Annotated in this window: 54 protein-coding genes and 3 pseudogenes (2 of these 57 only partly in view); 18 read left to right on the top strand and 39 right to left on the bottom strand. The window is 59.9% G+C overall.

Annotated elements, in window-relative coordinates; all coding sequences use genetic code 11:
• On the top strand, positions 1-519 hold the 3' portion of the coding sequence (locus E0H22_RS24060; protein WP_233023447.1) for an LLM class flavin-dependent oxidoreductase. The gene continues 855 nt to the left of window position 1, outside the view; the window shows 519 of its 1,374 coding nt (coding positions 856-1,374); the start codon falls outside the window, past its left edge; the stop codon is at positions 517-519.
• A gap of 128 nt (positions 520-647) precedes the next feature.
• Here E0H22_RS24060 and E0H22_RS24065 read toward each other — a convergent pair whose 3' ends face one another.
• From E0H22_RS24065 to cysD, 8 genes are all read right to left on the bottom strand, one after another.
• A complete protein-coding gene (locus E0H22_RS24065; protein WP_233023448.1) occupies positions 648-1,172 on the bottom strand; it encodes a carboxymuconolactone decarboxylase family protein in 525 nt (174 codons plus the stop codon).
• A gap of 15 nt (positions 1,173-1,187) precedes the next feature.
• Positions 1,188-2,093: a branched-chain amino acid ABC transporter permease gene (locus tag E0H22_RS24070; RefSeq protein ID WP_233023449.1), complete on the bottom strand. Its 906-nt coding sequence runs from the start codon at positions 2,091-2,093 to the stop codon at positions 1,188-1,190.
• Positions 2,090-2,950: a branched-chain amino acid ABC transporter permease gene (locus tag E0H22_RS24075; protein WP_233023450.1), complete on the bottom strand. Its 861-nt coding sequence runs from the start codon at positions 2,948-2,950 to the stop codon at positions 2,090-2,092. Before E0H22_RS24075 ends, E0H22_RS24070 begins: the two co-directional genes overlap by 4 nt.
• Positions 2,950-3,681 (bottom strand): ABC transporter ATP-binding protein, encoded by a 732-nt coding sequence (locus E0H22_RS24080; RefSeq protein WP_233023451.1) that lies wholly within the window; start codon positions 3,679-3,681, stop codon positions 2,950-2,952. Before E0H22_RS24080 ends, E0H22_RS24075 begins: the two co-directional genes overlap by 1 nt.
• Entirely contained in the window at positions 3,678-4,436 is a 759-nt protein-coding gene (locus E0H22_RS24085) for an ABC transporter ATP-binding protein (RefSeq protein WP_233023452.1), read from the bottom strand. Before E0H22_RS24085 ends, E0H22_RS24080 begins: the two co-directional genes overlap by 4 nt.
• Positions 4,437-4,440: 4 nt before the next feature.
• Positions 4,441-5,661, bottom strand: a complete 1,221-nt coding sequence (locus tag E0H22_RS24090; protein WP_233023453.1) for an ABC transporter substrate-binding protein — start codon at positions 5,659-5,661, stop codon at positions 4,441-4,443.
• Positions 5,662-5,986: 325 nt separating this feature from the next.
• Positions 5,987-7,885 (bottom strand): adenylyl-sulfate kinase, encoded by a 1,899-nt coding sequence (gene cysC / locus E0H22_RS24095; RefSeq protein WP_233023454.1) that lies wholly within the window; start codon positions 7,883-7,885, stop codon positions 5,987-5,989.
• 10 nt (positions 7,886-7,895) lie between these two features.
• Positions 7,896-8,738, bottom strand: coding sequence for a sulfate adenylyltransferase subunit CysD (cysD, locus tag E0H22_RS24100; protein WP_233023455.1), 843 nt, complete (start codon positions 8,736-8,738; stop codon positions 7,896-7,898).
• Positions 8,739-8,937: 199 nt separating this feature from the next.
• On the opposite strand from cysD, the gene E0H22_RS24105 reads away from it, so the two are divergent.
• Positions 8,938-9,651: a phosphoadenylyl-sulfate reductase gene (locus E0H22_RS24105; protein WP_233023456.1), complete on the top strand. Its 714-nt coding sequence runs from the start codon at positions 8,938-8,940 to the stop codon at positions 9,649-9,651.
• Between the two features lie 172 nt (positions 9,652-9,823).
• Here the strand turns inward: E0H22_RS24105 and E0H22_RS24110 are convergent, their stop codons facing one another.
• Together E0H22_RS24110 and E0H22_RS24115 are read right to left on the bottom strand one after the other, a co-directional pair.
• Complete coding sequence (locus E0H22_RS24110) at positions 9,824-10,666, bottom strand: CmcJ/NvfI family oxidoreductase (RefSeq protein WP_233026532.1); 843 nt, start codon at positions 10,664-10,666, stop codon at positions 9,824-9,826.
• A 285-nt stretch (positions 10,667-10,951) separates the two neighbouring features.
• Positions 10,952-11,176: a hypothetical protein gene (locus tag E0H22_RS24115; protein WP_233023457.1), complete on the bottom strand. Its 225-nt coding sequence runs from the start codon at positions 11,174-11,176 to the stop codon at positions 10,952-10,954.
• Between the two features lie 469 nt (positions 11,177-11,645).
• Between E0H22_RS24115 and E0H22_RS24120 the strand changes: the two genes are divergently transcribed.
• Positions 11,646-11,840, top strand: a complete 195-nt coding sequence (locus E0H22_RS24120; protein WP_233023458.1) for a hypothetical protein — start codon at positions 11,646-11,648, stop codon at positions 11,838-11,840.
• A gap of 643 nt (positions 11,841-12,483) precedes the next feature.
• Positions 12,484-12,906 (top strand): annotated as a pseudogene (locus E0H22_RS26085) (SDR family oxidoreductase); the annotation flags it as partial.
• Positions 12,907-13,065: 159 nt separating this feature from the next.
• On the opposite strand, the gene E0H22_RS24130 reads toward E0H22_RS26085, so the two are convergent.
• A complete protein-coding gene (locus E0H22_RS24130) occupies positions 13,066-16,200 on the bottom strand; it encodes an autotransporter domain-containing protein (RefSeq protein ID WP_233023459.1) in 3,135 nt (1,044 codons plus the stop codon).
• 419 nt (positions 16,201-16,619) lie between these two features.
• Between E0H22_RS24130 and E0H22_RS24135 the strand changes: the two are divergent.
• Positions 16,620-16,739 (top strand): annotated as a pseudogene (locus E0H22_RS24135) (MFS transporter); the annotation flags it as partial.
• A 900-nt stretch (positions 16,740-17,639) separates the two neighbouring features.
• Here the strand turns inward: E0H22_RS24135 and E0H22_RS24140 are convergent.
• From E0H22_RS24140 to E0H22_RS24180, 9 genes are all read right to left on the bottom strand, one after another.
• Positions 17,640-18,965, bottom strand: coding sequence for a sensor histidine kinase (locus E0H22_RS24140; protein ID WP_233023460.1), 1,326 nt, complete (start codon positions 18,963-18,965; stop codon positions 17,640-17,642).
• Positions 18,962-19,684, bottom strand: coding sequence for a response regulator (locus E0H22_RS24145; protein ID WP_233023461.1), 723 nt, complete (start codon positions 19,682-19,684; stop codon positions 18,962-18,964). Before E0H22_RS24145 ends, E0H22_RS24140 begins: the two co-directional genes overlap by 4 nt.
• 126 nt (positions 19,685-19,810) lie before the next feature.
• Positions 19,811-20,557, bottom strand: a complete 747-nt coding sequence (locus E0H22_RS24150) for a DUF3108 domain-containing protein (RefSeq protein WP_233023462.1) — start codon at positions 20,555-20,557, stop codon at positions 19,811-19,813.
• A 448-nt stretch (positions 20,558-21,005) separates the two neighbouring features.
• Positions 21,006-21,494: a DUF2147 domain-containing protein gene (locus tag E0H22_RS24155; RefSeq protein ID WP_233023463.1), complete on the bottom strand. Its 489-nt coding sequence runs from the start codon at positions 21,492-21,494 to the stop codon at positions 21,006-21,008.
• Positions 21,495-21,556: 62 nt separating this feature from the next.
• The gene (locus E0H22_RS24160) at positions 21,557-21,949 is read right to left on the bottom strand and encodes a tetratricopeptide repeat protein (protein WP_233023464.1); all 393 of its coding nucleotides are present in this window, start codon (positions 21,947-21,949) and stop codon (positions 21,557-21,559) included.
• A 13-nt stretch (positions 21,950-21,962) separates the two neighbouring features.
• Positions 21,963-22,661: a class I SAM-dependent methyltransferase gene (locus E0H22_RS24165; RefSeq protein WP_233023465.1), complete on the bottom strand. Its 699-nt coding sequence runs from the start codon at positions 22,659-22,661 to the stop codon at positions 21,963-21,965.
• Between the two features lie 31 nt (positions 22,662-22,692).
• Positions 22,693-24,870, bottom strand: coding sequence for a xanthine dehydrogenase family protein molybdopterin-binding subunit (locus tag E0H22_RS24170; RefSeq protein WP_233023466.1), 2,178 nt, complete (start codon positions 24,868-24,870; stop codon positions 22,693-22,695).
• Positions 24,870-25,313, bottom strand: a complete 444-nt coding sequence (locus E0H22_RS24175; RefSeq protein WP_233023467.1) for a (2Fe-2S)-binding protein — start codon at positions 25,311-25,313, stop codon at positions 24,870-24,872. The genes E0H22_RS24170 and E0H22_RS24175 overlap by 1 nt, the downstream gene beginning before the upstream one ends.
• 222 nt (positions 25,314-25,535) lie before the next feature.
• On the bottom strand, positions 25,536-26,486 hold the full coding sequence (locus E0H22_RS24180) for an SDR family oxidoreductase (protein ID WP_233023468.1): 951 nt from the start codon (positions 26,484-26,486) through the stop codon (positions 25,536-25,538).
• 89 nt (positions 26,487-26,575) lie between these two features.
• Here E0H22_RS24180 and E0H22_RS24185 point away from each other — a divergent pair, with 89 nt between their 5' ends.
• Positions 26,576-27,181: a TetR/AcrR family transcriptional regulator gene (locus E0H22_RS24185; RefSeq protein WP_233023469.1), complete on the top strand. Its 606-nt coding sequence runs from the start codon at positions 26,576-26,578 to the stop codon at positions 27,179-27,181.
• A gap of 203 nt (positions 27,182-27,384) precedes the next feature.
• Here E0H22_RS24185 and E0H22_RS24190 read toward each other — a convergent pair whose 3' ends face one another.
• A complete protein-coding gene (locus tag E0H22_RS24190; protein WP_233026533.1) occupies positions 27,385-28,290 on the bottom strand; it encodes a LysR family transcriptional regulator in 906 nt (301 codons plus the stop codon).
• A 155-nt stretch (positions 28,291-28,445) separates the two neighbouring features.
• Between E0H22_RS24190 and E0H22_RS24195 the strand changes: the two genes are divergently transcribed.
• Both E0H22_RS24195 and E0H22_RS24200 read left to right on the top strand, forming a co-directional pair.
• Positions 28,446-29,438 carry an MBL fold metallo-hydrolase gene (locus E0H22_RS24195; RefSeq protein ID WP_233023470.1) on the top strand — a complete coding sequence of 331 codons (993 nt, stop codon included), beginning with the start codon at positions 28,446-28,448 and terminating at the stop codon, positions 29,436-29,438.
• A 21-nt stretch (positions 29,439-29,459) separates the two neighbouring features.
• Positions 29,460-30,542: an aldo/keto reductase gene (locus E0H22_RS24200; protein WP_233023471.1), complete on the top strand. Its 1,083-nt coding sequence runs from the start codon at positions 29,460-29,462 to the stop codon at positions 30,540-30,542.
• Between the two features lie 124 nt (positions 30,543-30,666).
• Here the strand turns inward: E0H22_RS24200 and E0H22_RS24205 are convergent, their stop codons facing one another.
• Positions 30,667-31,251: an MFS transporter gene (locus E0H22_RS24205; protein ID WP_233023472.1), complete on the bottom strand. Its 585-nt coding sequence runs from the start codon at positions 31,249-31,251 to the stop codon at positions 30,667-30,669.
• Between the two features lie 238 nt (positions 31,252-31,489).
• On the bottom strand, positions 31,490-32,050 hold the full coding sequence (locus E0H22_RS24210; RefSeq protein WP_233023473.1) for a TetR/AcrR family transcriptional regulator: 561 nt from the start codon (positions 32,048-32,050) through the stop codon (positions 31,490-31,492).
• A gap of 51 nt (positions 32,051-32,101) precedes the next feature.
• Between E0H22_RS24210 and E0H22_RS24215 the strand changes: the two genes are divergently transcribed.
• Together E0H22_RS24215 and E0H22_RS24220 are read left to right on the top strand one after the other, a co-directional pair.
• Positions 32,102-32,557, top strand: coding sequence for a hypothetical protein (locus E0H22_RS24215; RefSeq protein ID WP_233023474.1), 456 nt, complete (start codon positions 32,102-32,104; stop codon positions 32,555-32,557).
• A 246-nt stretch (positions 32,558-32,803) separates the two neighbouring features.
• Positions 32,804-33,070, top strand: a complete 267-nt coding sequence (locus tag E0H22_RS24220) for an MHYT domain-containing protein (RefSeq protein WP_233023475.1) — start codon at positions 32,804-32,806, stop codon at positions 33,068-33,070.
• Here the strand turns inward: E0H22_RS24220 and E0H22_RS24225 are convergent.
• A complete protein-coding gene (locus tag E0H22_RS24225; protein WP_233026534.1) occupies positions 33,056-33,556 on the bottom strand; it encodes a winged helix-turn-helix transcriptional regulator in 501 nt (166 codons plus the stop codon). The genes E0H22_RS24220 and E0H22_RS24225 overlap by 15 nt on opposite strands.
• Before the next feature lie 145 nt (positions 33,557-33,701).
• Between E0H22_RS24225 and E0H22_RS24230 the strand changes: the two genes are divergently transcribed.
• Positions 33,702-34,784 (top strand): NmrA family NAD(P)-binding protein, encoded by a 1,083-nt coding sequence (locus E0H22_RS24230; RefSeq protein ID WP_233023476.1) that lies wholly within the window; start codon positions 33,702-33,704, stop codon positions 34,782-34,784.
• 91 nt (positions 34,785-34,875) lie between these two features.
• Here the strand turns inward: E0H22_RS24230 and E0H22_RS24235 are convergent, their stop codons facing one another.
• On the bottom strand, positions 34,876-35,256 hold the full coding sequence (locus E0H22_RS24235) for a tautomerase family protein (protein WP_233023477.1): 381 nt from the start codon (positions 35,254-35,256) through the stop codon (positions 34,876-34,878).
• Between the two features lie 95 nt (positions 35,257-35,351).
• Between E0H22_RS24235 and E0H22_RS24240 the strand changes: the two genes are divergently transcribed.
• On the top strand, positions 35,352-36,206 hold the full coding sequence (locus tag E0H22_RS24240; protein ID WP_233023478.1) for a LysR family transcriptional regulator: 855 nt from the start codon (positions 35,352-35,354) through the stop codon (positions 36,204-36,206).
• A 300-nt stretch (positions 36,207-36,506) separates the two neighbouring features.
• Here E0H22_RS24240 and E0H22_RS24245 read toward each other — a convergent pair.
• Together E0H22_RS24245 and E0H22_RS24250 are read right to left on the bottom strand one after the other, a co-directional pair.
• Positions 36,507-36,794, bottom strand: a pseudogene (locus tag E0H22_RS24245) (acyl-CoA dehydrogenase family protein); the annotation flags it as partial.
• 164 nt (positions 36,795-36,958) lie between these two features.
• The gene (locus E0H22_RS24250; RefSeq protein ID WP_233023479.1) at positions 36,959-37,927 is read right to left on the bottom strand and encodes a Bug family tripartite tricarboxylate transporter substrate binding protein; all 969 of its coding nucleotides are present in this window, start codon (positions 37,925-37,927) and stop codon (positions 36,959-36,961) included.
• A 341-nt stretch (positions 37,928-38,268) separates the two neighbouring features.
• Between E0H22_RS24250 and E0H22_RS24255 the strand changes: the two genes are divergently transcribed.
• The 3 genes from E0H22_RS24255 (at position 38,269) to E0H22_RS24265 (ending at position 39,867) form a co-directional block, all read left to right on the top strand.
• Positions 38,269-38,814: a phosphonopyruvate decarboxylase gene (locus E0H22_RS24255; protein ID WP_233023480.1), complete on the top strand. Its 546-nt coding sequence runs from the start codon at positions 38,269-38,271 to the stop codon at positions 38,812-38,814.
• Positions 38,811-39,392, top strand: a complete 582-nt coding sequence (locus E0H22_RS24260; RefSeq protein ID WP_233023481.1) for a thiamine pyrophosphate-dependent enzyme — start codon at positions 38,811-38,813, stop codon at positions 39,390-39,392. Before E0H22_RS24255 ends, E0H22_RS24260 begins: the two co-directional genes overlap by 4 nt.
• Before the next feature lie 262 nt (positions 39,393-39,654).
• The gene (locus E0H22_RS24265; RefSeq protein ID WP_233023482.1) at positions 39,655-39,867 is read left to right on the top strand and encodes a hypothetical protein; all 213 of its coding nucleotides are present in this window, start codon (positions 39,655-39,657) and stop codon (positions 39,865-39,867) included.
• A gap of 102 nt (positions 39,868-39,969) precedes the next feature.
• On the opposite strand, the gene E0H22_RS24270 is transcribed toward E0H22_RS24265, so the two are convergent.
• The 7 genes from E0H22_RS24270 to E0H22_RS24300 form a co-directional block, all read right to left on the bottom strand.
• The gene (locus E0H22_RS24270) at positions 39,970-40,335 is read right to left on the bottom strand and encodes a zinc-binding dehydrogenase (protein ID WP_233023483.1); all 366 of its coding nucleotides are present in this window, start codon (positions 40,333-40,335) and stop codon (positions 39,970-39,972) included.
• A 98-nt stretch (positions 40,336-40,433) separates the two neighbouring features.
• A protein-coding gene (locus tag E0H22_RS24275; protein WP_151612149.1) for an IS3 family transposase occupies positions 40,434-41,785 on the bottom strand; the annotation gives its coding sequence in 2 pieces (ribosomal slippage) (positions 40,434-41,449 and positions 41,449-41,785; 1,353 coding nt in all).
• Positions 41,786-41,800: 15 nt separating this feature from the next.
• Entirely contained in the window at positions 41,801-42,535 is a 735-nt protein-coding gene (locus E0H22_RS24280) for an alcohol dehydrogenase catalytic domain-containing protein (protein WP_233023484.1), read from the bottom strand.
• Between the two features lie 48 nt (positions 42,536-42,583).
• Positions 42,584-44,008 (bottom strand): FAD-binding oxidoreductase, encoded by a 1,425-nt coding sequence (locus E0H22_RS24285; protein WP_233023485.1) that lies wholly within the window; start codon positions 44,006-44,008, stop codon positions 42,584-42,586.
• Positions 43,993-44,409, bottom strand: coding sequence for a PaaI family thioesterase (locus E0H22_RS24290; RefSeq protein WP_233023486.1), 417 nt, complete (start codon positions 44,407-44,409; stop codon positions 43,993-43,995). The genes E0H22_RS24285 and E0H22_RS24290 overlap by 16 nt, the downstream gene beginning before the upstream one ends.
• An 11-nt stretch (positions 44,410-44,420) precedes the next feature.
• Positions 44,421-45,650, bottom strand: a complete 1,230-nt coding sequence (locus E0H22_RS24295) for a CaiB/BaiF CoA transferase family protein (protein WP_233023487.1) — start codon at positions 45,648-45,650, stop codon at positions 44,421-44,423.
• Positions 45,637-46,338 (bottom strand): haloacid dehalogenase type II, encoded by a 702-nt coding sequence (locus E0H22_RS24300; protein ID WP_233023488.1) that lies wholly within the window; start codon positions 46,336-46,338, stop codon positions 45,637-45,639. The genes E0H22_RS24295 and E0H22_RS24300 overlap by 14 nt, the downstream gene beginning before the upstream one ends.
• Positions 46,339-46,453: 115 nt before the next feature.
• Here E0H22_RS24300 and E0H22_RS24305 point away from each other — a divergent pair, with 115 nt between their 5' ends.
• Positions 46,454-47,359: a LysR family transcriptional regulator gene (locus E0H22_RS24305; RefSeq protein WP_233023489.1), complete on the top strand. Its 906-nt coding sequence runs from the start codon at positions 46,454-46,456 to the stop codon at positions 47,357-47,359.
• On the opposite strand, the gene E0H22_RS24310 is transcribed toward E0H22_RS24305, so the two are convergent.
• The 3 genes from E0H22_RS24310 to E0H22_RS24320 all read right to left on the bottom strand — a co-directional run bounded on the left by E0H22_RS24310 (position 47,356) and on the right by E0H22_RS24320 (position 51,607).
• Entirely contained in the window at positions 47,356-48,651 is a 1,296-nt protein-coding gene (locus E0H22_RS24310; RefSeq protein ID WP_233023490.1) for an MFS transporter, read from the bottom strand. The two genes, E0H22_RS24305 and E0H22_RS24310, sit on opposite strands and share 4 nt — an antisense overlap.
• A 329-nt stretch (positions 48,652-48,980) precedes the next feature.
• Positions 48,981-50,462, bottom strand: coding sequence for an aldehyde dehydrogenase (locus tag E0H22_RS24315; RefSeq protein ID WP_233023491.1), 1,482 nt, complete (start codon positions 50,460-50,462; stop codon positions 48,981-48,983).
• Between the two features lie 386 nt (positions 50,463-50,848).
• Complete coding sequence (locus tag E0H22_RS24320) at positions 50,849-51,607, bottom strand: AraC family transcriptional regulator (protein WP_233023492.1); 759 nt, start codon at positions 51,605-51,607, stop codon at positions 50,849-50,851.
• A gap of 225 nt (positions 51,608-51,832) precedes the next feature.
• Between E0H22_RS24320 and E0H22_RS24325 the strand changes: the two genes are divergently transcribed.
• Entirely contained in the window at positions 51,833-52,813 is a 981-nt protein-coding gene (locus E0H22_RS24325) for an HlyD family secretion protein (protein ID WP_233023493.1), read from the top strand.
• On the top strand, positions 52,810-54,390 hold the full coding sequence (locus tag E0H22_RS24330) for an MDR family MFS transporter (RefSeq protein WP_233023494.1): 1,581 nt from the start codon (positions 52,810-52,812) through the stop codon (positions 54,388-54,390). Before E0H22_RS24325 ends, E0H22_RS24330 begins: the two co-directional genes overlap by 4 nt.
• A 23-nt stretch (positions 54,391-54,413) precedes the next feature.
• On the opposite strand, the gene E0H22_RS24335 is transcribed toward E0H22_RS24330, so the two are convergent.
• Both E0H22_RS24335 and E0H22_RS24340 read right to left on the bottom strand, forming a co-directional pair.
• Positions 54,414-55,847, bottom strand: coding sequence for an MFS transporter (locus E0H22_RS24335; protein ID WP_233023495.1), 1,434 nt, complete (start codon positions 55,845-55,847; stop codon positions 54,414-54,416).
• 15 nt (positions 55,848-55,862) lie between these two features.
• Positions 55,863-57,052 carry the 3' portion of an amidase gene (locus E0H22_RS24340; protein ID WP_233023496.1) on the bottom strand. Its footprint extends 202 nt past the window's final position, so only the last 1,190 of its 1,392 coding nucleotides appear in the window; its start codon lies off the right edge, out of view; its stop codon occupies positions 55,863-55,865.

A 57,052-nucleotide genomic window follows, 5' to 3' on the forward strand; every position in this document is an offset into this window, starting at 1 on the left:
ATCGTTGCGCCGACGCGTGGCGAAGCCAAGGACCTGCACGCCGAATACTCATCCTACGTCGACCAACGCGGCCAGCTGGCACTCCTGTCGGGCTGGACGGGAATGGATTTCTCCAAAGACGAAGCCGATCAGGCGCTGCAATATGTCGAGAGCAACGCGATCCAGTCGATGGTGGAGAATTTGACCAAGCGCAGCGACGTGCCCATGAAAATCGCGGATCTGGCATCGCTCAGCCCGGCCGGAGCGCGAGCACCCTTCATCGTGGGCTCTCCGCAGGATGTGGCCGATGAACTCGCCGACTGGGCTGACAAGACCGATATCGACGGCTTCAACCTCGTGCGGCTGGTGGCCCCGGAGTCGCTTGCGGCCTTCGTCGACCTCGTCGTGCCGGAGCTGCAGTCGCGCGGACTCTACAAGACCGCGTATCGCGAAGGCACGCTGCGCGAGAAGCTATTCCCAGAGGGCGGCGCCTTGCTGCCGGCAAGCCATCCGGCCGCGCAGTATCGGCAGCGCGATTGACGCCGCGTGTCCCGGACGCATCGCTCCGTAGAGCCGGGACCGTATCAAGGCATCCGTGACGGCCCCGGTTCTGCGAAGCACGCCGTCGAAGACGGCGTGCTGCATCGCGTCCGGGACACAGTACCCGCTTACACGTCGACTTCCACCTGCAGCACATCATTGAAGCGATTGAACGCGCCACACAAGGCAATACGCCAGGTCAGCTCGACGATTTGCGGCTCGGTGAAATGTGCGCGCAGGCGCTCGATCATCGCGTCGCGGATGCGACTCCAGTTCGACGTAACGGCGATCGCATACTCGACCACGAGACGGTCGACCTCGTTCAGCTCCGGATGCTTTTCCCAATCGAGCAGATTGGCAGCGCCTTCCGGCGTGATCCCCTCGACGGCGAGCTTCGGCGAGTGCTGGGCGACGCAGAATTCACACTGATTGACCAGCGAAGTCGCGACGATGGCAAGCTCGAGATAGCGCTTCTTCAGGACACCCTCATCGGCAAGCTGGGTGAGCAGCTTCCACATATGTTCGAAGATCGGCAGACGGTTGGCCATGGCGCCAGCCTGTCCCGCGAAGGGCCCATAGGTAAGCATGCGGTCCCAGAGCGGCTTGAGATGGTCGGGCAGATCGTCGCGGCGCTTGAGCGTAACGCGGGCCATGGAACACTCCTGGAATCAGCGGGTCTTTTCCGCAAGCGCCGAGCGTGGCTCGCGACCAAAACCATCGGGTTTGAAGATCAGTAGAACAACCAGCCCCACACCGACAAGGAACAACCGGATCGCGGCGAGTTCCGAGGCGCCGATGCCGGGCACGAGATCGATGAGGAAGCGACTGCCTTCGAGCAGGAAAATCAGCGAGAAGGCTGCGACCAGAACACCGCGATTGCTGCCGCGACCGCCGACCACGACGGCCATGAAGGCATATGCCGTGATAATCGGCCCGAACTGCGTGGGATCGATATAGGTGTAGTAGAACGCATGCAGGCTGCCGGCGAGGCCGAGAATGGCGCCACCGACAGCGAAGACGCGCACGCGCACCGACAGCACGGATTTGCCGAGCGCCTCGACAACGCCGGGATCGTCGCGCGTGGCGCGCACGAGACGGCCGAACGGCGAACGCGCGAGACCCTGCAACACGGTGTAGACGACGGCCACCGCGAGCAATGCCAGCGCGAGGAAGCCAATATCGCCGAAGCCGCGCGGCCAGATATCCTGGAACGGCCGCTCGATGCCGGCGACGCCGAGCATGCCCTTGGTCAACCAGCCTTCATAGCTGATGACGAGACGCAGACATTCGGCAAAGCCGAGCGTGACGATGGCAAGGTAGTCTTCCGACAGCCGCACCGAGATCAGTGCGCTTACGGCGCTGAGCGCAGCGACGCCGATCATTGCCGCAGCGAGCGCCAGCAGCGGCGGCACACCCTGCACGGTGAGCAGGCCGGCGATATAGGCGCCGAGCATGTAGAGGCCGAACAGGCCGAAATTCACGAGACCGCCCATGCCCCACTGCAGATTGAGCGCAAGGCCGGCCAACGCGGCGATGGCGACCACCGTGAGCGTGGCGATGAGATAGACCGTCATTTCGTCACCCACCGCTTTCCAAACAGGCCCAAAGGGCGAAGCAGCAGCAGCGCCACCATCAGCAGAAAGGTGACGATCATCCGGTAATGCACCGGCAGCACCAGTGTAGCCAGTTCCTCGGCGATGCCCAGCGTCAGCGCGCCTGCAACCGCGGCCATGGGATTGGCGATTCCGCCGAGAATGGCGGCCGTGAATACGGGCAACAGATAGGTCCAGCCCATCTGCGGCTCCACATTGGCGTCGAGCCCGACCAGAACACCGGACAACGCTGCCAGCGTACCCGAGATCAACCAGACGCAGGCCACTACGCGCCCACGCGAAATACCGCGCACGGCAGCAAGATCGGGATTGTCTGCCACGGCGCGCATCATACGACCGAGCCGCGTGAAGCGGAACACGATCCAGACCACGGCAAGCGCCGCGATCACCGTCATCAGGATGGTGAGCTGTTCGTGATTGAGACGGATGTCGCCGAAGCGGATGGGACGCGCGACAGCGACATCATAGGCGCGCGGTGAATTGCCGGCGAAGAAGCGAACGACATTTTCCAGCGCGATGGCGACGCCCATGGAGGCAACCAGCAATGTCACGCCGGAGCGATTGCGCAATGGGCGAAAGGCGAGCCAGTCGATGGCGACGGCGATGACGGCGAACAGCACCGCGCCCACGCTCGCGGCCAGCAGCAGCGGCCAGCCGAACAGGACATTGCCAACATAGACGAGATAGGCCCCGCACGTGAGATAGGAGCCGATGGCGTAATTGGCAAAACGCAGCACGCTGAAGGTCAGCGACAGCGCCAGCGCCGGCAGTGCCAGCAACAGCCCGGTAACGAGCCCGTTGACGAGAAGCTGCCCCATCACGCCCCCCCGAGATAGAGGCGGTGGATCTCGGGATCGGCCAGTACCGCTGCCGCCGGTGCAGCAAGACGCACATGCCCGCCCACCAGCACCACGCCGTGATCGGCGGCGCCGAGACCGAGCCGTGTATTCTGTTCGACGATCAGCATGGTGACGCCGGAGGCTGCGACACGGCCGATAATCTCGAACAGCAGTTCGGCATTGCGCGGCGACAGACCCGCTGACGGCTCGTCCAGCGCCAGCACCGAGGGCTTGGGCATCAGGGCCGCGGCCATCGCAACCATCTGCCGCTGACCGCCACTGAGATGGCCGGCGGACGTGCGCAACTTGGTACGGATTTCCGGAAACAGATCGAGCACCGCGGCGAGCTGCTCCGCAAAGGGCGCCCCTTTGGGGGACGTAACGAATTCATGGCCGACCTGCAGGTTCTCCAGCACGGTCATGTTGCGAAACACGTTGGCTTCCTGCGGCACGTAAGCGAGACCGCGCGCCGCCCGTGCGGGTGCATCCAGCGCGGAGACATCCGCGCCGCCGAGCTGCACCGCGCCGGACATCGGCCTGATCAGGCCGACCACCGTCTTCATCAATGTCGATTTGCCGGAGCCGTTCGGACCGACCACCACCAGCGTCTCGCCGGCCGCGACCTTTAGGCTGACGCCATGCAGGATCGACTGGCCGCCATAGCCGGCGACCACGTCGCGCAATTCTAGTCCGGCGGCGGGCACGATCATGCCTGCGCGCCCAGATAGGCTGATGCGACCTGCGTATCCGCAATCACGTGATCGAAACTGCCTTCGGTGAGAACGCGCCCCTCGGCGAGGACATAGACGTGATCGCACAATGCGCGAACCATGCCCATATTGTGCTCGACGAGGCCGAACGTGGTGCCCTCTTCCCGCAGCGCCTTGACGAATTCGACGATCTCTCCTATCCGCGTCGGATTCACGCCAGCGCTCGGCTCGTCCATCAGCACAATGCGCGGATCGAGCATCAAGGCTCGGCAGATTTCGAGCAGCTTCTTCTGCCCGCCGGACAACGATCCGGCCGGCACATCCGCAAGCTTCCAGAGATCGACACGCTGCAGCAGAGCCCGCGCCTTCTCGTGGGCGGCGTCTTCCTCGCGACGCACCGCACCACGCGCGAACACGAGCGACAGCAGCCGTTCCCCGGACATCGCCGGCTTGGCGACAAGGACGTTTTCGAGAACGGATAGAGATGCCAGTTCGCGCGAGAGCTGGAAGGTGCGCGCCAAGCCGCGGCGCGCACGCCAGACCGGACCATGACGCGTCACCGCCTCTCCGGCGAGACGCACCTCCCCCCCGGCTGCACGCACCGCGCCGGCCAACACGCCGAACAACGTGGATTTGCCGGCACCGTTCGGGCCGATCAGGCCCGTCACACGACCTGCAGCCAGCGTCACCGAGGCGCCGGCAAGCGCGGTGAAGCCACCTTCATAGACCACCCTGACGTCGCGCGCCTCAAGCATCGCCTCAGCGGATCTCGCCGAGCAACTTGCTTTCGCCCGACTTGATGACGAAGTGGCCATAGCTGAGATTGGTCTGGTCGCCGTTCTTCGCGAACCTGAAGTCCGACGCAGCACCTGCATAACGGAATGGCTTGCCTTCGCGCAGCGCCTTCAAGGCCTCGGCGGGATCGCCGAGTGACGGCGCATCGGCATTCACCAGCGTTGCGAATTCCGGACCGAACTTCGTCGCGTCAGCGCTCTTGGCTTTCTCGATGGCAAGCGCGGTAAGCACGATCTGATCGAACACCTGCGCGCCGAAGGTCATGATGGTTCCCTCCGGCTTGCCGATCTCCTTCAGATAGCAGCTGTAGGCAACCGACTTGCCGACCGGCACCTGCTGCGTCCAGACCACGCCTTCGGCGACATTGGCGCCGACATTCTTGACGAACTGGCCATTGCTGCCGGCGGCATTGCCGAAGGCGTAAATCTTGCTCTCATAGCCCGAGCGAAATGCCTCCTTGGCGATGGCGCTCAGCTCGTTGATGTAAGCCGCAACGAACACCGCTTCCGGCTTCTTCCCAAAAACGCGTTCGACCTCGGTGCGATAGGACGGCTGGCCGGCATTGAAGGAAACTTCATCCAGCACCTTCCCGCCGGCATCCGTGAACGCCTTGCGGAACGGAGCGATGGTGCTTTGGGTGAACGGCGTTTGCAGTACGAGGATCGAGGCCGACTTCACGCCGTCCTTGACCATGGCCTTGGCAAACCCCTCTCCCCAGCTCTTACCATTGGTCTGGAAGCGCCAGATCAGATTCTTCGTCTCGCCATCGGTGATCTCATCGGCGGAGCCAACGACGCTGAGCAGTACGCCCTTCTCCAGCGCGATCGGCTTGATGGCCAGCGCCACGGCGCTGCTCCACACGCCGCCGATCGAGACGACCTTATCCACGTCGATAAGCTTGCGCGCCGCGGCGACACCCGCGGTAGGCTGCGATTCATCGTCGGCGACCACGAGTTCGAGCTTGCGGCCGAGCACACCGCCGGCGTCGTTGACGATCTTCACCGCTGCACGCGCAGCCTGCTCCTCTTCCTGTCCATATGGGCCGCCGGTGCCGGTGAGAGGCGCCAGCAGGCCGATGCGCACAGGCCCCTCCTGCGCGAACCCGATCGACGAGCCAACGCATGCAGAGACCATGGCAACGGAAGCAACCAACAGAAAGCGGCGCGAAAGAGAGGTGGTCAGCACGGTCATCTCCTGACATGTCGCGGACATTCGGAAAGCATCTGTGCGAAGCAGTCCGCCGTCCAGCCTTCCAGCAAAAACAGGGGCTTGGTCAAGCGCGCCAGCGCGCGCGGGAACTCCCGTCCCGCGATCCAGCATCATTGTCAAGATAGCTTTATAAATAAGATATTCTCGCGTGCCGCGCGAGATCATGGGACTGCGATCCACCAAGACATTGCGCCCAGACAGAATATTTTTCCGCAGCGCATCCTGATGCAGCAGAGCGATTTCGAACCGAACCCGTCAGAGCGGCCGGAGCGCGCTCACCGCGATTTTCGCCATGGCGCCCTTACTCGGCGGCTTCCAGCAGAATGCCCGTGAATCTCAGCATTTGCTCGATTTGCTCCGCCGATGCAGACACTTCGGAGGTCGATGTATCGATCTTCAGATCGACGTCACCAGGCGGCTGATACTCACCCGTGATGCCGGTAAAGCCCTGGATTTCACCCGCCCGCGCCTTTGCGTAATGACCCTTGGGATCGCGACTTTCACACACCTCGCTCGGCGTCGAGACATAGATCTCGCGGAAATTGTTACGCGCGATGCGGCGCGCTTCCGCGCGATCTTTCTGGAATGGCGACACCGCGGCGACGATGGCGATGTGACCATTCTGCGCGAGATGGTTGGCGACCTCCGCGAGCCGCCGGACATTCTCGCTGCGATCCGCCGGCGCAAAGCCGAGATCGCCATTCAGTCCCGCGCGCATGGTGTCGCCATCGAGCAGGATCGGTGAACCGCCATTGCGAAACAGCCGCCGCTCCAACGCCAGCGCCAAGGTCGATTTGCCCGAGCCCGGAAGCCCGGTGAACCAGACCACGGCACCGCGATGATGGAAACGTTCGGCCCGCTCCTGCGCCCCGAGATCGGACGCCACCGGAACGATATTGATTGCCGGCGCACGTTCCTCCGCCTGGACCGACAGAATGAGGCCGCCGCCCGCGATGCGCCCGTCGACCTCGATCACGAGACGTCCGGTCGGCGGACTGTCCGGATAGCGATCGGCCGCGACCGGTTGTGCGAGCAACAAATCGACCTCGCCCACATGATTCCGTTCGATCGTCTGTCCCACGGCAGCAGCGAGATTGCCGGGATCGATGGCTTTCTCGATGCTTTCCACCATCGCCCTCACCTGCCGGACCCCGATCCGCACCACGATGGAGGCACGTGCCGTCAGCGGCTGCTCATGAAGCCAGAACAGACGTGTCCGCAGCCGCCTGACCGCGGCTGGCGCCGCTTCGGCTCGCGCGATGACATCGCCGCGCTCAACGAACAATTCACGGTCGAGCGTGATTCCGACCGAGTGCCCCGCGGCGATCGTTTCCGGCGCCGACGTCACCGACCAGCCTTCGATCGACTTGATCCGCGCCGTCTTGCCGGCCGGCATGACGGCAATCTCGTCGCCGACAGACAAATGCCCCGCCTCGATGCGGCCGGCCACGATGCGTCTGTCGTCGAATTTGTAGATGGCCTGCACCGGCAAGCGAAGCGGCCGATCATCGAGCGGGCGCGTGGTCTCGAACTGTTCGAAGGCTGCGATCACCGTCGGCCCGCGATACCAGGCCGCGCGATCGGTAAACTCGGCAACACCGTCGCCATCGCGGGCCGAAATCGGGATGACGGCCAGGGGCACTACACCGAGCCCCGTAAGATGGTCCGAGATCTCATCTCGGATCACACTGAACCGCTCCTCGTCGAAGCCGACCTTGTCCATTTTGTTGACCACCACGGCCACCTGCTTCACGCCGAGCAGATGCAGCAGATAGCCGTGGCGCCGGGTCTGGTCGCGCACGCCCTCGAGCGCGTCGACGATGAGCACGGCGCCATCGGCCTGCGCCGCACCGGTGATCATGTTGCGCAGGAATTCGGCGTGGCCCGGCGCATCGATCAGGACGACATCACGGCTTCTGGTGCGAAAGCGGATCTGGGTCGTGTCGATGGTAATACCCTGGTCGCGCTCGGTCTGCAGCGCATCGAGAAGGAACGACCATTCGAACGGCATGCCGCGCCGCTCGCTGGCCGCCTTGAGCGCTTCCAGCTTCCCGTTCGGCAGACTTCCCGTTTCGTGCAACAGGCGTCCTACCAATGTCGATTTGCCGTGATCGACGTGACCGACGATGACGACGCGCAGCTGCGGGCGCCGAGGCCCGGGAAGCAAAGCGGATGCGGAAATATCTGCCGACAAGGTCATGACACTGCTCTTACAGATAGCCGGCGGCGCGCAGCCGCTCGAATGCGTCTTCGGTTTCGTGATCGAGAGCGCGGCCCGCACGCTCCGGCACCTTGCTGTTTTCCAGTTCGATCAGAATTTCGGCAATGGTTGCCGCTGTCGAAGCGACGGGATGCGTGATGTCGGCGTCCCCGAGCGAGCGATATCGCTTGCCGTCGCGCGCGAGATAGAGCGGAATGATCGGGATGTTTTCGCGCAGCGTGTAGGCCCAGATGTCCGCTTCGGTCCAATGCAGGATCGGATGCACGCGCAGATGCGCGCCGGGTGGCGGCGACGCGTTGAACTGATCCCAGAACTCGGGCGGCTGATCGCGCACGTCCCAGCCGCCTTCGACACCGCGCGGCGAGAATACCCGCTCCTTGGCGCGGGTGGCCTCTTCGTCGCGACGAATACCGGCAATCAGGCCATCGAACCCGTATTTCGCCAGCGCCTGCTTGAGGCCCTCGGTCTTGCGCGCCGCCGAGCGTGCTGCGGGCGGCAGGGTCGGATCGACCGCATCAATGGGCGGGCATGGCTCGATGCGCAGATCGAGATCCCACTCCTTCGCGTAACGATCGCGGAACGCATACATCTCCGGAAACTTCTTGCCGGTGTCGACATGCATTGCAGGGAATGGCACGTGGCCGAAGAAAGCCTTTCGCGCCAGCCAGATCATCACGTTGGAGTCCTTGCCGAGCGACCACAGCAAGGCGATCTTCTTCAACCGGGCAAAGGCCTCACGCAGGATGTAGATGCTTTGCGCCTCGAGTTCATCGAGATGGCTCATTGCCGGAGCAGCGATGGCGGCGGGGTGGTCGAGAACGGAAGAATCCATGGCAAAATCCGCGAGGTCTTTCGCCTCAAATCGAACGAAAGACGGACGCGCAGAAATTGCATCCATAGAATCGAGGGATAAGAGGAGGAAATTTCATTCTAACAAAATCAAAAAGAAGAAATATTGCTCTCTTTTTGATTTACTATAGATCAGTATATAGAATCTTGTTCTAGTCAAGCCCCTCTTCGATGATAGCAGCATGTCCCCCACCGAGCGCGCCCTGCAAGCCACACACCTGAACGATCTGCTGCAGGCAGCCTCGCCCGCCGACGTGATCAGCACAGCGCTGAGCTTCGTTGGCCGCGACCGGCTCGCCGTCGTTTCATCCTTCGGGACACAGTCCGGCGCGCTGCTCAAGATCGTCGCCGACGTCGATCCGAACATCCCGGTGATCTTCATCGACACCGGATGGATGTTCGCGGAGACGCTGCAGTATCGCGACGTGTTGGTGGATCAGCTCGGTCTGCGCCATGTGCGATCAGTCCTCCCGCAAGCAACAACACTTGCGCGCCTCGACCCCGATGCAGACCTATGGTCTGCCGATCCGGACGCCTGCTGCCAGTTACGCAAGGTCGATACACTGAATGCCGCGATGGCGGAGTTCGATGCATCCATCAACGGGCGCAAGCGCTTTCAGGCCGCGACACGCGCCGATATCCCGATCGTCGAGCTCGACGGCGACCAGTTCAAGTTCAATCCATTCGCGCGGATGACGCTGCCCGATATCGAATTGATTTACGCGACGGCCAATCTTCCGCAGCATCCTCTCGTGGCGGCGGGCTTCTCGTCGATCGGCTGCATGCCCTGCACGTCGCGCACCCTGCCTGGCGAAGATCCGCGCGCCGGCCGCTGGCGCGGCCGGGCCAAGACGGAATGCGGTATCCACCGCAAGACGGAATCCTCACCGCCCTGAGGCATTTTCTGCTTTGATGGAATCGTGTCCCGGACGCGATGCAGCATTCCAAGCGAAGCTTCGCAGAGCCGGGACCGCAACAGACGCCGAGCTTTGCACGGTCCCGGTTCTGCGAAGCAGGGTTGTCGGCGATGCTCTGCATCGCCTGCGCTGCTGCGCGCCCAGGACACGTTCAGGCACGATGAAAGACAAGTGCACGCAACTCGATGCTCTCGCGCGGCGGAGCGTCCGATGGCGTGGTGGGGTCGACGAAGGCGGTGTGTGGCCCGAACCGCGTCCGGCCATCGGATGCCGAATCGTAGCATTTCAACAGCAATGCCTCGTTCCGTTCCATCTCAGGAAAATAGAACCACTTATGACTGGGATGATAAGTGACGGAGTAGGTCTCGCCCTGACGATTTGGATAGATCAGATCGGACGCCACCAGATCTTTCTGAGCGACGCTGGTCCCATCGCACATCGCGAGCGGGGTATCCCTCAGCGGCCCTTTGATTGGCCGCCACAGGTTGATCACCTGCACACGACCGCGCAGCAGTTCGTCGGCCTCATCCGGCAGATGCTCGCGAACCCTGTTCGGCCCAGAGTGTAACGTCTGATCCACATGCACCCGGCTTGCCGGCTGACGTGGACCGCCACCGCGGACATCCGCCGCCCCTGCGACGCGCCGGCGCACGGTGTGGTCGAAGATAAACACCCTATCGGCGTCCAAACTGCTGCGAATGAATTCGCTCGCTTCCGGATAATAGACGCGCGTGACTTCTTCATCGTCGTAGAAGTCCTGCACTGTCGTGTGCTGATCGACGAGCTCAAAGCCTGCGCGGTCGAGCGTGAGCCTGCCCCGTATTGGACGACCATTGGTAATCTTGACCTGCACCGCCTGCGGCATCGCCGTGCTCTTGGGCTCGCCTGGCGGCGGATCATAGGCATAAGTCCGCGGCTTCTCGCGCATGGGCGCAAGATAGTTCAACTCCGCCGTCACGTATGGCAAAGTTCCGCCCCGAATATCATAATGGATGGCCACAGCGTTGCTCCCGTCATGATGTTGATCGTCACGATCGAGATTGACACGGCAACGCCCGACTTCAACGCACGCTGCGAAATAGCAACAAGCGCTCTGATTTTCCGCGCGCGGCGTCACATTCGTTCTGCCATACCGGGCATAACGCGCAGAATGCATGCCGATACGAATTCAGTAGCTGGTCAGCACCACAGAGCAGGCTGATTCACGTCGACCGGAACCTGGATGATGCCGTCGCCGGATCGCGGATGTGGAGGCTGCGCCTTTCCTCCCGCTTGCCGCTCACGCGAATGTCCGATGGCTCCGTCCGGAGCGGTGGACATCCCAGCTTGGATTGCAGCCGGAGACATTTCGGGCAATGGCATCCGTGCCGGCCTCTTCGAGGAAGGCAGGCATTACATACAAACCTTTGAATTCGCTGATTTGTTCAGAAGCGACAGAGCTCAAGAAGTCGATGGTGCCCAGGGGCGGGTTGTCCCCGGCGATCATCAACGACAGCAAAATCAAGAACTTAAGACTACCGCGTTCGAGCTGTGTGTATCACCGAAATGTAGCATTGTCGATTGCTGAGCACTCGTGAGACCTCGTTCAAAATCGACACGTCGTTCTGCGCAACTAGGCCGATGCAACGCTCCTGAGAACGATCAGAGCTCCGGAACACTAGATGGTGGAAGCACTATGAGCGTTCAGAACAGCGCGCATAGCCCGCATCCTATGGGCGCTGCTCTTCGAGCTACCAGACAACGGAGATATCGCGAAAAGAGGACCAGATTCGCCATTACCCCATCAGGGTCGATCTCGCACTTTGCGAAAAGTGGCCGCAAGCGAAGCATCTAAAGTCCTTGCGTATTGCCGCAATGGTCACTGTAGGCGCGTTTCGTCTGGCAGTCGCTGCCTGGAGCAAGGATAATGGAAAACGTTCGCCCTCGGCCCATCTCCGCGAGACGTTTGCAACCCTCGAGAGCACATTTCAGGTATGATCACCCGCGCGGAAGTGGATCGTGCAAGCTGGTATCGTGGCGTGGACGTCTTCACCATTGGTGAGGCGGCTTTAGAGCCCTGTATTGAAGTTTCGTTAATCGGATCGGACAACCTTGCGGCTCTGTCGAAACGCAATTCACCTCAAGGCCGCCTGCTCGTAAACGTATCGAGCGGCGGCCTTTTGTATTGAGAGGTCCGATAAGTCGAAAAAACCGGAGCCGCATCTGAGAAACGCGGCTCCGGGCCGTCGCACTCAGACGCAGGGGCTGGCTCATGGCGGCGGCGCCCGAGCGCTAACCCGATCAACTTACACCAACCTTACAAATCGGACTTCCACACAGCCCTCCTATTGGCAGTCGAGTTGCGGTCTTCTAGGCCTTCGAATGGCCCGAGATAGGCACGTTGTTGAGGGCCAGACAGATTTCGTGGAGCCGAGAAGCGGGGATCCGGTTTTTCCCGCTCGAGGCAGTTGGCGCTCCGGATGGACATGTATGGACCAAGTCCCCCAGCCACGCCGGCGCATACTTATAAGCCAGATCGCAACGCTCATGGATCGCCCACGCGACGCCGACCGTCACGTCTCGTGACCAATTCTCGGTCGTGTTTATTGTGACGACACAGAGCGGACCGAAATACTCGCCGCCCATCAGATCGGTGATGACGGCTTCAAGATCGGAGCCGTTGACATCGGCTTCTCGCCAAACGCTGCCGCCATGGGCCATGACAATCGACGACGGGGTAGATGGCTCCAGCCCGAACGCATGACGCACCTCCTCAACTATACGGCCTACTAAGATGATGTGCTGGCGTTTGATCGCTTCCCGATCCCGCAGATGATCGAGCGAGCAATGGCGCCGTGTTGCACGTTACCTCGACCCAATCGGTGCTGCCCATGCCCGAATCGATCACCGCCTACGCCGCCGCCAAGGGTGCGCTGAGGACCTACAGTAAATCCATTTCCAAAGAAGTGGGCCCAAAGGGGGGCCGGATCAACATCGTCTTCCCGGCTGGATCATGTCTGGGATGCCGTCGACCTGGTGAAGAATATGCAGGCTGCCAATGGCGTTACGTTCGAGGAATCAACGCAAGCAATCATGGCCTGGATCGGCGGGATCCCGATCGGACGAGGTGCCGAGCCATATGAGGTCGCCGAAGCCATCGCCTTTCTGGCCTCGCATCGCGCCTCTTCAATTCATGGCACGGAGCTGGTCGTCGACGGGGCGCCGTCTCGACCGTTTGATCTCAGCAAGCGCTGATCGTTGCGACGATGGCTGCGACTTTAACGAGTTCGAACGCTATGGCTGGCGCCGGCTGCAAACTTGCTATCAAGCAGCAAGGCTTGGTTGTCAATCAAGAGAAGGTCCGCCGTCTCATGCGCAGGCATGACCTGCAGACCAGCGACCGCTTGTTTGAAATTACCAGGTGAAGCGCGCGCCGGCCGAGAGCTGATGGCTTGTGGCGTTGCTGCGATATTCGCCGTTATACGCGGCGAATACGCTAAGGGACTCGCTGCGCCAGCCCGAAACTTTGGCGCTGACCAGGGCCGCGTTGCGGCCCGGCGCCGCCGCCGACACCAGAAAGGCATCGTCGAGCAGCGCGGCTTGGCTGGTCAGCGTTGTGTCGCGCAGATCATGGCCCCAGGCGAGCTTCAGTTCCGGGATAAACGTTGTGCCGTCGGTTGTGCGGAGGCGTGCGCTGAGGGCCGCGCCGGCGATGCTGGTCAGCTTGTCATAGGCTCGCGTGGCATAGGCGAGACCGATGGGCTGCTGGCTTTCGCTATAGCCATCGCGGCGAAAACCCTGCCAGCTGAGGCCGCCGAATGGCTTCAGCACTAGGTCCGGCGTCAGGCTGAAGCGATAGCCCGCCTCCACGGCGGTGCCGAGGCCGATGCCATTGGTGCTGCCCTGCAGCGACGAACTCGAGAGCACGATCTGGCGGCTTGATGACATTGCACTGGGGCCACCGGCGATACGGACATCGACCACGGCCGCGCCCGGCGTCCAGCTCGCATAGAGTGCGCCGCCATAGGTATCGGACACGCCCTGCGTATCGATGCTCGTCGCCGATGTATGGGCGTAGCCGAAGGCAGCACCGGCCATCAGCGTATTGGAGAAGCGGCGATCGGCGCCGAGCGTGAAACCGGCACTGGTCGCCTTCGAGCCGGCGAGATCGCCGCTATCACCGACGCGGCTGGTGCGGCCAAAACCCTGACCCCAGATGGCCCAGCCATCCTGCGCGCGCTCGCCTGGCCCGATGCTGGCAAAGGCGTTGAGCGCGGCCGAGGTCTCGGCGGTCAGCATGTTGCGGCCGGCGTAGGACAGCGCGAAGGACTGCGCCGCGCCGTTCTGGCCTGCGTCGCCACCGAAACCGACGATATCCTGACGATCGCCGATGGCGCCGAGGAAGCCGGCAAAGGCCTGCAGCGACGCGCTGGCGACGGCTGGCTGGCCGGGGCCGCTGAGCTGCGACAGCGCCTTTTCGACCTTCGCCTCGCTGTCGAGCTGATAGAGCGCATCATACAGCGCTTTCTCGGGGGCCGAAGGCACCACGCCGGGATCGGTGCGGTGGCTATCAAGCAGGCGCCCGACATGCTGCGCATTGGCATCGAGCGCGTCGGTATCGGCGAGATTGGTGAAGCTCGACGGCGTAACCGCAAGGGTGATCGAGGTCGGCAGATAGATCAGGTCGAAGCGGGCGTTGTCCGCCAGCCCCTGGGTCGGCTGCACCAGGGTCGAGAAGGTGCCTGCGGTGCGTGCGCCGTAGAAGGCCTGCACGAAGGGCACTTCAGTGCCTATCTGGGCCGTGAAACCGCTGGGCGTACCGATGCTGCCGCGCAGGATCGGCGTCAGCGTGCCCGCGGCATAAAACACATTACCGGCACCAGTGACATAAATCCGGTCATAGGTGCCGGGACCGCCCGCGACACCCGCGATGCCGTCGATATCGATCCGCGTGGTCGCGGTGGAGGTCAGCGTGACGTTGCCGTTGAAGGTCAGCGTGCCAGCCGAATTGCCGGCGGTGACGATGCCCGCGGTTATCGCATTATTGCCGATCAAATCCTGCAGATTAGCCATCTTGCCCGGCGACAGCGTGCCGGCGATCTGCGTGTTGCCATTGATCGTGCCGAAGCCGGCCAGCGTCGCCGGCCGGGCGATGCTCAGCAAATTGCCGACGGTCATGCTGAGCGTGCCGTCCACCGATAGCGTGCCGAGCTGAGCGAATACATTGCCGCCGGCATTGGTGCGGCCGGAAATGGTCAGAATGCCGTCACCCGCTTTGGTGACGTCGCCCTGGGTCTGCAGCAACTGGCTCCAATAGGTCGTGCTGCCGGCGGCAACGGTCTCGGTCGCATTGGCGGCCAGCGTGGTCGGTCCGTCGGTAGCGCGGTCGAGCCGGATCAGGCCTTGGCCGAACACGGTATCGATGCCGGGCAGCCCGAGATCTTCGGTGGTGGAGAACAACAGATGCGACAGATCCTGCGCATTATAGGTGGGATTGGCCTGGATCAGCACGGCCAGCGTGCCTGACACAGTCGGTGCCGCCATGGATGTGCCGGAGAGATAGTCATAGCTGCTGTAAGGCACCGTCGAATAGAACTGTTGTTGAGCGTTGTCGCCGCCCGGCGCGGCCACGCACCAGCTCGCGGTGACGCCGCAGCGGTTCGAATAGTACGTCGCCTGCTTGTCTGCGGTGATGGCCATCACACCGATGATCTGGCCGGGCTGATTGCCGAGCGCGCTGTAATCGAGCCCGAGGCCTTGATCATCATAGACATTGGTATGCGCATGGGCCGGCTGCACATAGGGATAGAGCGCGAGGCCGCTCGGATTGTTCGCCGCGTCCGGATGAAAACCGTAGTCATTGCCTGTGGCTGCAACGATGATCTTGCCGGCGCTCAGAGCGCCAAGCACGGCATTATATGTCGCGCCGGACATCATCGTGTTGAGGCCCCACACCTGTAAGGCCGGTTTGGGGGGGATATTCGGCCCGTAGCTCGCATTGTAGACCATGACGCCGTTCAGCCCGTCGAAATACGAAATAGGGGCTGCGCCAGCATCAGCGATCGCGTCGGTATATCCATAATACGGATTGGAAAGGATGGTACGAATGGGGACCAGACTCGCGTCGTAGGCAACGCCATGCATCTGGCCAGCGACGTTGCGCGCCGCGATGATACCGGCGACATGGGTGCCGTGCTTGTCGTAGCGCACCACACCTTTCGCATCCACATACGGTAACTGCGGGGATACATCGTTTGGGTTATACGGGTTGTTGCCGACGCCGATGAAGTTTACGGCGCGCGACAGATTCCATGCGCCGGCTAGTGCTGGGTGATTGATGTCGAAGCCGCTGTCGCCGACCGCGACTGTCACGCCGGCACCCGTGAAACCGCGGTTGTAAGCCGCCTGCGCGTGGATCAGATCGAGCGGCCAGCCTTGTGGATTTGGACCTGTCTGAGCTGCCGTCCCTGCGATCCCGAGGCTGCTGAAAAGCGTTGTTCCCAGAAACAGCATCGACATCCGGCGCAGACGCCCTTCGATTTTCCCCACAAGAACTGCCCTTCCAACTACGCGGATCGCGCGCATCCCCATGCGCGTGGCCCATGCCAATCAAATAACACTTCGAGGAATACGTAGAAATGATTCGCCGCCCGGAAACTACGATGACTACGCCATTTGATCGGGTATTTTGCGATACGGCTGGTCTCACCCGCGTTCGCAGCCCTGTGCTTACTTCCCAAGACTGAGACCTATAACCCCGACGGCAAAGGCGGCCTGGCGAGCACAGCCGATCCTATCGGTATAAGGCTTGAAGATGTGATATGACATAGCGGGACCTAAAGAAGCATGACGATAAGCTACAGTTACTATTGTCCAAACAAAGACCTCGAAGGCAGAATCGTCCGCTCCCACGCCGGCGGCCTTTGAACGTTGTCACGTCGCACCTTGCCCGCTAGGATCTCTCCACAGCGCGCGATCTCGGCATCTCCACAAACTGGTTCTTCGCCGCCTTTTCGGCATCCCTGATTATCTCCGGACTGCTAGGTCCAAGGGTCGGGTCGCCGTCTGATCGGCCTTACGGTCAGAGAAGTAGCAGGCTGGCGGCTTCCCTGCAAAACTAGCGGACGACTGACGCTGTCTGGCCGCAGTCGTCTTCACTAGCGGCAACAAAGTCGAACTATCGACTTTCCCGAACTGGATTGGAGGTGTCCGAACCAACAAAGAACTCACGCTTGTGGTAGAGGGCGATCGGATGACTGAAAACTTCCAACGTCCCGAAGGGTCGAGGATTCGCATTACGTTCGAGCGGGTCCGCTAGAGGCTGAAGAGGGCGATGCGGATCTATCCGCATCGCCTGTGCTGCCTAACGCTCGTCGAGTGAAGAGTGAGGTGCGCAGCAAACGGACATAGTGCGAAATCGGCAAATCAGATGCTAACGGTGTTAAGAGGTGCCGACTGCTTGTTGCTGCAAAGACGCACGTCCGACGCGTATCTTGAGAGGACAGAACGAAGGACACGCTGGCACTTCCCGAGCCTCGATTGCTAGCAATATTACGCACACACGACCAAGCGTCGGCGAGCTAACAAAGTAAAGCCAGAGTGATCGTGCCGTCAACACGCCAGCATTGGCCAGGTAGGCTTGAAGGAGGGCGACGCGGACGAATTCGCCCCCTACAACGCAGGTCATTTCCGGCGTGATGGCAGCCCCCAGGAGGGGCGTAAGTACGCGCAAGAGCGCAACGTCGCGTCGATCGTAGAAGTGCATGGGTTAGGCTCCGTCTCTCGAAGCATAATGGATGCTAACCATCACTTCTTTGGGGCTCAGATGTTTCTTGATGTTGCGGAGGAAGCTAACCGCTCTTCGATGTCGAGCACCGCTCGCATGCCGCATCATTTAAGCTGCGGCCCCCGCACCCCCTTCCACATGATGCACACACAGCGTTTGCGTGAGCTTCACTTGAGCTTGCCTGAGAAAGTTATCTGATCATCTACGCCGTACGCACGACCGCCACATTTGCAACGTCACGCTGGGCAGAAGAATTATCGCAACGAACGATGGAGAACCTGCTTCCGCGTTCGGCAGATGGGAGCAAGATCGACTGTCGTAGCCCGCGCGGCCGTCGGTTTTCGATCAACAATCGTCCATTAGACTTTTCAATAATTTCCTTTGCAATTGCGAGCCCCAATCCGGCTCCCGGAACTTGCTGCCTTCGGGCCGGGTCAACACGGAAGAACGGCTCGAATACACTGGCCATGAGATTTTCAGGGATGCCTGGCCCAGCATCTTCGATAATGACCGCACATTCCGACCCTTGCAGGTGGACAGTGACACGCGCGCCCTCGCCATGGGTTGCAGCATTGATGATCAGGTTTCGCAGGGCGCGGACAAAGGCAAGCGGCGCTACCGAAGCCTTAGCGCTCTCACATGGCCCACGCACGACGGCAAATTTCATTACTGCCAAATCATCGCATACGCGCCCAACCACGTCTTCAATGTCGATGATCTCGGTCTTGTCAGCGGACGTTTCTTCGCGAACAAGCTGTATGGCACTGTCGGCAATGCGATCCATTTCATCCAGATCGCTTAGCCATTCGGCCTTTTCGCTTTCCGGAAGAAATTCTACGCGAAGCCGCATTCTTGTCATCGGCGTTCGTAGGTCGTGGCCAGCGCCAGCTACAAGCCGCATTCGGCTTTCGACGGCTTTCCTCAGGCTTGCTCCGAGCTTATTAAGCGCTTTTGCCGTAGCCCTGACCTCGTCGGGGCCTTCCTCGGGGATATCTTCAAACGAACCACGAGCGTTGAGATTTGTAGCCAGTGTCTCCAGTATACTCAATCGACGCGTGATATGGTGAGCAGCAACAAGCGCGACCGCGGTTGTGCCAATGGTGATGATGGCCATCCACACCAGCGCGGCATACCAGACGAGGCGCGGTGGCCCGTGGGTGGGGCCAGGAAAGACAAGCCAACCGCTGCCGAGATTGATCGAGATTGTCGGCGTCTTGCTGCCGTCGACCTGCGTTGCGATAACGTCGAAGCCGATCTTCTCTTGCGTGAAGGTATCTCGTAAGAGAGTTGTAGTATTTTCGATTATGCGACCGGAGCTTGGTGCCGACACAAGGCGAAGGTCCCGCCCCGCTTCCGCCCGTTCGTTCGACGGCGCAATCATGCGCACACGATCAACAACGGCTTCAGCGAATTTCTTATCCCCAATCGCGCAGAGCGAATAATGGATGAGGATTGTCGAGAGCCCCACGACGCACACAATCGACAAGACAAGCGTCATGGCCATACGGGCGCGCAGCGTGTTCATCATTCGGGCTCCACGTTCTCGACTGGCGCGGCAAACAGGTATCCGCCGTTCCGTATGGTTTTGATTATCCGAAAGTCATCGCCGTCGCCGAGCTTTTTTCTTATTCTGCTCATAAGGACATCGACCGAACGGTCGAAAACCTCATCCTGTCCACGATTGGTGATTTCGAGCAGCTTGTCGCGGGTTAAGAGCTTGCCGGGACGTGTTACTAATGCATACAGCAGGTCGAATTCTGCCTCCGTCAGATCGAGCGGTGCTCCTGTTTCGTCGAGCAGCGATCTGCTGCCCGGTTGCAATGTGAACCTGCCGAATCGATGCATGCGGGCGTGAGACAGCCGGTTATCGTGCTCACCGTGCCGCCGGAGGACGGCGCGGATGCGTGCCAGTAGCTCCCGAGGATTGAACGGTTTTCCGAGATAGTCGTCCGCTCCGATTTCAAGACCGATGATACGATCGACATCCTCTTTGAGGGCGGTGAGAAGAATCACTGGGATCTGAATATCCAGCCGTCGGAGATCTCGACAGATATCAAGACCGGAACCGTCCGGCAGCATAACATCGAGCACGACAAGACTAATCTCATTGATGGCGAGAACATCGCCCATCGTTTTCCGGTCCGACGCCAGCGAAACGCGGAAATCCTGCTCGAGAAGATATCGCCCCAAAAGCTTCCGTATCGCGAGATCGTCATCGACGATCAGGATGTGTGGTTTACGCGTCATTGTCTCAGGTCTTACTTTCGACGGGGCCGAGGTGTCGCGTGGCAAAGAGGCCGTCGATTTCACCATGCATATGGGATGCCATCCGCATTGAATATGGCTGCACCTCGGGAGCCACTGCCCAGCCGTTCAGGTGACACGACGAATGGTCACCGTTCCCAACGATAACGGCACCTCGATCCGGGTCGGCAGGCGAATGCCGTTCTCCTGGCGCGTTTTAGGAAAAGTGACGACGGCAATCGTCGGGCGTCCGTTTCCGGTTGGCCGGTGACCGGCGATCGGTCGGTGCACGGCGCGGCATTCGATCTCATCGTTCCTGGTCCCGCCTGCCACGATGTCGACGTTGAAACGGCTGCTCCCGGTAAAAACCTGCGCGACGCCCGTGCATGGATTGTCGCTTTGAGACAGGCGTAAAAGCTCCGAAATGACGGCGCTGATCGGATCGAGCGCGTTTCTTCGATGGGCCTCTTCTAAAGGGATGAGTCCCCGTTGCTCGGATTCTGTTGGAGGGGGCTCAATCGAGACTGTCGCGGTTCGATCAGGCAAAAAGTCCACCGTGACAGCGCGTTCGGTTGCCCCCTCTGTGCGGAGCTGATACCGGGCCGGCACTATCTTGGCATCTCGCGAAAGTCCTTTTGAGGATGCCACGAAGCGTGTGGATACGCCAAGAAGGGACACGTCACCGCGCAACGTCGCGGTATAGGCGCCAGCTTTTAGCTCGCCCGTCAATTGGCCGGACCCAATCGAGATGCCCGACAATCTCGCCTCGTAGCGGGCACCGAATGTATCTGCTTGTGCAGGCGATATGCCGTAGACCAATGCCGTGAGCACCAAAAACCTCGCTACGAGGCAATGCACACCTGACCAGCCGATCACGACTTGCTCCGAAGAAACATCATGTTCGCCCCCTATTCGACCGGTCGCGGGACGCGCCGCAAAGGAACGTCCGCGCACGGGTTGCCGGCGCAACTGTTCCGCGCCGGCCATTGTTGGACCAATCAAGGCAGGTTTTGGATGGGAATTTCTCTCAACGTTGCTAGACCGTCGGCGGCCGCTCGCCCGGTCGGCGGGCCGGACAAGATTGGGGGACGCATCGCAGCGCGTGCGCCCGTCGCCGCCCGATCTGGTCAATTGCGCGGCGGGGCCGAGCAGCGGGTGAGGACGCCGAATCGACGGTCTCCATCAACGCGACGAACTGCCTGAGATCATCGATTGGAACGCTGTTCAGGACGCGCCCAAGCAGCTGAATGGTTTCCTCGGAAACACCGTCTCCACGGTCCATCGGCTGCTCCTTAGAGAAGGGGCTCATGTGCACTGGAAATCTCTAACGCTTGGCCGCTGGTGGCTTTGTGGCAGGCAGGGCCGGCGTTGCGACCCGCTGCAAGACGATGGTCTGTCCCATGGCTGGGATACCCATGTAGCCGCGGAGATGGAGCTTGCCATCAGTGATCTCTGCCTTGCCGCTGACTAGGCGGCCGGAAGAGCCATCATAGAGGGTGCCGCCGGTCCACTCACCGTTCTGGTAGACCAACCCGGTGACCATCGTGATGCCTTGGAGCGACCGCGACCGAAGCGCCGGATCCGGATTGAGTGTATCCTTTTTGAAGGTTGTTCCGTCGCTCTCGACGATTCGATTACCCCACAGGATGCGTGCGTTGTATTCGGGGCCTGCCTTGAAAAACTCCAGCTTGACCGTTTCGGACTGCCACGTCCCGACGATGTCATCGGGCTGCGCCGCATTGGCGCCCCCCATTGGCGATGCGATGATGAGCGCAGCCACGATGGTGGCGGCAGCGTAAGTCTTCCAGATCATTGGTCAGTTTTCCTTGCTGTGCCGTTAGTCCGGCGTCTCGGTGTTTATTGGATGGGGCTGCTTTAAAAGCTAGTGCGAGATGCGAGCTCAAATGCGGCTTTCGCCTGTTGCGTTTGCCCGGTGTCTCGCAGCAGCACGCCGAACTGCGTCCAGATCTCGGCATGAGATTCATTGAGCTCCAGTGCTCTCCGAGCACAATCGAGCGCACGATCTCTATCCGACACGCCCTGATAGGCAGTAGACAGGTTGTGCCATAGCCAGCAGTTGTCCGGCCGCATCGAAACGGCGGCCAAAAACACCTCGACAGCCAGCTCATAGTTCTCAGCTCGCAGACACATCGCTCCGAACTCGCGCAAGGCCGTCGAGAGTGCGCCGGTTCGCGTCTGTAGCGTAAGGAAGATCGGATACTCCTTCCCCCACTCTGCCAGTTTGGCGAGGACATCTCGCAGCTTCATCAGCGGTACGTCGCTAGTATGCGGCATGGGTTCCACCAACCAGGTTGACGCTCTCGCTTCCGCTCCGTGGTTCATCGGATATCTCCCGTTTTTCGCCGTTGAGCTTCAGATGCTTGTCTGCGTTACTAGCCGATAGGACTGGCCGCGCCGTCCTGCGGGTGAGCCTGTAAACCGCGGCTGGCGGGATGTTCAGGATTGCTCGATCGACAAGGGTGGCCTTAAGACCGAGCCTATCGAGAATACGACGCGGCACCGGACACCGGACACCGTAGGTGAATTGATAGAATGCACCACCCGAGCGGATCACGGAAAACGCACCGTCCAGGATCGCTATGACCTTGCGAGGCGACATGTTTAGAAGAGGCAATCCGCTCACAACTGCGCCGATGTCCTGCTTGCCGAACAAACCCGACGATCCGATGCGTGCCGCATCCATCCAGAGAACGCGAGCGCCCGGGAAACGAAGCTGAAGGGTCTTCACAAAATCGGATCCGTATTCGACGAGGCTAAGGTCGGATGGCCGAACACCCTGTTTGAGAAGTTTGTAGGTGAAAGCGCCTGTGCCGGGCCCGAGCTCGATCACAGGCCCGGTCGACGGTCCGATTTCTCGCGTGATGAGCTCCGCAAGCGCATCGCTGGACGGCGCGATCGCGCCCACGCGGCTAGGCGAGGCAAGCCACGCCAGGAAGAACGACATAAAGTCATGAGACATGGTGCACCTGGATTGTTGCATGACAGCTCGATCAAGCCACGAATGGCAGGCTTGTGGTCGGCTTGCCCGTCAGAACCAGCAGGGCATTCGCAACAGCGGGGGCGATAGGCGGCACGCCCGGCTCGCCAACCCCCGACGGATGTCGTTGGGATGGAACGATATAGGTTTCTACAACCGGGGCCTCGTCGATGCGTAGGACCTCGTAGGTGTCGAAATTGTCCTGAGCGGGCACGCCGTTATCGAGCGTGATCTTGCCATACATGGCGGCGCTGAGGCCGAAGCAAATGCCTCCTTCCATCTGCGCCGCGATCTGATCGGGCGATACCGCTATCCCGCAGTCAATGGCACACACGACTCGACGGACACGCGGGCGCCCCGCGACGACTGCGACCTCGGCAACCTGAGCAACTACAGTTCCGAATGCCTCGTGGACAGCCAACCCGCGGGCCCAGTCGCCTGCCATTGAGCTTCCCCATCCGGCCCGCTCGCATGCAAGGTTGAGAACGGCCAGTCGCCGCTCGTCACCTGCTTTGCGATAAATCGCGCGCCGATATTCTGCCGGATCATGGTCGCCCAAACGAGCAAGCTGGTCTATCGTATGCTCCATCACCATTGCGGTGTGGGAGTGTCCGACCGAACGCCAAAAGCCGACCGGCACGCCCACGCTCGGCGAAAATACGCGGCAGTCGGCAACCGCGCAGCCTGCGACATATGGGGAGTCCTTGATGCCTTCCACTTGCGTCGCGTTAGGCCCAACCGGCAACAAGCTCTGTGCGACGGTGTGATGCCGCCAGGCAACGGGCAGCCCGTGGGCATCACGATCAACCCATAGGCGATGATGCGCCATCGGTCGATAATACCCGCCCGTCATGTCGTCCTCGCGCGTCCAGACCAGCTTCACGGGCCTGCCTTCGCCGATGTGTCGCGCGATGCGAACACTCTCTACGACATAGCCGGACGACATGCCGCCGCGCCGGCCAAATGATCCCCCGGCAGGCAACGTTTCGATTTGCACCATGCCGGGAAGAGTGACATTCGCAATTGCGCTGTTGACCTGGTCGACGGTCTGTAGCTGCGATGCGAAGGTGAGCTTAACCTTGCGCCCAACTACCTGCGCAACGCAATTCATGGGTTCCATCGGAGCATGCGCAAGGTACGGAAAATCGTAGGCCGCCTCGAATTCTGTTTCCTTGAAAGCCGCCGCTGCGTCGCCCTTTGCGTGGTACGACGCGCCGCGTTCATCGGTGCTGCCCCTGCCAATCTGCCGATAGAGTTGCACAAGCTGTTCCGACGATCGCCTTTCCGTGCCGCTATCGTCCCAGGTGACGGTGAGCGCATCCTTGCCCTTACGGGCTGACCAGGTATCTCGAGCAACTACCGCCACTCCGCTCGGTATTGCAAAGACGTCGACAACGCCTTTGACCCTACGTGCGGCCGCGGAATCGAACGACTTAACCTTGCTGCCGAAACGCGGTGGATGCGCAACCATCGCCACCAGCATTGCGGGCATCTGGACGTCCTGCGTGTAGGTTACGCCGCCAGTCGCTTTCAAAGCGCTATCCATCCTCCGCACGCGAGGCGATCCGACGAGCGTGAAATTTTTGATGTCTTTCAGAAGAGGCGCCGCAGGTGGCTCCTGCTTTGCCGCTAATTCCAAGAGATCACCAAAGCTCTCTTGACGGCCCGACGCTGCGTGAATGACCATGCTGTTGCGAACCTGTATCGATCCGGCCGAAACATCCCATTTAGCTGCAGCGGCAAGAACGAACATATCTCGCGCAGCGGCGCCTGCAGTTCGCAATTGAGTCCAGGCGGCGGCGATGGAGCTCGATCCCGCCGTAACCTGCATGCCCTTGTCCCTATTTCTGTAGATAGCGGCGTTGGCAGGCGCGGACATAACCCTTACTTTGTCCCAGTCCGCGTCCAATTCCTCCGCGACGATGGCCGATACGCCAGCGTGGGTACCCTGCCCCATTTCCTGAAAGGCGTTGACGACAGTCACCCAATTATCGCGATCGATTTTGATGAACGGCCCGAATGGACTGCTCAAAGGCGCTTCGGCACCAATGCTCAGGGCCGCTGACGCAACGGCGCCAAAATTTGCAGCAGTGTACCCGACAACCAAGGCACCGCCGGCCAGGCTCCCGCCCAGCAAGAGCTTGCGTCGCGTAAGAGTGAAGGCACTCGAATTCGTTTTTGGCGACGTCATCAGACCACTCCCGCGGCGTCTTTGATGGCGGCCCTGATCCGCTGATACGTCCCGCAACGGCAGATATTGCCTGCCATGGCAGCGTCAATGTCGGAGTCAGTCGGCTTTGGGTTTGCGGCAAGCAACGCTGCCGCTTGCATGATCTGGCCGGACTGGCAATAACCGCACTGCGCAACGTCGCGCTTGATCCAAGCGCGCTGAAGCGGGTGATCGCCCCCAAGCCCTTCGATCGTCGTGATCTTCATTCCCTGTGCGCTTTCGACCGAGAGCGAACAAGAGCGGACCGCATGGCCATCGACCAGCACAGTACACGCACCGCACTGCGCGGCCCCACAGCCGTACTTTGTGCCAGTCAGCTGAAGATGGTCGCGGATCACCCAAAGAAGCGGCGTGTCGGGATCAACGTCGATCGTCAAACCTCGGCCATTGATTTGGAGCTGCATATCCCGCCTCGCTAGATGATCTTTATATCGCACTGGGTGTAATCTTATTTACACTCAGTGCGATCTTGCAAGTTGTGTGTTGGCGTCATTGTGTCGCGGCATCGGAGGGGAAAATCGTTTCGCGTCACCGAACATCAGATGCGCCCGCCGACCGAATTGATGTCGCGGCACTAAAGGGCGGCCGCATGTCGCGATTATTTCCGAAGTTGTCTGCGGCGTCGGTCAGGCCGATGCCGTTTGTCGAGCCGGTGAATGCTCGGCATGCGGCTCTCCGAAGGAAACTCCTGCTAAAACCTGCGACAAATCCCAAAGCTGAGCGGCATCCCCGCGATTTTGCGCACGCTCCGGAATTCGCGCAGGCGCCGGGTTGCCGCGGATCTCGCTCCACCGGTCTGGCCCGTAGTAACCTCCCGGTTTCGCCCCGGAGGACGTGGCTGCAAACAGGGTTGGATATGCGCCTTGAGCCGGGGATTGAAAAACGAACCACAGCAACTGACGCAGCAGGAACGAGGTGCTTAGTTTTCCGGAGCCGTTCGGAATGAGCTCCGTGCGCGCCAAGCCCGGGTGCACTGCTAGGCTTGCGACACCCCATCCGTTCTCTTGGCTGCGCCGCTGTAGCTCGAATGCGAACATCAACTGTGCGAGCTTCGACTGGCCATAAGCCTCGAAGGCTTTGTACGAGCGCTCGCTCTGTAGATCATCGAAATTGATCCGCGCACCACGGTTGGCGATGCTTGATACGCTGATCACTCTTGGTGCGGTGCCTCTGCGCAATAGCGGGAGCACGTGCGACGTCAGGGCAAAATGTCCGAGGTAGTTAGTCCCGAATTGCAACTCGAAACCGTCAACTGTGACTTCTCGCCTTGGCGGGGTCATGACCCCTGCATTGTTGATCAACATATCGATGCGGTCGTAAACCGCGTTCAAACGACGACCGAACGCTGCGATGGAGGCTAAATCCGCGAGATCGACTTGTTCGAAAACAAGGGATGCTTGCGGAATCTGTGCTTTGATTTCCTTGACGGCTGCGGCTCCCTTGCCGGCGCTCCGTCCGGCAATGATGACCTTCCAGCCGATCTTTGACAGCGCCAGCGCTGTCTCGAAGCCTAATCCTCCGGTCCCAGTAATGACGACACGGCCCGTCGTGCCTGCTGTTTCAACTGCATTGTTCACGGAGCACTCCTTGCAAAACGTTACACTCTGTGCGACAATGAATATTGCACTGAGTGCGATATTTCAAGTGGTGATCCGAAGGCTTAACATTGGCGATCGATAATCCGGAGACGAACGAGGGTCTGCGAGAACGCAAACGTCGTGAGACGTTGGCGCGGATCGCCGAGACCGGACTTCGGCTGTTCATGACCGACGGATATGAGAACACGACTTTGGAGGCCATTGCCGAAGCAGCTGGAATTTCCCGAAGGACGTTTTTCTATTACTTCAAATCCAAAGAAGACATCATTCTGGTTTGGCAGAGCAATTTCACGAGCCTGATGCGCGCCGCTGTAATCGCCGAACCTTCGGACGAAACGCCGGTCAACACGGTGAAGAATGCTCTTTTAAAACTAGCCAGTAACTATCATTCAGATCAAAGCATCGTGCTGGACCGGGTCATTCGATCGAGCCCTGCGCTCATGTCGGCGAGCCACGCGAAGTACATTGCCCAGGAGCAAGCAATCTTCGAAGCGCTTTGCGAGAAGTGGCCTCAGGTGAAGCATCGAAAGTCCTTGCGTGTTGCTGCAATGGTCACTGTGGGCGCGCTGCGGCTCGCAGTCGACGCTTGGAGCAACGACAACGGAAAACGTCCACCCTCGGCCTACCTCCGCGAGACGTTTTCGACCCTTGAGGGGACATTCCAGTCTGAGTAATGCTCTCAACAGCTCATAGGTAGTTGGTCCGGAATATATCGTACAAAGTGGCTGGCGGCATGCTCGCTCTTTCGCGGCGACCTGAGAGCATGTTGTTGTTTAAACAATCATCGCCGCGACCTACTGTCACTCGTCTCATCAGTCGCCGGTTATCTCAATGTCCTGAGCTATCAGTTGATGGTCTGACGTCAGCAGGAGCCGCGTCAGTTCGTCGCCTTCCAGTTATAGCTCTGCATGAAGTCAAGAAAGGCGCGCATGGCGGCGCTGGGAAGACGGCGGTTGGGATAGTAGAGAAACCAGTGAGGCAAGATGGGGCTCCAGTTGCAGAGAAGCTCTACCAAGCGGCCGCTTTGGACATACGGTTTCGCGTAGTCATCGAAGATGTGAGCTATCCCTCTACCCGCCAGTGCGGCTTGCAATTCATTGTGCGCAGAACTGACCGTCAAGCGGCCCATCGGAGTGACTTCGATATCCTCGTTCCCCTCGGTGAATCGCCAAGTAACCAGCGCTCCGCCAGGAAAACGTCTTTTAATGCAATCGTGACCACCGAGTTCGTGCGGCGTTTGTGGCTCGCCCCAACTCTTGATGTATTCGGGTGAGGCGACAATCGAGTACCTAAGCGCGGGGCCAAGCGGGAGTGCAATCATGTCCTGCGCAAGTTGGTTGCCGAATCTGACACCGGCATCGAAGCCTTGTTCGACAATATCGATCACCGCCGCATCGCTGATGATCTCGATTTTGACGTCGGGGTAAGCGTCCATGAAGTGGAACACCAGCGGGCACAGGATATGATCGATAGCAGGCCCCGGTGCGTTAATTCTTAGGGTTCCGGATGGGCTGTCCCGCAATTCATCGACTTCTGCGATGGCAAGCCTGATGTCGCTCAACGCAGGGGCCAAGCGTTGAAGCAGGCGTTGCCCTGCTTCCGTAGGCGAAACGCTCCTCGTCGTGCGATTGAGGAGCCGGATGCCGAGTGCTTCTTCCAAGGCGTTTATCGTCTGGCTCAACGCCGATGAAGACACCCCGCGCTCAAGCGCCGCCGCCCGGAAGCCACCGCAGCGGACGATTGAGACGAACACATCGAAGCTGTCGAGCCGAACCGGGTTCATTGCGAAGCGTGTCTTACCAAGCCGATCATAACTGCGCATCTTATCGGTTCAATATCGTCGTGTCATCGTTGACGGCAGCGAACCTGGAGCCGCCTTCTTTCGCCCACTGGCCGCCAGGCCGGAATGTAGGGGCGTGCGCAATTAACGGAAAAACGATGAACGCCTTAACCCTGAACCGACGCACCATTATGCTGTCTGCCGCCGCGGGTGCATCGAGCTTAGTTGTCCCGCCCATCGGCGGTTCCGGTCGCGCGAAGGCACAAGCCGCTTCCTCGCTCGGCGGGAATTCTGGCTACTACCACTTCCGAGTTGGCGACATCCGGGCGACCGTCTTGAGCGACGGCGTCATCAGCGGCCCCCCGCGGGTCTATGCGAGCGACGCGCCCGAGGCGGAGCTTCGAGCGGTGCTGCGGCACGCATTTCTTCCCACCGACCACATGAATCTCAACCTCAACACACTGCTGATCGAAACCGGCGGGCGGCGGATCCTGATCGAGGCCGGCGCAGGCAAGACGATGGGGCCGAATGGCGGTCGCATCTTTGAAAACCTGGCGGCGATCGGACTCAGTGCGGCGGATATTGACGCGATCGTCATCTCGCATACCCATCCCGACCATGTGGGTAATCTGCGAACGGCCGACGGCGGCAAGGCCTTTCCACGCGCCACCGTGTTCGTGCCGAAAGCGGATTGGGACTTCTTCGTGCGCACCGATCCAGACCTTTCCTACATGCCCGTGCCACAGGATTTCCGCGCGCGTTTCGCGGCAGCCATCCAGAATAGCCTCGAGCCGGCCAAAAAAGAGCTCGCGCTCTATGAGGCCGGCGCCGAGATTATCCCGGGCCTCACGACGATTGTCGCGTCCGGGCACACGCCGGGGATGGCGACGTTTCTCGTTCATTCCGGCAACGACCAGCTGCTGCTGACGGCAGACCTTGCCTATCACCCGGTCGTCAACGTGGACAGGCCTTGGATCCCGGGCCCAGATCGCGACAAGGAGACGGCCCTAGCCTCCCGTCGGCGCATCTTCGACAGGGCAGCGACCGACCGTATACCCGTGCTTGGCTTCCACTTCCCGTTCCCTGGGCTCGGTCGGCTGCTCAAGACGGACGGCGCATACGCTTGGGTGCCCGCCAATTGGCAATTCTGACAATTTAGAAAGATAAAATTCATGGACCAATCGAAAATCAATCGACGCGGTTTTTTGAGCACAATGGGCGCGGCGGCAACCGGTCTTGGCATAGCTGGTCGGGCTTCAGCACAGATCCAGACGACGGACGCTGCCCCGTCCGCTGCGAGATCGAGCCAAGATGTACTGACCCGCACCGTGCCACGCACGGGCGAACGGGTCACAGCCTTGGGTCTCGGCACCTTCCTTACCTTCGACCTGAAACCCGGTGATCGGCGCGACGCTCTTAGGCAGGTTTTCGAACGGTACGTCACCGCTGGCGGTCGCGTGATCGACACATCGCCGCTCTACGGCTCGGCCGAACTCAGCGTGGGCCAGTTCATGGGCGGGTATGCGGGATCCGATGGGATGTTCCTCGCCAACAAGGTCTGGGCCACCGGAGAATATTTAGGTGATGAAAGCCGCGCTGAGGAAAGCTTTCGGCAATCGCGGCTACGCACCTGGCGCGCCACGATCAATCTCATGCAATGTCACAGCATCACCAATGCGCCTGTCGTTATCCCACTCATGAAGGCCTGGAAGCGGCAAGGCCTAATTCGTTATGTCGGGGTCACCCATCATGAATCGGCAGCCCAGGATCAGTTGACGAACATCGTTGAACGCGACGATGTCGACTTTATCCAGACCAACTACTCCATCTTCAACCGCGACGCCGAGCGCCGCCTGCTTCCGGCTGCGGCCGACAAGGGAGTCGGTGTGCTCATCAATCTGCCGCTCGAAAAGGCACGGCTGATGAAGGTGGTCGAGGGACGGCCGCTACCGGGTTTTGCGCAGGAGTTCGGCGCAACCAGTTGGGCGCAGTTTTTCCTGAAATGGGTCCTGGCGCACCCGGCCGTAACCAGCGTACTTTGTGGCACATCCAATCCCGACCACATGAGCGATAATGTCCAGGCGATGATCGGCCCGCTTCCCGATACGCGCACGCGCGCTCGTATGGTCGCGCACATGGAGTCAATTCCCGGCTTCAGCTCGATCGGCACGATGCCTTGGTACCCCGGGAAGGAGAATATGTATGCCGGTCTGATCCGCGACGCGCAGGCCAACGCCGCACGACGATTGCAGTGATCGTTCGCTTCCTTCCGCACCACACGTCGTCTTGAGCGTTACAGGACTAAGCTTTCGCCCAGAGAGCAAGACCAGCGCTTTCGACGACGATGAAAGTCGCGCTAAGCAAAAGCGCCCAACTTCCCTAGCATACTGGGAGCACGGGGACCCACGCGGCGTTCGCCAGCGTGACGGCGGCTGCAGTAAACAGAGGTGCCGTCGGCGCAACGGCGCCGAGCGCGCCCCCCAATACGGATCCAAACATAAAGCCCAGGGCCGCTACCGCGCGGAGCATACCGAAGATGCGGCCGCGATCAGCCGGTTCATGGACGTCGGCCACGTACGCATAAACCGTACTGATGCTTCCAGCGGTGAAGCCGTCGATGATGCGGCCGAGGAATAGCACCCACAGCGCGCCGCCATATCCGAAGATCAGATAGCCTGCGGCTGAACCCAACAGTGACACGAGGAGGATCGGACGCCGCCCATACCGGTCGCTGAGAAACCCAAGCACCGGTGCTGCGAAGAATGAGCAGAGTGCGAATACGGCGACGATGAGTCCGACATAAAGTCCGATGAGGTCGTGGCGCACATATTGCCCGACCAGAAACGGGATCACCGGCAGGATGATGGTGAAGCCCGCTACGTTGAGAAACAGCGAGACGGCGAGTAGAACGGTGCGGTTCGCCATGATGGACCGCAGCGGCGAAGTTGAGACGGCATCTTGCACGAGGTGCCTCCGGTTTGGAATCGTCCGGAGCGAGATGCCGATCGACAACCACACGGACGAACCACCGCGCGGCCAGAGCCGCGGCGGGGATCGTCGGGGGTTCTAAGGTCCGCAAGAATTCGCGGAGCAAAGAGGAGAGCCTCCGGAAGGACGGAGGGGCGCGGGCCTACCGAAACCGTGCCTGCCTTTTTCGACGCGGCTCAAATAGCACGAAATGCCGAGCTGGCAAGCGGCAATTCTACGTGGAGTCCGGTGCGAGAGCCGCGACGAGGATTGCGACCTGGACATCGATCAAGCGACGCATGTCATCGACGCCTGTTGCCCCTTCGCGCAGTCCTCTTAGCGAATGAACGATCGTCCGGGCAACATCCTCCGGCTTCGCTCGCAAAGTCGAGCGGGCGACGGCATCTTGGATGAGTTCGGTAATCAATGCCTGGAAGTTGGCGTAGACGGCTTTGACGGCGCTGAACCGCAGATCGAACAGGTCTGCGGAATCTGGATGTATTTCGGCAAGCTGGACGCCATCAAGTCCCCACGATGTGCAGGCGTGCGAAAGCTTCGCGGCGATCCCTTCGAGTCCAGGAAGCGCTTCTCGAAGCTCTTTGAGCTTCTCGCGATCCATGCGTTCGATGACGCGATCAAAAACGGCCTGCTTGTCCGGAAACAGTAGATACAATGCGGGGCGAGACATGCCCGCCTCGGCGGCAATGTCTCCCATCGTCGTCTTTGCGTATCCGAAACGCGTGAAAACGGCCGTCGCCGCTTCTATCGCGCTGTTTTCCTTCGATTCCTTCTTCATGATCCCCGAATCTTGACAATTGGTCGGAAAATGTCAATTAGTCATGACGACATGACAAATTCCGATAAAATGTCAGATTCGAGGTTGCCCATGAATATGAACGAGATGTCTCCGCATGCGCTGGAATCCGCGATTTCAACAATCGGCAACAGCCCCGTCGCTCTCGTCAACCTGCTCTGGTTTCGAGAGACGCCGCAATATCCTGAAGGATTCGTTGGCGGCAAACCGACGGCGCAAGCGGCTTATTTCGAAGGCTACGCGCAAGCGTTCCGCGAGATCGCCAAGGAATTGGGAGTGACCTCCGAACTCCTTTATGCAGGAAACCGCGTCGCCGGACTGCTCACGGACGCCGGAGACGACTGGGATCAGATCGTCGTGGTCCGTTATGCGCGCTTGGCGGATTTGAAACTGATCATGGACACGGATGCGTATCGCACGAAGGCTGCGCCGCACCGCCTCGCGGCCGTAGAGAACTGGCGCTTCTTTGCGACCAAACAATTCGCTTAGTGAACGAGCGCGATAGAGACAGCGCGTCGCTGAGCACGCTAGCTATGCGGGATCAAAGTGCGGGCTTACTGGTCGAGGTCGGCGATCTCGAACGCAAGTGCGAATCTTCAGTGACGGTCGATATTTCTGTCTGACTGGTCAGGTGGCGATTGACAGGGGCCTCGGCCATGAGGGCCGATCGCCGACGCGCTGACGGCGGCCAATTAGTCACGCGGCTCCCGGCATCAGGCCTGTTGGCCTATGGGGATGTGGGCCCTTGATGTTCCGAGACACTTACGTTGGTCGCTCGACCTCGTTTTTGTCTCGATCGTTCTCGGGATGGCATTCTGCTGTGCAGCGCTCAGCGTTGCATCCCGCTTTCAGGACGGCCCTGGATCTTGCGTCGCAGCACTGTTACTCACGGTGGCCATCGTCACCCGTCATTTCACCGCAATGGGCGCAGTGGAAGTCATCCCAGATCCAGCAGGGCGCCCATTGCGTTGTCGCTTTCTCCTGCTGTTATGGCGCTCGTAATTGCTGGCGTCGACGCCCCGCAGCCGCGGCGCGCGCGATGCGTTGCTCCCGTCCTTGCGTGACACGCCACCGCATAAGGTCATCCGCGCCAGGACCGACTTCGATGGCCAATGTCGGCTGATCCTTCGCGACCTTTTTGGCCGCATCGACCGCCACCAGCGCCAGGGTGAAACCCGAATCCCCATCGACAAATCGCAGCGGGATCTTGCGCTTTTCCTGCAGGCGCCACCTATCGCCGATCTGGATCATCGCTTGAATCAGAAGGACGATATCCTGCCCACGTTTGCTCGGCAGGTATTCGTATCGATCGGGACGGGTCTGATAGAGGCGACGCTCGACGAGCCCCGTCTCTTCAAGTCTCTTCAGACGATCGGACAAGGTCGCGTTGGTCGCGCCGCTCGATGTTTGCAGATCGTTGTAGCGGGAAAGACCAAGCAAAAGGTCGCGCATGATCATCAGCCCCCAACGATCGCCGATGGCCTCCATCACCTCGGCTACCGAGCAATTCATGCCCTCAAGACCGTTGGATCTCACTTTACCTGCCCCATGATGACGTCGCTCTCATTATAAGAGTTGATCACTCTCATGATAAGAGCTAATTGCTTCGTCGGCAATGTTCGAGGAGTTGCGCATGTCTCAGTTATCTCGAATTTTCGTGATCGGGGCCACCGGTGCCCAAGGTATTCCCGTCGTGCGGGGTCTAGTCGGCGATGGCCGCTATTCAGTTCTCGCGCTGACGCGCGATTCTTCCTCCGCACGCGCCAAGTCGTTGGCAACCATGGGGGACGTAAATTTCTTGGAAGGCACTTTCGCGGATGAAGCGATCCTACGGCAGGGTATGCAGGCCTGCGACGGCGTATTCATGAACCTCGACGGCTTCAATGCTGGCGAGAAAACCGAAATGTATTGGGCTATCCGAGCCTATGAGATCGCCTTAGAAGAGCGGATCAAGTTTTTCGTCTACGGCAATCTCGACTACACACTAAAAAAAGCTGGTTACAACTCTGCGTTCCGCACCGGGCACTACGACGGCAAGGGCAGGATTGGCGAATGGATTTTGAGCCAAAGCCGATCTGGCAGCAGCGACATGGGCGCCGCCCTGTTCACCAGCGGGCCCTACATTGAAATGGCTTTTTCGGGCGGAACGCCAATGACGCCGCGGATGGAGGATGGCGTCTTGACTTGGCGCGTACCTCTGGGCGACGGAGCGGTGGTTCATGTCGCACTTGAGGATTGTGCCTATTATGTTCGATGGCTGTTCGACAATCCGGAGCGCTCTAACGGCATGGATCTTGAAGTTGCCATCGAGCATGTCCGCTATGCCGATCTGGCCGCTGCGTTCGAACGGGTTACGGGTTGCCCTGCACGCTATGTTGACACCGACATAACCGCTTATTTCGCGCCGATGCAGGCCATCGCCGCGCAGCCGGCCGGCTACAATGCCGACCCCACCGACAAGAGCACGATGAGTTTCCAAGAAAACTTCACCGGCTTCTGGAATCAGTGGAAACACAACATCATTACCCGCGACTACGCATTGCTGGATCGGATTCACCCCAATCGGATCAGGTCTGCCGAGGACTGGATGAGGCGCGAGGAGCGACGCGCCAAGGAATCGGGATCCGAAACGCTCTGGGAGCGGGTGCAACCGGGCACGATTACCCAACGGCGCATTTTGAAGCTGAGCGAGGATCAACGACGCGGCGCGCTTTGACGTGATCTCGGCGGCCGCGCATTCAGCGCGACCGCCGGTGACGCAATGCCAAAATTGGGCTATGCGCGCCCCATGGCGATGCAGAGATACGTCATGCGTATTGCGCGATGCCGTTGCCGAGCGACCAATTCTCCTTCTCGACCTCGACGAGCGAGATAAAGACATCCTCGGGCCGCAGACCAGGGTTTTCGCTAAGCAATTCCGCGATGCGTTTGAACAGCGCTTTCTTCTGCTCGATGGTGCGCGTATTGTTTGCGGTGATTTTGATGAAGACCAGATCGTCGGTGCGTGCAATACCGAGGAAAGACGCGTCGTAACGGAAGTTCGCCGACTCATGCTCCGTAATGATGGCGAAGTCGTTGTCCTCCGGCACGTTGAAGGTTTCGTTCATCGCTTGATGAAAACTGTCGCAGATGGCTTGCCGATAGGCTTCCGGCTTGCCCGAGCGGAGCGAGATATGTGTTAGAGGCATCGTTGATCCTTTTGTCTCGGAAGCTTTCACAGTAAGCGCATTCCGCTACTCTGGAACGCTATGTCGGGTTATTTCAGAAATAGCGATCCAAAATCATGGAACAGCCTCTCGATCTGGACACCGTCCAAGCCTTCGTCCGTGTGGCCGACCTTGGCAGCTTCACTCGCGCTGCAGACGCGCTGAACACGACGCAGGCCGCCATAAGCCTGAAGCTTAAGAGACTCGAAACGCGGCTTGGCTGCCGTCTCGTCGAGCGTACGCCCCGATACATGGAGATCACCGCGAAAGGAGCGACGTTTTTGGAGATCGCCCGCGAACTCATTAGCGTGCATGACCGTGCGCTTGCGGTGATGACGCAACCTCGGCAGCGCCTTGGTATCGGCATCAGCGACCACGTCGCGGGACCGGAGCTCCCCGCTCTGATTGCGCGGATGAACGCCCTCGATCCGCAGCTATTGATCGAGATCCGTATCGGATCCTCCGGCGACTTACTTCAAAGTTTCGATCGGCGTGAACTCGATACGGTGATCGTCCGCCTGCAGGATGGTCGGGCCGGGGGTGAAATCCTCGCGGAGGAAAAATTCGGTTGGTTTACATCGCCTGGGTGGCACCATCGGGTGGGCGAACCTCTGTCCATCGCAACTATGGCAGAGCCCTGCGGTGTGCGTGCCATCGCTCTACAGCTTCTCGATAAGGCCGGCATACCGTGGAGGGAAGTGTTCGTCGGAGGTGGCGTCGGGGCCGTTTCGGCGGCGGTCATGGCCGGGGTTGGCGTGGCCGCGCTCGCCCCGCGTATGTTGCCGCTCGGCGCGATTGACATAGGCGCAAAGCTCGGTCTTCCCGATCTACCGTGCTTGCCAATCCTACTACATACAAGGGTCAGGGATGGTCGAGCGCGGGAAGCGGTTGACGCCCTTTCTGCGGCGTTCAAAAGCGCCGTGCGCCCCTAACAATGGCCGTCGCTCACACCACCCATCTTGATGGGAACCCGGCACGTAGGCGAACGCAAGGTCCGGCACGAAGTGCTCATGTTTGTCTATAGGTCATCTGCTAACCCGATTGTGTTGATGCTCGCCTGTGCTGGCGCAAACTGCACTCGTCTGCAGCTGGACGGCAAAGTTCATATACAATGCGGACAAGATGCAAAACACCGCCATGCTCCCCCCCCCGTGGCGAGCCTAGCTCGGAAACAGCGACAGATCCGCCAGCGGCGCACCACCCGGATAGTCAGACGGCGCTCCCGCCAAATGAATCAGACGGCCGACGTGGAGCGGGTACTGCAGGTGGAGGGAGATATCGGTGAGCATGCCGGCGAGCTTTTTCTGCACCAGTTAGGTGGCGGCGAGCGGACGATTGAATTGCTTGCGGTGTAATGGCGGGCGCGTTCCATGCAGTATCGGCTGTGCCAAGCATGCCCCACGAGATGCCGTAGCGAGCGCGATTGCGGCAGCCGAACGGATCCTTGAGACCCGACACGTTGTGCAAAAGGTTCTCTTCCGGACGGAAACGCCGTCCATGAGGATTTCACCGGTGACCGAGCGCGCAGCGAAAGCTTAACCATCTATGGCGCGGAAGAACCGCAACATCTGCGTTCCGCGCTTTCAATATTAGCATTTCCGCCAGCAGATTCTTGCTGCGTCCGTGCATTCCTTTTCCGTATATCGACATTGAGCCAACTAATTCCGACGATGTCGTCTCGCCGTTATTCCATCTTAATGCCCAGTTCGGTCACCGTTTTCGTCCAGCTTGCAGTCTCACGATCGACGAAGCCAACAATATCCTCGTCGGAAATCTGCGGCACGACGGCGCCCTGCACTTCCCATGCTTTGAGGACGGCAGGCTGTGTCAGTGCGCCTTTAACTGCACCGCGGATCTTGGCAACGAGATCCGGCGGGGTATTAGCTGGTGCCCAGATCGCATACCAGATCGAGGCATCCAGCTCCGGCCCTCCGGCCTCGGTAATTGTCGGAATGTCTGGAAAGCGGGACGACCTTTTGGTGACGGTCAGTGCCAAGGCTTTAAGCTTCTGGCCCTCGATCTGAGGTGCCGACGTCCCCATCCCGTCGAACATCATGTCGCACACGCCAGCTATTAGGTCGGTGATCGCTGCGGCCGTACCGCGATATGGCACGTGAAGAATGTCCACCCCGGCCTTCCGTTTGAACATCTCGCCAAGGATATGCTGGGAAGTGCCATTTCCAGACGAGCAGTAGCTCAATTTGCCGGGGTTTTGTTTCGCTTCCTTGACGATATCGGACACGGTCTTGAATCGAGAGTTCGCTGGGACCACTAGAACGTTCGGAACATCAGCCGTAATCGCAATCGGAATGAAATCCTTGTCGATGCGATAGCCACGTGATGGGTACACGGCTTCAGCCATAGGCTGGTGAACGCCACCAGCCAAAAGGACGTTTCCGTCCGGAGCAGCCTTTGCGGCCGCGAGCACGCCAATTGTTCCCCCCGCACCTGAGCGGTTCTCGATGATAATCCTGTGCGGAAGTTGCTCGCTCAGTACCGACGAGATCGGACGGGCGAAACTATCGACGCCTCCTCCCGGTCCGTACGGGACGATGATCTTCCCGATCTTAGTCGGCCATTCTGCCGCCGATATCGATCTCGTCGAGTAGGACGTCAATGCCAGGATGACGGCAACAGACAAAAGCGCACGCAAGTTCGATCCTCCCAATGTTGGAACGCACCGGGGATGCAACTGGCATCGGATCATCGTCCTCCTGCGGTCAATGCCGACGCAGAGGCTTTCTCCCCATTCCGTTCTTGTTGGGAATGACCGTGGCCGCGGACTGCCATGTGGTCCAATTGAAAAGCTTGATCCCAATATTCAGCGTTCATATGGGCAAAAACGCCTACCCAATTCCGAGACCGATTGATCCCCCTTATACGCTTAGATGGAAATCAGATTTCCGTCGGTCGCAGATTTGCTGTCTTTGTGCTCGTTCACGCCCCTCCACGTCTCCGCGGACGGGGTTCGCAGCGACAGGAGGAAGATCTGCAATGGCAGCGCATGACAATCCCGATCAAAAGACCCGACCATGGCAACGCGATGCGTACGCCACGTTCAAAGCGACGAGGGTTAGTCACGTCATCTACGTTCCGGACGGCGGCCACCAAGGGTTGATCTCGCTCTGCGCAAACGACCCAGACATCTCGACAACCGTCTTGACCAGTGAACAAGAGGGCGTCGGTCTTTCGGCTGGTCTCTGGCTGGGCGGCATCAAAAGTGTGCTTCTCATGCAGTCGAGTGGCGTCGGAAATTGTCTCAATCTCTTTTCGCTCCCCGAGGGCTGTCGTCTTCCCCTGGTGCTTCTGGTCACCATGCGCGGGGAATTCGCAGAGTTCGTTCCGACACAAATTCCTATGGGGAAGCGAACGCCAGCTGCGTTGGAGTTGATGGGATTTGACACCTTTCGTCTCGACGACGAGAGCGCAACTTCGGACATCGTTTCAGGCGCAATCGACCACGCGTTTTTCTCAAAACGTTCAGTTGCGGTGCTGATCTCGCAGAGAATGATCGGACGTAAGAATTGGGGTATCAAATGATCAAGCGTCGACAAGCCGTTTCATCTATACTTTCTGATCGCGCAGACGGGATTGCAGTCGCGGGCCTTGGCTCGCCGGTTTACGATGTGTATGCCGCAGGCGATCACCCGCTGAATTTTTACAATTGGGGAGCGATGGGATCTGCGGTGATGGTCGGTCTTGGCCTTGCATTGGCCCAGCCGAAGCGAACCGTCATCGTTTTCACCGGGGACGGCGAAATGCTGATGGGATTGGGTAGTCTTTGCACCGTCGCCCAGCACAAGCCATCAAACCTGCACATCGTTGTCCTCGACAACGAGCAGTATGCCGAAACGGGTATGCAGAAAACTGCGACCGGATTCGGCACTGATCTGTCGGCGGTAGCCGCGGCGGTCGGCTTCGAACATGTTCGGACGCTACGTGATCAGAATGGTATCGAGGATCTTCAAAAATCGATCCAGACGTCCGATCACCTCACCTTTACCGTGCTGAAAATCGAGGCAGGCGATCAGCCCCGGACTGTGCCGATGCGGGATGGTGCTGCCATCGCATTCCGCTTCAGATCCGCCCTACTCGGACAGGCCCAGGCCGAGGGCTAGCCACCGAGGAATGACGTTCTGGAAGGGCGTTGGCGCCATGCCATCGACTAACGCCCTTCACGGCCGCGTAAATCATCGCCTTCACCGATCCGATCTGGCTTCACAGGTACACAATGCCGTCTGCATCGGAAGTTGAATGACACACGCGTTTGTACGGGGCTTTATGCTCGACCGAGAACTGTGGTCCTTCGTCTAATCCGAGCTGTCAGGTCTTAGGCCATCTACTATGGAGGCCTCGGCTGCGGCGCCAAGCATTGGCGAAATGGCCGCTATCGCGATCAAAGAGGTTCCCGACAATTTCGTCCTTATCGGCTTGTCGCTGGGCGGATACGTCACCCACGAGATCGCGCGTCGCGTTCCGGAAAGGGTCACCGCCTTGGTGGTGGTTGCGTCATCCGCGCGGGCGGACACGCTAGAGCAGATAAAACGCAAAGAAATTGATGTCCGCCTGCTCAGCGCCTCTTCCGAGGCCTGAGTCCGTCGGGCTCGCGCTCTTGTTGTACCCGATCGAAGGTCCGACAGGTCGTTGATCGACGCGATCCAGACATGGGAGCTCGATTAACCAACGCGTCGAAGGTCAAGGAACCAACACGCCCTTCCCTGTCGTCTGGGTATCGAATAGACGATAAGCCTCGTCCGCATTCTGGAGCGCCCACGAATGTGTGAACAGGCTGTCGATGTCCAGTTTCCGCTCCGAAGCAAAGCGGGCGCACGCAGCCTGCCCGTTCTTGCTGAACGTCCAGCTTCCAAAAACAGATAGCTGCTTTCTGTTCATATCATTGCTGACGTCGATCGTGACGTCGCCGCCTTCACCAAGGAAAACAACACGGCCCCACTTCCGAACGGATTTGATGGCCGCGGATCTGGCAACGGCGGTGCCGGAGCAATCCATCGTACATTCGGCACCGAAACCTCCCGTCAGGTCTCTGACGGCAGATACCAAGTCGTCTCTACGGGCATCAATGATTGTTCGTCGTCAGATAATTTGAGACCGCTCAGGCATTTCGAGAAGGGAGGATCTGGCTCATCTAGGGTTAAAGTTTAAGCGGCTTGCAATCGATGCTGCAAGCGGCGGTTTGCAATGGTTTCACGTTTGATGCGCGCACGCTCAGTCAGGATGGTTTCGGCTCGGCCGAAGTAAACATCCGCAGGCGTGAGGTTGTCGATGCTCTCATGATAGCGGTGATGGTTGTAGTGTTCGACGAAGCCGCTGACCTGACGTTCGAGGTCCCTCGGTAAATGGTAATTCTCGAGCAGGATGCGGTTCTTCAAGGTCTGATGCCAGCGCTCGATCTTGCCTTGGGTCTGGGGATGATACGGCGCACCGCGCACATGCTGCATATCCTTGCCCTTGAGCCAGGTGGCCAGATCTTCCGCGACGTAACTTGATCCGTTGTCGCTCAGAAGCCGTGGCCGCTGCTTTATATTGACGTGGTCCAGGCCTGAGGCGGCAAGCGCCTGATCGAGCGTGGCCGTGACGTCGGAGGCGCACATGGTGGGACCAAGCCTCCAGGCCACAATGTAACGAGAGAAGTCGTCGAGCACCGTCGATAGATAGTACCAGCCCCAGCCAGTGATCTTGAGGTAGGTGAAGTCGGTCTGCCAAAGCTGGTTGATCGCCGTGGTCTTGTCCTTGAACTCATTAGCCGCCTTGATCACCACATAGGCGGGGCTGGTGATCAGGTCGTGCGCCTTCAGCAGCCGATAGACCGAAGCCTCGGAGACAAAGTATTTTCTCTCGTCGGTGAAGCGCACCGCCAGCTCTCGCGGCGACAGCTCGGGGTGTTCCAGTGCCAGATCGACGATCTGACCGCGGACATCGTCCGGGATGCGATTCCAGACCCGGTCCGGCTTGGAGCGGTGATCGGCCAGCGCCTCGATGCCACCCTCGCGATAGCGATCGTACCATCTATAAAAGGTGGCTCGCGGGATGCCGAGCTTTTCCAACGTGCGCCTGGCAGGCAGATGCGATTGCTCGACCAGCGCGATTATTTCGGATTTCTCGGATGCTGGATACCTCATGCCTCGTTTTCCCCAGCCCCGTTCATGCTTTTTTTGAGCAGGCGGTTCTCCAGGGTCAGGTCGGCCACCACCTCCTTCAATTCGGAGGCTTCGCGGCGAAGGTCTTTCACCTCACCGGACGTGGCGGAACGGGCCGTGTCACCCGCCAGGCGGCGTTTGCCGGCCTCCAGAAACTCCTTCGACCAACCGTAATACATCGAGGCGGCAATGCCTTCGCGGCGGCACAGCTCGGAGATGTTCTCCTCGCCGCGCAGTCCTTCCAGCACGATACGGATCTTCTCTTCCGCCGAATACTGCCGACGCGTCTGCCGCCGGATATCTTTTAGCACTTGTTCTGCGGGCGCTTTGCCCAGTTCGGATTTCTGCTTCATCTTCGCTCCTGACGGCTACGATGAACCAGAAATCCTCCTTTCGTGAAGTCCCTCATTTGGTCTCAGAGGCGATGACGCCGAACAATCAATGATCTCGCTTGCTCCGAATTCCTTGGCTCGCTGTAGCCTGCCCTCATCAATATCGAGCGCAATCACTCGCGCACCCATCGCCGCCGCGAGTTGCGTTCCGCTCAACCCGACCGGGCCTTGGCCGAAGATCGCGATGGTCTCGTTGCCACGTAGTCCCAGGCGATCCAGACCGCCCCACGCCGTGCCGGTACCGCAAGAAATGGCGGCGCCCGCCTTAAAGGACAAATCCGCCGGGAGCGCAATGATCGAGTCTGCGGGGACGCGCATGAACTTGGCATGTGCGCCATCGCCGTTCGCGCCAAAGGTCGTCGATCCGTCGTCGCACATCTGGGTCCAACCGCCTCGGCACTGGTGGCAGCACCCACAGCCTGCGTAATGATGGTTCATCACACGTGTGCCGATCCTGGCCAATGGGCTCCGAACGCCCTTACCGGCCTCAACAACAACGCCGCATGGTTCGTGTCCGGCAATGATGGGTTTGTCCGACTTCTTCCCCAGACCGATGGAGGCCGCTCCGTCGGCCGCGCGGTAGTATTTTAAATCACTACCGCACATACCGGACGCCTTGATCTCGATGATGACGTCCCCGGGTCCCGGAGTCGGATCGGGCACGTCTCGCACTTCGAGTTTGCGATTTCCGAGAAAATAGACCGCTTTCATTGAGCTTATCCGCCAGTTCTCGTCGTATTTTCTTGAGCAGGAAGTGGCTCAGTTCGATTGCGAGAGGTTCAACAACTTGCCGGGGTTCATCAGCAGATCCGGATCAAACGCCACCTTCAGGCTCCGCATGAGACTAAGCTCGGTCGCCGAGCGATGGGCTTGAAGGAGTTCGGTTTTAGCCTGACCGATGCCGTGCTCCGCAGAGAACGATCCGCCGAGGTCAATGGCCGTCCCGTACACGATCTCGTTCACGGCCCGCATACTTTCCGAGGTCGGCGCAAGCTCTCCATCTACCGGGAAAATGACATTGAAATGGATGTTGCCGTCGCCGACGTGCCCGAAAGGTACGACGTTCGCCTCCGGAAAAGCCTTCTCGAGCTGTGATCGACCATGCTTGAGTAGATTAGCGACCTGCGCGATTGGCACAGACACATCGTGCTTGATATCTCGCCCGGCTTTCTTCTGAAGTTCGGTCTGGTCTTCGCGCAACCGCCAGAACTGCTTCTGCTGATCCACGTTCTGAGCAATGGCGGCGTCAACGACCAGACCGTCCGAGATGGCATCAGCAAGGAAGGTTTCGAGCAAATCTTTCAAGCCGTCCGTTTGCCGGGATGACGTCAGTTCTATCAATACATAGTGGGATGCGGCCTCCACGGGCGAGCGGAGACCATGAGATTTCGCCAAATCAATGCAAGGACCTGACAGGTATTCGATCGCGCGAACGTTCCCGTCGGCTGCGGACCGGAGCTTTACCCAGAGACGCAGAACGTCATCTTCGGTCTCAAGGGCACAGAATGCGATTTCCCTGACGACGGGCGCCGGCACGAGCTTCATGTTCGCCGCCGTAATGAAGCCGAGCGTGCCTTCCGAACCCGCAAACAGATGCTTCAAAGCGTACCCGGCGTTGTCTTTCCGCAGGCTGCGAAGTCCGTCCCATATGCGACCGTCCGGGAGGACAGCCTCGATCCCCAGAAGAAGGTCGCGAGCGCTTCCATAGCGAACGGCCGAAATGCCGCCAGCATTCGTTGCGAGCGCCCCTCCGAGGGTCGCTGTCCCCTCCGAGGCAAACGATAGAGAAAAATGCGCATCTGCTTCCTCGGCGGCGGCTTGCAGATCGGCAATCGTAACTCCAGCTTCGGCCACGATCGACAGATCGACATTGTCCACCTTGCGGATCGTCCGCAGGCCCCCGGTCGTGACAAGGACCTGCTTTCCGGAAGCGTCTGGAGTCGCTGCTCCGACCAAACCGGTGTTGCCGCCTTGGGGGACCATCGCCGTCCCCATCGCGTGACAGATTTGAACGGCTTGCGATAGCGCCTTGGTTGAACTCGGGCGAAGCACGCAGGCCGCGCTGCCATGGACCAACCCGCGCCAATCGGAAAGATACTGTTGGGCGATCTCCGGATCGGTAATGCACTGCGGTCCGAGAAGCTCCTTGAGCTGCTCGACAACCGTTCTCATATCAATTTCCATGTCGATGTCGCATGCGCGATGGCCTCACCTGACTGATCGGTGGCGAGGGATTGCAGGAAGAAGGTCTTGCGTCCCTTCTTGAGAAAGGTCGCGCGACACGTCACCGGTCCAGAACGAACTGATGCAAGGTATTGAACCTTCATCTCAATGGTCGCACCCGCACCGAATTGGTGATGCAAGAGATGTCCCATCGAAATATCGAGAGCGGTCGCAAGGACGCCACCATGGAGGGACCCCTGCGGATTGTACGCATGGGGTTTCACCTCGAACTTCACGGTGCAATCGTCATGGCCGTATGCCACCTCCATTCCAAAAAACCGGGACAGGAAGAATGAACCGAACTCATGGCGGCCGTCCCCGACGGCCGCCTCGATGAGACCTCTTACATCGCTCTCAACCATCGTTTTCCTCACTATTCGGCGGCCTCGGTCCTGTTCGGGCCGAAAGCTCCGCCCTCGGCCAGTTTGTCGAATTGCGCCCTCGACCATCCCAGCCAGTTCTCGAAAACTTCGAACGTATGCTCTCCGAGCAGCGGCGGCGCAGTGGAATCCGCGGGGGCTTCGTCGTCGAAGCGGATCGGCCTGGCGACGAATTTAACGTCTCCTGCAACCTTGTGTTCGACCGATTGGACCATATTGCGCTCGATGAGCTGCGGAGCCTCACAGACCTCGCCGACCGTCCGTATCGCACCGCACGGAATCCCGGCTTTGCCCAGAAGTCCGAGCCATTCCTCGCGGCTCTTGCCAAGAAAAATCGGGTGCAAAAACTCGACGAGAATCGCGCGGTTCGCCGCACGTTTGGGGGCCTGATCGAAGCGCGGGTCCTTTTCCAGATCCTTGCGATCGATCACGTCGCAGAACAGGCCCCAAAATTTGTCGTTTGCCACGCCGACATTGATCCATCCGTCGCTCGCCTGGAAGGTCTCGTACGGGCTGATCGTCGGATGGACGTTGCCGCGTCGCTTCGGGCTTTCGCCGGTCGCGAAGTACATGCCCGCGTTGAAAGTCAGCAGTGACGCCATAGCGTCCAGCATGGATACATCCACGCGGCCGCCCTTCCCGCTCCGCTCGCGCTTCATGAGCGCGGCCAGAACGGCCTGCGACGCGTAAAGACCGGTCACAAGGTCTGCGATCGAGGTGCCGACTTTCATCGGCGGCCCCACAGGATCACCTGTGATGTCCATGACGCCGGATTCTCCCTGCAGGATCAGGTCGTATCCCGGGCGATTGGCGTCGGGGCCGGTCCGTCCAAATCCGGAAATGCTGCACTGGAGTAGACGCGGGTTGTTCTTGCTCATCGCGTCAAAGCTGAGGCCCCAGCGATCGAGGGTGCCCGGCCGGAAATTGTCGATCACGACATCGGCCTTTTGAGTAAGCGCCAATACTGCGTCGCGCCCCGCAGGCGACTTGAGATCGACGGTGCAGCTTCTCTTGTTGCGGTTGACGGAGAGGAAGTACGAACTTTCACCGTTAACGAATGGGGGGCCGTAGCGGCGACTTTCGTCGCCGTTACGGGGATCCTCGATCTTGACAACGTCCGCCCCGAGATCGCCGAGGTGCATCGTCGCAAAAGGTCCGGAGACCACGCGGCAGAGATCAAGAACTCGAACGCCAGAGAGCGGCTCGTTGTCAGACGATCGCATCCGCAAGATCCTTCATGGTTTCAACGGTGATGTCGGGCTGGTGGGGCGTCTGCTCGAACGGACGGTTGCGACGATTGATCATCGCGCTGCGCATACCGGCCGACTTGGCGCCGATCACGTCGAACGCATGGTTCGCAACGAAGAGGATCTGCTCCGGCTTGAGGCCGAGGATCTCGGCGGCCTTGGTGTAGGTAGCTCGGTGCGGCTTGAACGAATTCGCTTCGGCAACCGAGATCACTTTGTCGAACGGCACCTTGTGATACTTCTTGGCGGTTTCCAGCATGTCCGGATCGCCGTTGGAAAGGACCACGAGCTTGTACTTGGTCTGGAGCTTCGCCAGAGCTTCCGGAACTTCAGGGAAGCACTCAAGCTTTTCGATCTCGCCGACGAGATACTTGACCTCGTCCTTGGTGTACTTGATGCCCGAGCGGTCCAGCACCTGCGAGACCGCACGATGGCCGATTTCGCGATACGGCGTGTGTTCGCGGTGAAGTAGCGCGTCGATCATCGAATTTTCGAAGTGCGTACGGCGCCACCAGGTGACGAACGAGTTCGGGTTGCCCGTCCAGCCCTTCTCCTTGAGAAACGGAGTCGCGATTTTGACGAGGCCGCCCTGCATATCGACCACGGTACCGTACTGGTCGAACATGCAGACTTTCACTTCATTCTTGATTTCTTCGTAGCTCATTTGACTTCCCTCGGTTGACGTTATGGGAGCTTGATAGGTCCGATGCGCATATTTCAAAAATGGATTTGTCTTCTTGTTTTATTCGTCTTATGAATAGTAGAGAGGAATTCGCGACGTGAACCTGCGATCGATCGATCTGAACTTGCTGGTGGCGCTGGACGCTTTGCTGTCTGAGCGACATGTCACCAAAGCGTCCGACAAGGTCGGCCTCAGCCAACCGGCCATGAGCAACGCACTTAGCCGTCTGCGTGGGATGTTTTCGGACGAGCTCCTCGTGCGAACAGCGACAGGAATGACGCCTACGCCGCGAGCGCTCGAACTGGTCGATCCGCTTCGCCAACTCCTGCGGCAGGTTGAACGGGTTCTCGAAAGCGACGCGGGCTTCGATCCGGAAGCGACCAGACGAACCTTCACGATGCGGATGTCGGATATTCTGGCGTGCCTTCTGTTGCCGAAGCTCATGGCCCAGAGCCGGAATGCTCCGTCGATTGGATATAACGTCCTGCATCTGCCGCCAGCTCAGACGATCGACGCTCTCGAAAGAGATGAGGTTGATCTCGCAATCAGCATGGGGCTCGATCACTCCAATGCCATCCGATCCAAGGAGTTGCTGCGGGATCGCATGGTTTGCATCATGCGGAAGTCGCATCCCGTCGCGCGATCCAAAACCATCTCGTTCGAGGACTTCATTGCGCAGGAACATATGAAGGTCTCGATGAGCCCCACGGACCTGAGATTCGTCGATGACGTACTTGGCGAAATCGGTCGCGAGCGCAAAATCGTTCTCAATGTCCCTCACTGGCTCGTCGTTCCTCATGTGTTGAAGAAAACCAATTTGATTGCGGTGATGCCGGGCCAGCTTGCCGCTGTACTCATGGACGCGGATCTGAAGATGTTCGATGTCCCCTTCGAGTCCGCGCCCTTTTCGTGGTTGATGTACTGGCATCGCCGCTACGACCAGAGCAACGCAAACCGCTGGCTTCGCAATCAAGTCCAAGCGGTTTGCGAGAGCTTCAATTAAGCGCTTACACGCGCGGTCGTCTGCGCAGTGACACGGTCGTCCGCATCGACGTTGCCGACGTCCTCAAGGCCGCGTCCCTTGGTTTCGAAGCCAAAAATCAGGAAGATGACGGCCTGGAATACGAGTATTCCGGCGAGCGTTGCGAGAACTCCAAACAGGCCTTTCCAGGCGAAGATGGCGACCACGACGAACTGGACGATTGCCGTGGCGATGCGACCGGCGGTGGCGCTGATCGCCGTTCCGCGCAGTCGATACTTTGTCGGAAACAGTTCCGGAACATGCATCGCGAACCCTGTGGCCAGCATCACGTAGATCACCGAGACCAAGCAGAAGCCGACGACGATGAGACCTGCGCCATCTCCCATGAACGGATAGATGAAGCCCAAGGCCGCCGCGACTAGGGACGAACCGATAATCGAGGCCTTGCGACCAATGCGATCGGCCAGCAACAACCCAATGAACGAGCCGATAGGTCCACCGAGCGACATCAGGGTCGTGAACTCGAGCGACGATACGACGCTGTGCCCTCCCTTGATCAAGAACGTGGGGAGCCACCCTATGAAGCCGTAGAGGCTGAACCCGACGACGACGTGCAGAAGACAGCCAAGCAGGGTGCGGCTCAGGAATGGCGGCAGAAACAGCTTCCAGACTGATCCGGCAGGAGATGTGTCACGCGCGATCTCGGTCACGGGCGGAAGCGGTCCTTTTTTGGACGCTTCGGTTTCGATTGCGCGCAGAACCTGTTCGGCCTCTTCCGTAAGTCCATTCTCAGCCAGCCAGCGCGGAGATTCCGGCATGGACTTTCGCATCACCCAGATGACCATCGCGAGAACACCCACGATGCCGAACATATATCGCCATCCGAAAGTGGGAATGACCCACAGGCCAATGATCGATGACGCAAAGAGCGCGAAGTTGGTGATGACGGCGAGCAGTCCGATCCATCGCCCCCGAGAGGATGCCGGGACGAATTCCGTCAATGTTGCGTAGCCAACGACGATCTCGGCTCCCAACCCAATGCCGATCACGAAGCGGCATGCGATGAGCCACGTCATGTTCGGCGCAAACGCGGCCACCAGCGAGGCAAGTCCGAAGATCGCAAGATTGATTTGATAGGTGAATCGCCGCCCGTATCGGTCGCCCAGGATGCCCGCAAACCACGCACCGATCGTCATGCCGACGAATGTCGCAGAAACGAATGTGGCGTTTAGTTCGAGGGTAGACCATCCCTCCTTCAGGACCGCGCCGAGGACACCACCGGCGAGGTAGATGTCGAAAGCATCGAGGAACATGCCTGCCCCAATGAGCGCCAAGATGCGCCAGTGGAATGAGCAAATCGGCAAGCGATCAAGACGCGCGCCTGCGTTCAAATTGGTGGTGTTTGGAGTTATCCCCGCAGTCTGCATTTCCCGTCCCTGACATTGTTGTCGGTTTGGGCGCAGTCTCCACTCGGGGGGCGTGAAAGCTAATGGATATCCGGAATTCCGTCATTCGCCTGACCGATGAGGCGTTTCGTCGCAGCTCATAGCAAGGTTACACATCCCGCGACGACGCCACCCATGACGTCCACGGGTGGCGTTGCGGATTTGCTGTTGGCGGAAGATGCGCGGCGCGACGGGACTTAGTTCAACCGCATGATGAAAGGGTTTGCAGGCCTTTCGCTCGCGTTGTTGATCCACGTCGTTTTGACCTGCATGTAGCTCTTGATCATGTCTTGGCCGCTCTCACGTCCGAGACCGCTGTCCTTCACTCCGCCGAAGGGAGCCATAAAGCTCAGTGCGCGGTAAGTGTTGATCCAGACCGTGCCCGATTGAAGTCCTTTTGACATACGGAACGCGCGAGGCATGTCCTTGGTCCAAACACCGGCGGCAAGTCCGTAATTCGAGTTGTTGGCAATCCGCAGAGCATCCGCTTCGTCATCAAACGGGATAACCGCCAGCACCGGTCCGAAGATTTCGCGCTGAGCAAGCTGCGAGGCGTTATCCACGTCTCGGAAGATGGTCGGTTGGACGAACAGACCGCCAGTTGCGTACTTGATGGGCTCGCCGCCGAACGCAACGACTGCCCCTTCCTTCTTCGCGTCCGCAATGCAGGAGATCACCTTCTGATAGTGTGGCAGATTGGCAAGAGGGCCCATCTGCGTTTCCGGATCGAGCGGGTCGCCGATCTTCACGCCCTCCGCCAGTTCACGAATCTTCGACAAGAACAGGTCGTAGACCGAGCGCTGGAGAAGCAGACGCGATCCTGCGATACATGTCTGGCCCGCCGCCGCGAAGATCCCGGAAGCAACGCCTGCCGCCGCCGCATCCAGGTCTGCATCCTCGAACACGATATTGGGCGACTTCCCGCCAAGCTCCAGCGTTACGTGCTTGAGATCACCGGCGGCGGCCTTGTTGATGGCTTTACCAGCGGCGTCCGAGCCGGTGAAGGCGATTTTCGCCACGTCTGGGTGGGCGACCAGTGGAGCGCCGACACCCTGCCCGGTGCCGCAGACCACGTTCACGACGCCCGCTGGAAAACCCGCTTCTTCAAATAGCTCCGCAAATGCAATCGTGGACGCACTCGCATATTCCGAGGGCTTGATCACGAACGTATTTCCAGCCGCGAGACCGGGGGCGAGCTTCCAGGCGAGAAGAAGCAGCGGAGAATTCCAGGCGGTGATTGCGGCGATAACCCCCAACGGCTCCCAGGTTGTAAAGACGAAATGGTCGGACTTGTCGATCGGAAGGACGCCGCCCTCAACTTTGTCGGCCAATCCGCCATAGTAGTAAAACCATTGAGGAATAGTCTTCAGCTGAACCAACATCTCATTGATGAGCTTGCCGTTATCTCGCACCTCAAGCTCTGCCAGCCGTTCAGCATTGGCTGAGATCAGGTCTCCGGCGCGGCGAAGCATAGCGCCCCGCGCCGTCGCCGAAATGCCTGCCCATTGCGACGATCCGAATGCGGTCCTAGCGGCCGCCACGGCGGCATTGACGTCGGATTGATCGCTATCCGGAATCTCGCACCAATTTTCATTGCGATACGGGTCGAGGCTGGGCATCCATTTCCCAGAAGCCGCCGGCCGCAATTTCCCATCGATCAGATTTTCAAAACGTTGCACTGTTGTCCTCCTGGGATTTTCGACCGTCCAAATCCCGACATCTCAAGGACGGCGGGCCTTCGCACCGAGTTGTCGTAATCGCCAGCTCTTCACCAACAAAACTTTGATATGGCGCCATTCACTGCCTTTATAAGGGTAAGCTTGAACGCGGCTAATGAGGATTGAGAGCGTCCGCAAGCCGAGTATCTCGGAGAAAGCGCCATTGGGCAGCGGTCCGCCTCATACCAGCGGCCATGTGGACACACTGCAGCGGCGCTTGCGCTGCGGCGCGGTGGCATCTCCATTCTCTGCGGCGTTAGGCTCTGTTTTGCCGTGCTGAAAAGCTTTTGTGGTGAGCGGCCGGGTCATCGTGGACGGGATTGAGGCCGTCTTATCGCCCCGATGGATCATTGCGAAAAATATGCGCTCGGCGATCGCCCCAGCGACCGGCGAAACATGGCGGAAAATGCGCTTGGGCTGTCGTAACCGCAATCCAGCGCCACGTTGAGGATCGACTGCCCTTCGGCGAGCAGGACGAGGGCATGCAGCAATCTTGCCTGCTGTTGCCAACGGGCAAAGCTCATTCCGGTCTGCTTCTTGAAAAGCCGCATGAAACTCGACCGGCTCATATGCGCCACCGTTGCGGCCGCGGCGAGCGAGATAGAATGCACTGGTGCATGCCGGATCGTCTCGCACAACTGCACGAGGGCGCGGTGCTCCGGCCACGGCAGGCCGAGCGGTTCGGTCGGGACGAAGGACAGTTCAAGAAGCAGCAGTCGGGTCAGCGCCTGTCTGAATTCCGGCCCTTTCGCAGATCTCGGGAGATCGGCCAGCCGCAGAATGAGCTCGCGCAGAAGCGGACTGACGGCGACCACGGCGCACGTGGCAGGCAGGTGTGGCAATCCCGCCGGATCGATCAGCAACGCGCGAAACTGCACAGTTGCGTGGCTATGGGTCTGGTGCGCGATACCCGGCGGCACCCAGACGGCGCGGCTCGGCGGGACGACCCAAGTTCCCTCTGCCGTCGTAACCGCGACGACGCCGCCGATCGCATAGACGAGCTGCGCCTCGGCGTGCTGGTGCACGAAGCTGTCAAAACGATCCGCGTCTCGGCTGATGACGACGACCGGTCCATGCATCTGATTTGACCTTTTCGCGACGATCATTGCCACGCCCTCGCGAGAGTAGCGCATTCCTGCCAGCTATGGGAACCGCACTGCTTCTCGCCGTATCTCCCGTCAAGCGAACCCATGGCCGACAACGCCCTGCCAAATGCCACCCCGCGAATCTTTAGTTCTTTGCGACGACGACATTTGGCTGCGCTGCTCATCGGAGCGGTTGCAGCCTCAGGATGTGTTTTCGCCATACAGTGGTGGCGGACGGGTCGTTTCATGATCGCGACCGACAACGCCTATGTGCGTGCCGACATAGTCACCATCGCGCCGCGCATTTCCGGAATCATGGCGATCGTCGAGGTGAGGGACAATCAGCAAGTCTATAGTGGCGACGTGCTTGCCCGGATCGACGACCGCGACTATCGCGCACGGCTCCGCCAGGCAGACGGATCGGTGACCACGGCGCATGCCGGGGTCACGAGCCAGCAGGCGCATATCGCCAATCTCGATGCCAAGCTGACACAACAGCAAAGTACGATCGCGGAAAGGACCGCCGCCGTTGCGGTCCGCGAGGCTGAAGCGCAACTTGCGGAGCTGGACTATCAGCGGCAGCTCTATCTGTCCGGTCAGCAGGCGTCGAGCATCCAGCGCCTGCAATCGGCTGAAGCCGACCAGCGGAAGGCAACCGCTTCGCTAACCGAGGCCCGCGCGTCGCTGTCGACTGCAAAAGCTGCTCTGGCGGTGCTTGGCACGGAACGCGACGCCGCAAGAGCTGACCTCGACAGCCGACGCGGCGCTTTGGAGCAGGCACTAGGCGCGCGGGACATTGCACGCCTCGACCTGGAGCGCACCGCCATCCGGTCACCGGCGAACGGATGGGTCGGACAGCGTGCAGTTCGCGAGGGCCAATATGCAGAGACGGGAATGCCGCTCATGGCCATCGTGCCTGGCGACATCTATGTGATCGCAAATTACAAGGAGACGCAGATCGACCGCATCCGGCCGGGGCAGCCGGCTAGCGTCATCGTCGATGCGCTTGGCGGCATTTCGCTGACAGGTCACGTGGACAGCATGGCCCCTGCATCCGGCGCGCAGTTTGCCTTGCTCCCACCCGACAATGCGACAGGCAATTTCACCAAAATCGTGCAACGCATGCCGCTGCGTATCCGGATCGATGCGGATCAAGCACGCACGAGCGAATTGCGACCGGGCATGTCCGTGGAGGCGACCGTCGATACCCGTGAGCCAGCGCGGTGACCGCCGCCCGCCCACAGGACATCGACGCGATCGTTCCCCTGCGCGCCTGGGTCGCTGTGCTGGGCGCCGTGCTCGGCTGCTTCATGGCCGGCATGAATGTGCATGTGACCAACGCGTCACTCCCAGATGTACGCGGCTCGCTTGGCGCCTCGTTCGAAGAGGGATCCTGGATCACCACAGCCTATCTTGTCGCCGAGATCATTGTGATTCCGATGACCGGCTGGTTGGTCTCGGTATTCTCCATCCGCCGCGTATTGATGACCGGCACCGGCGGCTTCATCATCTTTTCTTTTGCCTGCTCGACCGCGCCGGACATCGGAACGATGATTGCCGCACGCGCCTTGCAGGGCGCGTTTGGCGGGGTGCTCATTCCGCTGTCGTTTCAGATCACTATCGGCGAATTGCCGAGATCGAAACACCCATTCGGAATGGCGCTTTTCGCAATCGCCAACAATGTGGCGCAGGCCGCAGGACCCTCAATCGGCGGCTGGCTCACCGATGCACTTAGCTGGCGATGGATTTTTTATCTTCAGGTGCCCCCGGGATTGCTGCTACTGATGGCGATTGGCTGGGCCATGCCGCGACAGCAAGCAAAACTGGGAAAGCTGCGAAGCGGCGACTGGGGCGGCATAGCCACGATGGCCTGCGGGCTCGCCGCGCTACAGATCATGCTGGAGCAAGGCGAACGCGAGGACTGGTTCGCCTCCGCATTCATCGTCGGCGCTGCGGCGACCTCGCTGCTGAGCCTCGCGGCCTTCGTGCTGATCGAGTTGCAACGCCGTGCGCCGCTAATCAATCTGCGCCTGCTGGGGCATTACAATTTCGGACTTGCCAGCCTGATGCAATTTGCCTTCGGCGCTGTCGCGTTTGGCGTTGTTTTTCTGCTGCCGAACTACTTTGCCGAATTGCACGGCTACAATGCCGAGCAGATCGGTGCGACGATGGTACCATATGGACTGATTCAGCTGGCTATGTCTTTCGCCGCACCGAAGCTGATGCAGTGGAGCAATGTCCGAATCGTCATCGTGACCGGATTTGTCATCATGGCGATCGGCTGCCTGATGAATATCCATCTCGACAGCAATGCGGCGGCAAATGTCATCGTCCCGTCGCTGATTATTCGCGGCATCGGCCAATCCCTGATCGTGGTCGCTCTCGGTGTGATGGCCGTGGACGGGCTGGACAAGGCCGAACTGGGCTCGGCATCCGGCCTGTTCTCGACCGTGCGCAATGTCGGCGGCGCCATCGGGATCGCTTTGTCTAGCCAGATTGTGGTGGAACGGGCGAAATTGCATGCGGCGCGCATCGGCGAGCAGGTGACCCTCTTCTCGAGCGAAGCGAGGGAGCGCATGATGGAGCTCGTTCGGCTGCTCAGCCATCTCCATGCCAGCCGTGAAGCGACAATGAATAACGCAACGCTGGCCGCGGTGCGGCAACAGGCACTGGCGATCCTCGACAGGAAGGTCCGGCACGAAGCGATGCTGCTGGCGTATAGCGATGCATTCCTCATCGCCGGACTATCGATGCTGGCCTGCGCAGGCTGCACTTTGCTGTTGCGACGCGCAAGCCGTAGATAGCGCATGCAGCACCCCCGCTGCGTCTAATCCGGGCGCCTTTCGCCCGGCAACCAGAGCGACAGGATGCAGCCGCCGATGAGAAGCAGCACATTACAGCTGAGCGCTGCACAGAAGGCCTGCGCATGAGATGCAGCATCGGAGGCTTCGCCCAGCACCGTGAAGAAAACGCCACCAATGATAGCAACGCCCAGCGCTGCGCCGATCTGGAAGGTCGAGATCGCAATCCCCGAAGCCAGCCCCGCATGGCGCGGATCGACCCTGCCGATCACCGCCTTGATCACCGATGGCAGCACGATGCCATAACCGAGCCCGGCGACCAGCAGCGCAGCACCGATGTAGCCGGATGCCCCTACCTGAACCGACAGCGCCAAGGCACCGAAGCCGATGATCTGCACCACAAAGCCAAGCGTCAAGGCGCGCGGGCCAAGTCGCTGCATGATCCGCGCCGAAGCAAAAGATGCAGCAAAATAGCCCACTGCAAACGGTAGTGTTCGCAGTCCCGCATCCGCCGTGGCGATATGCAGCCCATCCTGCAGATAGACCGAGAAGGTCAGGTAGAACGCGGACAGCATATAGAACAGCGCCGCCATGATGACGCCGGTCGCGAAGCCGGGCTCGAAGAACAGCGACAGCTCGACCAGCGGCGTGCCACCCCGGGCGGTCAGACGACGCCCGAACGTCACGAAGGCGAACAACGCCGCGGGCGATGCCAGCAGCATCGCGACAAGCCACCAGGGCCATCCCATCTGGCGGCCTTCGACCAGCGGATAGACGAGCAGACCGAGCGCGAGCGAAAGTAGCACCACGCCGCCAAGATCGAGCCTTTGCGCCTCTTCAGCGCGCGTATCGGTCAGAAACAATACGCTGCCGACGATGGCGACGAGGCCGACCGGCACATTGATGAGAAAAATCGCCTGCCAGGTAAAACCGAGTAGATGGGACGACACCAGCACGCCGCCAAAGATCTGCCCGGCGATATTGGCAAGGCCGAATGTCGCACCATATAGAGCAAGCGCCGTGGTCTGCTCGCCCGCGGGAAACAGCACACGTATCGAAGCTAGTACCTGTGGTGCCATTGCGGTGGCCAGCAACCCCTGCAACACGCGTCCGGCGATCAGCATGGACGGCGACCAAGCGATGCCGCACAGTACCGATGCCAGGGTGAAACCGGCGATGCCGGTGATGAACAAGCGCTTTCGCCCCAGCCAATCACCAAGCCGACCGCCCGTGATCAGGAATACCGCGTAGGCGGCGGCATAGGCAGAGATCACGAATTGCACATCGCTCGATGTCGCCTGCAGATCCGAGCGTATTGCCGGCAATGCCAGATTGACGACGTTGAAGTCAAACACCGGCAGAAACGCGCCGATCAGCAGGATCGGTAGCGCCAGCCAGCGACGCTCGTCGCCTTGTTGCGCGGTCGCGGCATCGGCCGCCGTGGTAACGTTGATACTCATAACGGTCTCCGTTGATTAGAGCGTGGGATGCCGGCGATGCCAGTCGGTGGCTTGCTGATAGGCATGGCCCGCTCGCACCAGCAGCGCCTCGTCAAGATGCCGACCCACGAGCTGGAAAGAGAGCGGCATGCCCAGCGCAGTAAACCCGCCGGGCAGCGTGATAGTCGGGCTGCCGGACATATCGAATGGCGTGGCATAGCGCAGGAAGCCAGCCAGCCCTTCCGAAGTCGCGAACAGTTCAGCTTCTTGCGCGAGGGTGAAATCGGCACGCGTCTGCGTCGGCACCAGCAACAGATCGATATCCAAGAACATCGCGGCGAGCGCGCCGCTGAAGGACAGACGCTGATGATGCGCCTTCATGAGCACGCTGGCATCGATTGCGCGGCCCGCTTCGATCAATTGCGCCAGACCGCCATAGGCTTCCGCATGCAGCGGATAAGTGGGCTCATGGGCGATCGCGGTTTCCACCGCGCAATAGGAGCCCCAGGCCGCCATCACCGCCGAGGGATCAGGGACCGTCACTTCCTTGATGACGGCGCCGCTGCTTTCGAAGACTTTGCGGGCATCGCGCACCGCCGCCACCACATCCGGATCACACCCGTTTTCGTTGTAACGAACGTCCACGCCGATGCGCAGACCGCTTACACCATGATCGAGGCCGGCGAGATAATCCGGCACATCTTCGGCAAGGGTCGTCGGATCGTTGGAATCGCGACCGGCAATGACGCGGAGCATGTAACCGGCATCCGAGGCCGAGCGCGCCATTGGACCGATATGATCGAGACTAGCCGCCAGCGCAAAGACGCCGTGGCGGCTGACTCGGCCCCAGGTCGGCTTCAAACCCGTGACGCCATTGGCTGCCGAAGGAAACCGGATCGAGCCTCCAGTGTCACTGCCCAGCGCCGCGAAACAAAGACCGGCGGCGGTAGCGACACCCGAACCGCTCGATGATGCCCCGGCGTAATAGTCGGCGTTCCATGGATTTAGCGGCGGCGCGATCGCGGGATGATGCGAGATGAAGGCGCCTTCGGTGAGCTGCAGCTTGCCGAGCAGAACAGCGCCAGCGTCACGCAACCGTTCGACCACCGTAGCATCGAAGCTCGGCCGATGATGGGCATGAAGCGGCATGCCGGCTGCTGTCACGATCCCTGCGGTATTGATGATATCCTTCACGGCAATCGGAATGCCGTGCAACGGCCCGCGAT

Origin of the sequence: Rhodopseudomonas boonkerdii (genome assembly GCF_021184025.1) — a bacterium.
GTDB lineage: Bacteria > Pseudomonadota > Alphaproteobacteria > Rhizobiales > Xanthobacteraceae > Tardiphaga > Tardiphaga boonkerdii.

Excerpts from the sequence above, each read along its gene's own strand:
- E0H22_RS24290 (WP_233023486.1), bottom strand. The coding sequence starts at position 44,409 with ATGGTTGAGAGCGATGTAAGAGGTCTCATCGAGGCGGCCGTCGGGGAC.
- E0H22_RS24215 (WP_233023474.1), top strand. The coding sequence starts at position 32,102 with ATGACAAATTCCGATAAAATGTCAGATTCGAGGTTGCCCATGAATATG.
- E0H22_RS24075 (WP_233023450.1), bottom strand. The coding sequence starts at position 2,950 with ATGGGGCAGCTTCTCGTCAACGGGCTCGTTACCGGGCTGTTGCTGGCA.
- E0H22_RS24280 (WP_233023484.1), bottom strand. The coding sequence starts at position 42,535 with ATGAAAGCGGTCTATTTTCTCGGAAATCGCAAACTCGAAGTGCGAGAC.
- E0H22_RS24165 (WP_233023465.1), bottom strand. The coding sequence starts at position 22,661 with ATGTCTCATGACTTTATGTCGTTCTTCCTGGCGTGGCTTGCCTCGCCT.
- E0H22_RS24235 (WP_233023477.1), bottom strand. The coding sequence starts at position 35,256 with ATGCCTCTAACACATATCTCGCTCCGCTCGGGCAAGCCGGAAGCCTAT.
- E0H22_RS24230 (WP_233023476.1), top strand. The coding sequence starts at position 33,702 with ATGTCTCAGTTATCTCGAATTTTCGTGATCGGGGCCACCGGTGCCCAA.
- E0H22_RS24140 (WP_233023460.1), bottom strand. The coding sequence starts at position 18,965 with ATGATGAACACGCTGCGCGCCCGTATGGCCATGACGCTTGTCTTGTCG.
- E0H22_RS24285 (WP_233023485.1), bottom strand. The coding sequence starts at position 44,008 with ATGGAAATTGATATGAGAACGGTTGTCGAGCAGCTCAAGGAGCTTCTC.
- E0H22_RS24065 (WP_233023448.1), bottom strand. The coding sequence starts at position 1,172 with ATGGCCCGCGTTACGCTCAAGCGCCGCGACGATCTGCCCGACCATCTC.
- E0H22_RS24255 (WP_233023480.1), top strand. The coding sequence starts at position 38,269 with ATGGCAGCGCATGACAATCCCGATCAAAAGACCCGACCATGGCAACGC.
- E0H22_RS24175 (WP_233023467.1), bottom strand. The coding sequence starts at position 25,313 with ATGCAGCTCCAAATCAATGGCCGAGGTTTGACGATCGACGTTGATCCC.
- E0H22_RS24225 (WP_233026534.1), bottom strand. The coding sequence starts at position 33,556 with ATGGAGGCCATCGGCGATCGTTGGGGGCTGATGATCATGCGCGACCTT.
- E0H22_RS24085 (WP_233023452.1), bottom strand. The coding sequence starts at position 4,436 with ATGCTTGAGGCGCGCGACGTCAGGGTGGTCTATGAAGGTGGCTTCACC.
- cysD (WP_233023455.1), bottom strand. The coding sequence starts at position 8,738 with ATGGATTCTTCCGTTCTCGACCACCCCGCCGCCATCGCTGCTCCGGCA.
- E0H22_RS24220 (WP_233023475.1), top strand. The coding sequence starts at position 32,804 with ATGTGGGCCCTTGATGTTCCGAGACACTTACGTTGGTCGCTCGACCTC.
- E0H22_RS24240 (WP_233023478.1), top strand. The coding sequence starts at position 35,352 with ATGGAACAGCCTCTCGATCTGGACACCGTCCAAGCCTTCGTCCGTGTG.
- E0H22_RS24080 (WP_233023451.1), bottom strand. The coding sequence starts at position 3,681 with ATGATCGTGCCCGCCGCCGGACTAGAATTGCGCGACGTGGTCGCCGGC.
- E0H22_RS24335 (WP_233023495.1), bottom strand. The coding sequence starts at position 55,847 with ATGAGTATCAACGTTACCACGGCGGCCGATGCCGCGACCGCGCAACAA.
- E0H22_RS24170 (WP_233023466.1), bottom strand. The coding sequence starts at position 24,870 with ATGACGTCGCCAAAAACGAATTCGAGTGCCTTCACTCTTACGCGACGC.
- E0H22_RS24295 (WP_233023487.1), bottom strand. The coding sequence starts at position 45,650 with ATGCGATCGTCTGACAACGAGCCGCTCTCTGGCGTTCGAGTTCTTGAT.
- E0H22_RS24195 (WP_233023470.1), top strand. The coding sequence starts at position 28,446 with ATGAACGCCTTAACCCTGAACCGACGCACCATTATGCTGTCTGCCGCC.
- E0H22_RS24325 (WP_233023493.1), top strand. The coding sequence starts at position 51,833 with ATGATCGCGACCGACAACGCCTATGTGCGTGCCGACATAGTCACCATC.
- E0H22_RS24265 (WP_233023482.1), top strand. The coding sequence starts at position 39,655 with ATGGCCGCTATCGCGATCAAAGAGGTTCCCGACAATTTCGTCCTTATC.
- E0H22_RS24160 (WP_233023464.1), bottom strand. The coding sequence starts at position 21,949 with ATGAAGCTGCGAGATGTCCTCGCCAAACTGGCAGAGTGGGGGAAGGAG.
- E0H22_RS24200 (WP_233023471.1), top strand. The coding sequence starts at position 29,460 with ATGGACCAATCGAAAATCAATCGACGCGGTTTTTTGAGCACAATGGGC.
- E0H22_RS24190 (WP_233026533.1), bottom strand. The coding sequence starts at position 28,290 with ATGAACCCGGTTCGGCTCGACAGCTTCGATGTGTTCGTCTCAATCGTC.
- E0H22_RS24105 (WP_233023456.1), top strand. The coding sequence starts at position 8,938 with ATGTCCCCCACCGAGCGCGCCCTGCAAGCCACACACCTGAACGATCTG.
- E0H22_RS24155 (WP_233023463.1), bottom strand. The coding sequence starts at position 21,494 with ATGATCTGGAAGACTTACGCTGCCGCCACCATCGTGGCTGCGCTCATC.
- cysC (WP_233023454.1), bottom strand. The coding sequence starts at position 7,885 with ATGACCTTGTCGGCAGATATTTCCGCATCCGCTTTGCTTCCCGGGCCT.
- E0H22_RS24145 (WP_233023461.1), bottom strand. The coding sequence starts at position 19,684 with ATGACGCGTAAACCACACATCCTGATCGTCGATGACGATCTCGCGATA.
- E0H22_RS24320 (WP_233023492.1), bottom strand. The coding sequence starts at position 51,607 with ATGATCGTCGCGAAAAGGTCAAATCAGATGCATGGACCGGTCGTCGTC.
- E0H22_RS24310 (WP_233023490.1), bottom strand. The coding sequence starts at position 48,651 with ATGTTCCTCGATGCTTTCGACATCTACCTCGCCGGTGGTGTCCTCGGC.
- E0H22_RS24120 (WP_233023458.1), top strand. The coding sequence starts at position 11,646 with ATGATCACCCGCGCGGAAGTGGATCGTGCAAGCTGGTATCGTGGCGTG.
- E0H22_RS24260 (WP_233023481.1), top strand. The coding sequence starts at position 38,811 with ATGATCAAGCGTCGACAAGCCGTTTCATCTATACTTTCTGATCGCGCA.
- E0H22_RS24300 (WP_233023488.1), bottom strand. The coding sequence starts at position 46,338 with ATGAGCTACGAAGAAATCAAGAATGAAGTGAAAGTCTGCATGTTCGAC.
- E0H22_RS24070 (WP_233023449.1), bottom strand. The coding sequence starts at position 2,093 with ATGACGGTCTATCTCATCGCCACGCTCACGGTGGTCGCCATCGCCGCG.
- E0H22_RS24210 (WP_233023473.1), bottom strand. The coding sequence starts at position 32,050 with ATGAAGAAGGAATCGAAGGAAAACAGCGCGATAGAAGCGGCGACGGCC.